Annotated in this window: 50 protein-coding genes and 1 tRNA gene (2 of these 51 only partly in view); 28 read left to right on the forward strand and 23 right to left on the reverse strand. The window is 65.0% G+C overall.

What is annotated here, in order from left to right; translation table 11 throughout:
- The 4 genes from ACIGGF_RS12805 to ACIGGF_RS12820 all read left to right on the forward strand — a co-directional run.
- Positions 1 to 212 carry the final stretch of a cation acetate symporter gene (locus ACIGGF_RS12805; protein WP_397521685.1) on the forward strand. Its footprint begins 1,456 nt before the window's first position, so only the last 212 of its 1,668 coding nucleotides appear in the window; its start codon lies off the left edge, out of view; the stop codon is at positions 210 to 212.
- Positions 213 to 294: 82 nt separating this feature from the next.
- Positions 295 to 726, forward strand: a complete 432-nt coding sequence (locus tag ACIGGF_RS12810) for an SRPBCC family protein (protein ID WP_397521686.1) — start codon at positions 295 to 297, stop codon at positions 724 to 726.
- A 20-nt stretch (positions 727 to 746) separates the two neighbouring features.
- Entirely contained in the window at positions 747 to 2,378 is a 1,632-nt protein-coding gene (locus ACIGGF_RS12815; RefSeq protein WP_397521687.1) for a substrate-binding domain-containing protein, read from the forward strand.
- 106 nt (positions 2,379 to 2,484) lie between these two features.
- Positions 2,485 to 4,137: a substrate-binding domain-containing protein gene (locus tag ACIGGF_RS12820; protein ID WP_397521688.1), complete on the forward strand. Its 1,653-nt coding sequence runs from the start codon at positions 2,485 to 2,487 to the stop codon at positions 4,135 to 4,137.
- Position 4,138: 1 nt separating this feature from the next.
- Here ACIGGF_RS12820 and ACIGGF_RS12825 read toward each other — a convergent pair whose 3' ends face one another.
- The 9 genes from ACIGGF_RS12825 to ACIGGF_RS12865 form a co-directional block, all read right to left on the reverse strand.
- Positions 4,139 to 4,876: an energy-coupling factor transporter transmembrane component T family protein gene (locus ACIGGF_RS12825; RefSeq protein ID WP_397521689.1), complete on the reverse strand. Its 738-nt coding sequence runs from the start codon at positions 4,874 to 4,876 to the stop codon at positions 4,139 to 4,141.
- A complete protein-coding gene (locus ACIGGF_RS12830) occupies positions 4,873 to 7,044 on the reverse strand; it encodes an ATP-binding cassette domain-containing protein (protein WP_397521744.1) in 2,172 nt (723 codons plus the stop codon). The genes ACIGGF_RS12825 and ACIGGF_RS12830 overlap by 4 nt, the downstream gene beginning before the upstream one ends.
- Positions 6,929 to 8,311, reverse strand: coding sequence for a DEAD/DEAH box helicase (locus tag ACIGGF_RS12835; protein ID WP_397521690.1), 1,383 nt, complete (start codon positions 8,309 to 8,311; stop codon positions 6,929 to 6,931). Before ACIGGF_RS12835 ends, ACIGGF_RS12830 begins: the two co-directional genes overlap by 116 nt.
- A gap of 222 nt (positions 8,312 to 8,533) precedes the next feature.
- The gene (locus ACIGGF_RS12840; protein ID WP_397521691.1) at positions 8,534 to 9,889 is read right to left on the reverse strand and encodes an HNH endonuclease; all 1,356 of its coding nucleotides are present in this window, start codon (positions 9,887 to 9,889) and stop codon (positions 8,534 to 8,536) included.
- 104 nt (positions 9,890 to 9,993) lie between these two features.
- Positions 9,994 to 10,069, reverse strand: a tRNA-Arg gene (locus ACIGGF_RS12845).
- Between the two features lie 114 nt (positions 10,070 to 10,183).
- Positions 10,184 to 10,732, reverse strand: coding sequence for an isochorismatase family protein (locus ACIGGF_RS12850; RefSeq protein ID WP_397521692.1), 549 nt, complete (start codon positions 10,730 to 10,732; stop codon positions 10,184 to 10,186).
- 388 nt (positions 10,733 to 11,120) lie between these two features.
- A complete protein-coding gene (locus ACIGGF_RS12855) occupies positions 11,121 to 13,592 on the reverse strand; it encodes an FtsX-like permease family protein (protein ID WP_397521693.1) in 2,472 nt (823 codons plus the stop codon).
- Positions 13,589 to 14,290, reverse strand: coding sequence for an ABC transporter ATP-binding protein (locus tag ACIGGF_RS12860; protein ID WP_397521745.1), 702 nt, complete (start codon positions 14,288 to 14,290; stop codon positions 13,589 to 13,591). The genes ACIGGF_RS12855 and ACIGGF_RS12860 overlap by 4 nt, the downstream gene beginning before the upstream one ends.
- 87 nt (positions 14,291 to 14,377) lie before the next feature.
- Complete coding sequence (locus ACIGGF_RS12865) at positions 14,378 to 15,577, reverse strand: PucR family transcriptional regulator (protein ID WP_397521694.1); 1,200 nt, start codon at positions 15,575 to 15,577, stop codon at positions 14,378 to 14,380.
- A gap of 361 nt (positions 15,578 to 15,938) precedes the next feature.
- Between ACIGGF_RS12865 and ACIGGF_RS12870 the strand changes: the two genes are divergently transcribed.
- Both ACIGGF_RS12870 and ACIGGF_RS12875 read left to right on the forward strand, forming a co-directional pair.
- Positions 15,939 to 16,844, forward strand: a complete 906-nt coding sequence (locus ACIGGF_RS12870) for an acyl-ACP desaturase (protein WP_397521695.1) — start codon at positions 15,939 to 15,941, stop codon at positions 16,842 to 16,844.
- Between the two features lie 96 nt (positions 16,845 to 16,940).
- Positions 16,941 to 17,801 carry a universal stress protein gene (locus ACIGGF_RS12875; protein ID WP_397521696.1) on the forward strand — a complete coding sequence of 287 codons (861 nt, stop codon included), beginning with the start codon at positions 16,941 to 16,943 and terminating at the stop codon, positions 17,799 to 17,801.
- Here the strand turns inward: ACIGGF_RS12875 and ACIGGF_RS12880 are convergent.
- Genes ACIGGF_RS12880 through ACIGGF_RS12890 form a run of 3 tightly spaced genes read right to left on the reverse strand, consistent with a single transcriptional unit; the run spans position 17,794 to position 19,481 of the window.
- Positions 17,794 to 18,120, reverse strand: coding sequence for a cupin domain-containing protein (locus tag ACIGGF_RS12880; protein WP_397521697.1), 327 nt, complete (start codon positions 18,118 to 18,120; stop codon positions 17,794 to 17,796). The two genes, ACIGGF_RS12875 and ACIGGF_RS12880, sit on opposite strands and share 8 nt — an antisense overlap.
- A 54-nt stretch (positions 18,121 to 18,174) precedes the next feature.
- Positions 18,175 to 18,684, reverse strand: coding sequence for a dihydrofolate reductase (locus ACIGGF_RS12885; RefSeq protein ID WP_397521698.1), 510 nt, complete (start codon positions 18,682 to 18,684; stop codon positions 18,175 to 18,177).
- Entirely contained in the window at positions 18,681 to 19,481 is an 801-nt protein-coding gene (locus tag ACIGGF_RS12890) for a thymidylate synthase (RefSeq protein ID WP_397521699.1), read from the reverse strand. Before ACIGGF_RS12890 ends, ACIGGF_RS12885 begins: the two co-directional genes overlap by 4 nt.
- Positions 19,482 to 19,510: 29 nt before the next feature.
- Here ACIGGF_RS12890 and ACIGGF_RS12895 point away from each other — a divergent pair, with 29 nt between their 5' ends.
- The gene (locus ACIGGF_RS12895) at positions 19,511 to 20,377 is read left to right on the forward strand and encodes a DNA-formamidopyrimidine glycosylase family protein (protein ID WP_397521700.1); all 867 of its coding nucleotides are present in this window, start codon (positions 19,511 to 19,513) and stop codon (positions 20,375 to 20,377) included.
- Here ACIGGF_RS12895 and ACIGGF_RS12900 read toward each other — a convergent pair.
- The gene (locus ACIGGF_RS12900) at positions 20,370 to 21,914 is read right to left on the reverse strand and encodes a carboxylesterase/lipase family protein (RefSeq protein WP_397521701.1); all 1,545 of its coding nucleotides are present in this window, start codon (positions 21,912 to 21,914) and stop codon (positions 20,370 to 20,372) included. The two genes, ACIGGF_RS12895 and ACIGGF_RS12900, sit on opposite strands and share 8 nt — an antisense overlap.
- A gap of 74 nt (positions 21,915 to 21,988) precedes the next feature.
- On the opposite strand from ACIGGF_RS12900, the gene ACIGGF_RS12905 reads away from it, so the two are divergent.
- From ACIGGF_RS12905 to ACIGGF_RS12920, 4 genes are read left to right on the forward strand one after another with little or no spacing between them, the layout of a single operon-like run.
- Positions 21,989 to 22,558 carry a molybdenum cofactor biosysynthesis protein gene (locus tag ACIGGF_RS12905; protein WP_397521702.1) on the forward strand — a complete coding sequence of 190 codons (570 nt, stop codon included), beginning with the start codon at positions 21,989 to 21,991 and terminating at the stop codon, positions 22,556 to 22,558.
- Positions 22,559 to 22,585: 27 nt separating this feature from the next.
- Positions 22,586 to 23,794, forward strand: a complete 1,209-nt coding sequence (locus tag ACIGGF_RS12910; RefSeq protein WP_397521703.1) for a CaiB/BaiF CoA transferase family protein — start codon at positions 22,586 to 22,588, stop codon at positions 23,792 to 23,794.
- A complete protein-coding gene (locus ACIGGF_RS12915) occupies positions 23,794 to 24,717 on the forward strand; it encodes a hydroxymethylglutaryl-CoA lyase (RefSeq protein WP_397521704.1) in 924 nt (307 codons plus the stop codon). Before ACIGGF_RS12910 ends, ACIGGF_RS12915 begins: the two co-directional genes overlap by 1 nt.
- Complete coding sequence (locus ACIGGF_RS12920; RefSeq protein WP_397521705.1) at positions 24,714 to 25,700, forward strand: 2-hydroxyacid dehydrogenase; 987 nt, start codon at positions 24,714 to 24,716, stop codon at positions 25,698 to 25,700. Before ACIGGF_RS12915 ends, ACIGGF_RS12920 begins: the two co-directional genes overlap by 4 nt.
- 3 nt (positions 25,701 to 25,703) lie before the next feature.
- Here the strand turns inward: ACIGGF_RS12920 and ACIGGF_RS12925 are convergent, their stop codons facing one another.
- Positions 25,704 to 27,134 carry a dihydrolipoyl dehydrogenase family protein gene (locus tag ACIGGF_RS12925; RefSeq protein WP_397521706.1) on the reverse strand — a complete coding sequence of 477 codons (1,431 nt, stop codon included), beginning with the start codon at positions 27,132 to 27,134 and terminating at the stop codon, positions 25,704 to 25,706.
- A gap of 29 nt (positions 27,135 to 27,163) precedes the next feature.
- On the opposite strand from ACIGGF_RS12925, the gene ACIGGF_RS12930 reads away from it, so the two are divergent.
- Positions 27,164 to 27,922 carry an SDR family oxidoreductase gene (locus ACIGGF_RS12930; protein ID WP_397521707.1) on the forward strand — a complete coding sequence of 253 codons (759 nt, stop codon included), beginning with the start codon at positions 27,164 to 27,166 and terminating at the stop codon, positions 27,920 to 27,922.
- Positions 27,923 to 27,954: 32 nt separating this feature from the next.
- Here ACIGGF_RS12930 and ACIGGF_RS12935 read toward each other — a convergent pair whose 3' ends face one another.
- The 3 genes from ACIGGF_RS12935 to ACIGGF_RS12945 are packed head-to-tail and all read right to left on the reverse strand — an operon-like array spanning position 27,955 to position 30,234.
- Positions 27,955 to 28,200, reverse strand: coding sequence for a DUF2630 family protein (locus tag ACIGGF_RS12935; RefSeq protein WP_397521708.1), 246 nt, complete (start codon positions 28,198 to 28,200; stop codon positions 27,955 to 27,957).
- A 16-nt stretch (positions 28,201 to 28,216) separates the two neighbouring features.
- The gene (locus ACIGGF_RS12940) at positions 28,217 to 29,473 is read right to left on the reverse strand and encodes a hypothetical protein (protein WP_397521709.1); all 1,257 of its coding nucleotides are present in this window, start codon (positions 29,471 to 29,473) and stop codon (positions 28,217 to 28,219) included.
- Positions 29,470 to 30,234: a crotonase/enoyl-CoA hydratase family protein gene (locus ACIGGF_RS12945; protein ID WP_397521710.1), complete on the reverse strand. Its 765-nt coding sequence runs from the start codon at positions 30,232 to 30,234 to the stop codon at positions 29,470 to 29,472. Before ACIGGF_RS12945 ends, ACIGGF_RS12940 begins: the two co-directional genes overlap by 4 nt.
- A gap of 60 nt (positions 30,235 to 30,294) precedes the next feature.
- Between ACIGGF_RS12945 and ACIGGF_RS12950 the strand changes: the two genes are divergently transcribed.
- Entirely contained in the window at positions 30,295 to 30,897 is a 603-nt protein-coding gene (locus ACIGGF_RS12950; protein WP_397521711.1) for a TetR/AcrR family transcriptional regulator, read from the forward strand.
- A complete protein-coding gene (locus tag ACIGGF_RS12955; RefSeq protein WP_397521712.1) occupies positions 30,884 to 32,500 on the forward strand; it encodes an acyl-CoA dehydrogenase family protein in 1,617 nt (538 codons plus the stop codon). Before ACIGGF_RS12950 ends, ACIGGF_RS12955 begins: the two co-directional genes overlap by 14 nt.
- Before the next feature lie 10 nt (positions 32,501 to 32,510).
- Here the strand turns inward: ACIGGF_RS12955 and ACIGGF_RS12960 are convergent, their stop codons facing one another.
- Positions 32,511 to 33,521: a hypothetical protein gene (locus ACIGGF_RS12960; protein WP_397521713.1), complete on the reverse strand. Its 1,011-nt coding sequence runs from the start codon at positions 33,519 to 33,521 to the stop codon at positions 32,511 to 32,513.
- A gap of 122 nt (positions 33,522 to 33,643) precedes the next feature.
- Positions 33,644 to 35,293 carry a glucose-6-phosphate isomerase gene (gene pgi / locus ACIGGF_RS12965; protein ID WP_397521714.1) on the reverse strand — a complete coding sequence of 550 codons (1,650 nt, stop codon included), beginning with the start codon at positions 35,291 to 35,293 and terminating at the stop codon, positions 33,644 to 33,646.
- 81 nt (positions 35,294 to 35,374) lie between these two features.
- Between pgi and ACIGGF_RS12970 the strand changes: the two genes are divergently transcribed.
- Positions 35,375 to 36,826 carry an NAD-dependent succinate-semialdehyde dehydrogenase gene (locus ACIGGF_RS12970; protein ID WP_397521715.1) on the forward strand — a complete coding sequence of 484 codons (1,452 nt, stop codon included), beginning with the start codon at positions 35,375 to 35,377 and terminating at the stop codon, positions 36,824 to 36,826.
- 48 nt (positions 36,827 to 36,874) lie between these two features.
- On the opposite strand, the gene ACIGGF_RS12975 is transcribed toward ACIGGF_RS12970, so the two are convergent.
- The gene (locus ACIGGF_RS12975) at positions 36,875 to 37,165 is read right to left on the reverse strand and encodes a chorismate mutase (RefSeq protein ID WP_032378292.1); all 291 of its coding nucleotides are present in this window, start codon (positions 37,163 to 37,165) and stop codon (positions 36,875 to 36,877) included.
- 315 nt (positions 37,166 to 37,480) lie between these two features.
- Here ACIGGF_RS12975 and ACIGGF_RS12980 point away from each other — a divergent pair, with 315 nt between their 5' ends.
- On the forward strand, positions 37,481 to 39,961 hold the full coding sequence (locus tag ACIGGF_RS12980) for a UvrD-helicase domain-containing protein (protein ID WP_397521716.1): 2,481 nt from the start codon (positions 37,481 to 37,483) through the stop codon (positions 39,959 to 39,961).
- 70 nt (positions 39,962 to 40,031) lie between these two features.
- On the opposite strand, the gene ACIGGF_RS12985 is transcribed toward ACIGGF_RS12980, so the two are convergent.
- Positions 40,032 to 41,063 (reverse strand): M23 family metallopeptidase, encoded by a 1,032-nt coding sequence (locus ACIGGF_RS12985; RefSeq protein ID WP_397521717.1) that lies wholly within the window; start codon positions 41,061 to 41,063, stop codon positions 40,032 to 40,034.
- A gap of 239 nt (positions 41,064 to 41,302) precedes the next feature.
- Here ACIGGF_RS12985 and ACIGGF_RS12990 point away from each other — a divergent pair, with 239 nt between their 5' ends.
- From ACIGGF_RS12990 to ACIGGF_RS13045, 12 genes are all read left to right on the forward strand, one after another.
- Positions 41,303 to 43,183 carry a hypothetical protein gene (locus tag ACIGGF_RS12990; protein ID WP_397521718.1) on the forward strand — a complete coding sequence of 627 codons (1,881 nt, stop codon included), beginning with the start codon at positions 41,303 to 41,305 and terminating at the stop codon, positions 43,181 to 43,183.
- 146 nt (positions 43,184 to 43,329) lie between these two features.
- Positions 43,330 to 44,493 carry an ADP-forming succinate--CoA ligase subunit beta gene (gene sucC / locus ACIGGF_RS12995; RefSeq protein ID WP_397521719.1) on the forward strand — a complete coding sequence of 388 codons (1,164 nt, stop codon included), beginning with the start codon at positions 43,330 to 43,332 and terminating at the stop codon, positions 44,491 to 44,493.
- 8 nt (positions 44,494 to 44,501) lie between these two features.
- Positions 44,502 to 45,413: a succinate--CoA ligase subunit alpha gene (sucD, locus tag ACIGGF_RS13000; protein ID WP_032381720.1), complete on the forward strand. Its 912-nt coding sequence runs from the start codon at positions 44,502 to 44,504 to the stop codon at positions 45,411 to 45,413.
- Positions 45,414 to 45,561: 148 nt separating this feature from the next.
- Positions 45,562 to 45,903: a DUF2200 domain-containing protein gene (locus ACIGGF_RS13005; protein ID WP_397521720.1), complete on the forward strand. Its 342-nt coding sequence runs from the start codon at positions 45,562 to 45,564 to the stop codon at positions 45,901 to 45,903.
- A gap of 67 nt (positions 45,904 to 45,970) precedes the next feature.
- Positions 45,971 to 47,191: an acyl-CoA dehydrogenase family protein gene (locus tag ACIGGF_RS13010; protein ID WP_397521721.1), complete on the forward strand. Its 1,221-nt coding sequence runs from the start codon at positions 45,971 to 45,973 to the stop codon at positions 47,189 to 47,191.
- Between the two features lie 129 nt (positions 47,192 to 47,320).
- On the forward strand, positions 47,321 to 48,535 hold the full coding sequence (locus ACIGGF_RS13015; protein WP_397521722.1) for a DUF5336 domain-containing protein: 1,215 nt from the start codon (positions 47,321 to 47,323) through the stop codon (positions 48,533 to 48,535).
- A gap of 71 nt (positions 48,536 to 48,606) precedes the next feature.
- Complete coding sequence (locus tag ACIGGF_RS13020; protein WP_397521723.1) at positions 48,607 to 50,079, forward strand: DUF6350 family protein; 1,473 nt, start codon at positions 48,607 to 48,609, stop codon at positions 50,077 to 50,079.
- Between the two features lie 79 nt (positions 50,080 to 50,158).
- A complete protein-coding gene (purN, locus tag ACIGGF_RS13025; protein ID WP_397521724.1) occupies positions 50,159 to 50,773 on the forward strand; it encodes a phosphoribosylglycinamide formyltransferase in 615 nt (204 codons plus the stop codon).
- Complete coding sequence (gene purH / locus ACIGGF_RS13030; RefSeq protein WP_397521725.1) at positions 50,770 to 52,320, forward strand: bifunctional phosphoribosylaminoimidazolecarboxamide formyltransferase/IMP cyclohydrolase; 1,551 nt, start codon at positions 50,770 to 50,772, stop codon at positions 52,318 to 52,320. Before purN ends, purH begins: the two co-directional genes overlap by 4 nt.
- A gap of 204 nt (positions 52,321 to 52,524) precedes the next feature.
- Positions 52,525 to 53,340: an endonuclease domain-containing protein gene (locus tag ACIGGF_RS13035; protein ID WP_397521726.1), complete on the forward strand. Its 816-nt coding sequence runs from the start codon at positions 52,525 to 52,527 to the stop codon at positions 53,338 to 53,340.
- 116 nt (positions 53,341 to 53,456) lie between these two features.
- Entirely contained in the window at positions 53,457 to 54,842 is a 1,386-nt protein-coding gene (locus ACIGGF_RS13040) for an ATP-binding protein (RefSeq protein WP_397521727.1), read from the forward strand.
- The gene (locus ACIGGF_RS13045) at positions 54,842 to 56,788 is read left to right on the forward strand and encodes a hypothetical protein (protein ID WP_397521728.1); all 1,947 of its coding nucleotides are present in this window, start codon (positions 54,842 to 54,844) and stop codon (positions 56,786 to 56,788) included. The genes ACIGGF_RS13040 and ACIGGF_RS13045 overlap by 1 nt, the downstream gene beginning before the upstream one ends.
- A 1-nt stretch (position 56,789) precedes the next feature.
- Here the strand turns inward: ACIGGF_RS13045 and ACIGGF_RS13050 are convergent, their stop codons facing one another.
- Both ACIGGF_RS13050 and ACIGGF_RS13055 read right to left on the reverse strand, forming a co-directional pair.
- The gene (locus ACIGGF_RS13050; RefSeq protein WP_397521729.1) at positions 56,790 to 57,362 is read right to left on the reverse strand and encodes a DUF1707 domain-containing protein; all 573 of its coding nucleotides are present in this window, start codon (positions 57,360 to 57,362) and stop codon (positions 56,790 to 56,792) included.
- 25 nt (positions 57,363 to 57,387) lie between these two features.
- Positions 57,388 to 57,671 carry the 3' portion of a hypothetical protein gene (locus ACIGGF_RS13055; protein ID WP_397521730.1) on the reverse strand. 181 nt of this gene lie beyond the right edge of the window, so only the last 284 of its 465 coding nucleotides appear in the window; the start codon falls outside the window, past its right edge; its stop codon occupies positions 57,388 to 57,390.

A 57,671-nucleotide genomic window follows, 5' to 3' on the forward strand; every position in this document is an offset into this window, starting at 1 on the left:
CCGTCTCCGGATCGGCGACGTCGATGATTCCCGGCTCGGACTTCGCCTGGTTCCCGCTGTCCAACCCCGGCATCGTGTCGATTCCGCTCGCATTCATCCTCGGCATCGTCGGAACGCTGATCTCGAAGGACACCGAGAGCACCGACAAGCAGGCCGAGATGGAGGTTCGCTCCCTCACCGGAATCGGTGCGGAGAAGGCCAGCGCGCACTAGTCGATCGCAGGTTTGTCCGAAAATGTCCGTGTGAGGAAGGCCTCACACGGACATTTTTCGTTCAGCGGTTACCATCCCTGCTGTGGCCAAGCTGAAGGTTTCCCTCGACGTCCCACTGACCCCCGAGCAGACGTGGGCGCATGCGTCCGATCTGTCCGGTTACGAGCAGTGGCTCTCCATCCACGAAGCGTGGCGCGGTGAGCTGCCCGATGAGCTGGCCGTCGGTACCACCCTGGACTCCATCGCCAGCGTGAAGGGCATGCGCAATCGAGTGTCGTGGAAGATCGAGTCCTACGATCCGCCCAAGAAGCTCGAGCTCAAGGGCAACGGCAAGGGCGGAGTCAAGATCGGCCTGAACCTGTCCGTGAAGTCCAAGGGTGACGGGTCCGAGATCACTATCGACGTCAATCTGGGCGGTGCGCCGCTGTTCGGGCCCATCGGGTCCGGCGTCGCGCGGGCACTCAAAGGCGACATCGAGAACTCGCTGAAGACGTTCGTCAAGATCTACGCCTGACGGTGTAGGAGTGCAGACGCATGCCCGGTAGACACAGTGTGCCGTCGTCCGCGACGGGCAGCAGAGGGTTCGCGAAGTACGTCGTCGTCGCCGTAGCCCTGCTTCTCGTGGTGGGCGGCGGAGTGTTCGTCGCGCAGAAGGCCTTCGGGTCCCCCTGCGGCGACCCCGCGTCCTACTCGCTGGCCGCGGACCCCGCCATCGCGCCGGTGCTGCAGAAGATCGTCGACGACACGTCCGCCGAGAACTTGGGCTGCGCTCGGATCGACGTGTCCGCGAGCGAGTCGGGGCAGGTATCGGCCGCGGTCGCCAAGGGTGCCGATGTTCCCTCTCTCTGGATTCCGGACTCGTCGTTGTGGGTCGGTAAGACCGTGCGGTCCACCGCGTCGCTGATCGACCTCGCGAGTCAGTCGGTGGCCAGCACTCCGGCCGTGCTCGCGGCCCGCAAGGACGAGGTGCCGTTCTTCGACACGTGGCTCACCGCGTTGAAACTCGAGGGTCTGCGCATCGGTAATCCGTTGGCCAACACCACCTCCGACGCGGCCATTCTGGGTGCGGTGGCCGAAGCCGGCTCCGACGAGAAGGCCCTCGACTCGGTGGGGACGGCACTGGTCCCCATCGCGCAGGCTCAGGCCGCCACCCGCGGTGAGGCGGACCCGACGGTTCGTCTCGACGACCTGGTCGCCGACGGCGGTGTCGCGGTGGTCTCCGAGCAGACCTACCTGGCGTACCAGGAAGAGAAGGACCTGGAGTTGGGCGCGACGGCACCGCCGACGGGCAGCATCTTCTTGAACTTCCCGTTGGCGGTGACCGAGCCCGAGGACGACCGGCACGAGGCCGCCAAGTCCGTCGGTACAGCGCTGACCGCAGCGATCGAATCGGAGCAGGGCCAGCAGGCGTTGTCCGACGCCGGGTTCCGCTCTGCGGACAATGCACCCCTGACATCCGATCGTGGGATCGGAGAAGTGACGCCCCTGACGATTGCCGATCAGCAGGCCGCCGAGTCGACGCTGAAGCAGTATCAGGCGTTGGCGCTTCCGTCGAGGGCGCTGGTGATGGAGGACGTCTCCGGCTCGATGAACTACAGCGCGGGTGCGAACTCGCGCATCGCCATGACGGTGCAGGCAAGTGAGACCGGCAATCGACTGTTCCCGGACAACGCATCGATGGGATTGTGGGCCTTCTCCATCGGACTCGGCGGCGGCGGTCAGGACTACCGGGAGCTGGCACCGATCCGGCAAATGGACGATGAGGTCGGCAACACCAGTCAGCGCGAGGTGCTGCTCCAGCAGATCCGAACCCTTCCATCGCTGGTCGGGGGTAATACCGGCCTCTACGACACTGCGTTGGCTGCGTTCCGCACCGTGCAGGAGGGATACGACCCGGATGCTGTCAACAGCGTCATCATTCTCACCGACGGGGCCAACGAGGACCCGGACAGCATCTCGCTCGACGAATTGTTGTCGACTCTGCGGGCCGAGCAGGACCCGTCCAGGCCGGTCGTCATCGTCACCATCGGAATCACCGATGATGCCGATGCCGGTGTGCTGCAGCAGATTTCGGCTGCCACCGGTGGTACGAGCTTCGTCGCTCGAAATCCGGCCGAAATTCCGAATGTCTTCGTCAATGCGCTGAGAAGCCGTTCCGGTCGCTGACGGGAGGGGCTATGCTGTCCGCCGCGTGCTCTTTGTCACTTCGGGCAGCGCGGGGTGACCGTGGCGCAAAGGCGGTTCGCGGGGATCGAGGTAGGGGGCGAAGTCGATGTCGGGACGTCACAGCGGTGGCAGTCGCGGGTCCAGTTCCGCCGTGGTGTGGGGCTCGGCTGCGCTCGCGGTAGTGGTGGTGGCGGCCGGCAGCTGGTTCGGCGTCCAGGCCGTCCGCGCATCCGGTGCGAATTCCTGCGAATCCGTGGACACCGTCTCGCTCGCGGTGGACTCCTCCATCGCCGAACCGGTGCAGCAGATCGTCTCCCAGGCCGGCGAGTTCGAACGCGGATGCGTGAACTTCGACATTCGGCCGGAACGTCCCACCGATACCGCGACGGAAATCGCGAGCTCCCGGAATCGCCCGGACCTGTGGATCCCGGATTCGACGCTGTGGCTGCTCAAGACTCTGCGCTCGACCGGTGTGCTACCCGAACTGGCCAAGACGTCCGTCGCGAACACGGTGCCCATCCTGGTATCGAAATCCGATGCCGTGCCGGTGACCGATACGTGGCTCGATGTATTGCAACTCCCCGGTCAGCGCATCGGTGATCCATTGACCAGTAGCGCGTCGAATGCAGCAATTCTCGGTGCGCTCGCCGAATCCGAGGTCGCGATCTCCGATGCCAAGGCCGTCTCCGCGGCTCTGGTGCCCATGGCGCAGGACTTCGGACGGATCGCCGACAAGCCACACGACGTCCCCGATCTTGTCGCCGAGGCGGCTGCCGACGGTGGTACCAGCGTGGCCACCGAGCAGGCGCTGCTCGCCTACGAGGCGGACAACCCGGGCTCGGAGCTCGTCGAATCCGTTCCGCCGACCGGCAGCTATTTCCTCAACTACCCGCTGGCGGTGACGGCACCGGCCGGACCGGACTACGACCGCGTCAAAGAAGCAGGAGCGGCGCTGTCGTCGGTGCTGGCCACCCAGTCTGCCGCCGATGCGCTCGTTGCGGCCGGCTTCCGAACTGCGAGTGGCACTCCGTTGCCCGACGGCAAGGGCGTCGGATCCGTGGCGTCGCTGGAAATCAAGAATCCACTGTCGATCGAGACGACATTGAGAGATTGGGCGGTGCTCGCACTGCCTCTGCGCACCCTCGTCGTCGAGGATGTCTCGGGTTCGATGGCCGCGAGATCGGGGGATTCGACTCGTATCGCGTTGACCGTCGATGCGTCGGTAGGTGCGAACTCGCTCTTCAGCGATCAGACGCAGATGGGCTTGTGGGCCTTCTCCATCGGACTCGGGGGTGGACAGCAGGATTACCGAGAACTGGTGCCGATGGGTAAGGCCGACGGTACGTTCGGCGGAAAATCGCAGCGCGACGCGATCCTCGATTCGATTCGGGGCCTGCCGGCCCTGGTTGGAGGTGGTACAGGGCTCTACGACACGACCCTGGCCGCCTTCCGGCGGGTCAAGGAAGGCTACGACCCGAACTACGTCAACAGTGTCATCATCCTGACCGACGGTGCCAACGAAGACGACGGCAGTATCACCCTCGACCAGCTGCTCGCAGCGCTGCAGAAAGAGCAAGATCCAGTGCGGCCCATCGTCATCATCACGGTCGGCGTCACCGGTGACGCAGATCCGGTTGCGTTGCAGCAAATTTCAGCGGTCACCGGTGGAACGAGCTACGTGGCCGAGGACCCGCGCGACATTCCCGAGGTGTTCGTCAAGGCACTGAACTCGCGTACCGAGCGCCTCGCAGGCGAGTAGTTCAGACCCAGAGGAAGCTGATCGCGATCGCTGCGGCGCACGCGAGAGACACCACGGCCAACGTCACTGCGTCCGAGGCCTTGAAGCGCGAGTCGGTGGCGGTGATCATCCCGGTACCGCCGCGGGCGGTGATGGCCGTACCCATCTCGTCGGCTCGTCTGATGGCCACCGACATGACCGTCGTGACGATATCGACGAGCGAATTGTCCGAGGCACTGTTGACGACGGGCTTGGGGCGGAGGCGTCGAGCCGCGTTGAGGGTGCGCATCTCCTCGATCAACAGCGGCAGCGACCGCAGGCTCAAGGCCACGGCAATCGCCCATTCGTCGACCGGAAGCTTCAGCTTCTTCAGTGGCGCGCCGAGCTTGGACACCGCAGGTGCGATGTCGCTCATCGAGGTGGTCCAACCGATCATCATCGATGCACCGAGCAGCACGAACACGAAAAGCGTGGCGCGCAGGTACACCAACACCGCTGCGGTGCCGATCGGCAGATTGAGCAGTGCTCCGACGCCGAACAGCGCCCAGATCCACCACGGTGGACGTGGCAGCGCGGTGATCGGAACGTGCGCGACGATGGCGGCGATCACCAACAGCCCGAACACGATTCCGAGCGCGGGCCATGTCGGTGCCACCACGAGGGTGACGCTGAGCAGCAGGACGACGAGGAGTTTGGTGCCGGCCCACAGACGGTGGATCGGCGAGAACCGGGGGACTTGACGCAATACGACGGTGGTCACGAGGACACGCTCCCGAGGATCGAATCGGAGACGATGTTGCCGTCGGACATCGTGATGGTGCGGCTGCAGACGGTGTCCAAGCCGTCCACATCGTGTGAGATGACGACGATTGCGACGCCGCGTTCACGCAATCCGGCGAGAACGCCGATGATGTCGTCGCGTCCGGGCGGATCGAGGCCGGCGAGAGGTTCGTCGAGAACGAGCATACGAGGCCGACTTGCAATGAGCCCGGCCAGCACGACACGGCGCATCTGACCGCCGCTGAGTGAATCGATCTCGCGGCCGGCCAAGGAGCGGTCGAGTCCGACCGCATCCATCGCGGCCGAGACTGTGGCAGAACCGGTTTCGGGCCCGGCTGCGGCGGCGATGTCCTCGGAAACGGTGCGTCGCTGCAACTGCAGGCGGGAATGCTGGAATGCCAACCCCACGTCGCCGACTCGCGTGGTCATCGCCTTCCCGTCGAGCTGCGCGGTTCCCGTCGTCGGACCGGTGAGTCCGGCCATGACCCAGGCGAGAGTGGACTTGCCCGAGCCGTTTCCACCGAGAACGAGAACGCCCTCACCCCGCTTGACGGTGATGTCGATGCCGTTCAGTGCGGCCTGCGCCCAGGGGGTACGCCGATTGTAGGTGTGCCGAACACCGGCCACCTCGAGCAATCGCGGACTCGAATTATCGTGCAGCACGGTCGCATTGGTGGACCTGGGGTGCATCCAGGTGGAGTCGTGCCGAACCTGGTAGCCCTCGTGCAGATGCACGACGCGATCAGCGGCAACGGTTTCCGAGCCATGATGGGTGACGAGTACGACCGACATTCGGTGTCTGCGAGGCAGTTCCGCAAGGAGCGAGACCAGCTGCTCGCGGCCGCCCGCATCGATCATGGCCGTTGCCTCGTCGGCGATGAGCAGGGCAGGTCTGCGGGCCAATGCCGCGGCCACGGCGAGCCGCTGCATCTCGCCGCCGGACAGGGATGCGGTGTCCCGGGCACCCATTCCGCCGAGGCCCACCTCGTCGAGCAGAGCATCGACGTCGGGACGTGAATCGCCGGGCGGTAGGCCCCACACCACGTCGTCGGCGACGCGGGTGCCGAGGATCTGACTTTCGGGTCGCTGCAGGACGATTGCGGTGCCACCGTATCGCCCGAGTCCGGTTGCGCCAGGTCTGCTGACGGTGCCTTCCGACGGTTCCAAGCCGGCGAGAATCCTCGTCAGGGTCGATTTGCCGGAGCCGTTGTGACCGACGACCGCCACGAACTCACCCGGTTCGATGTGTAAGTCCACACCGGTCAAGGCGGAGGTCGAGGTGCCCGGGTACCGATAACCGACCGAGGTGAAGGTGACCGGAAGCGGACCGATCTCCTCGTCGTCGGTGCTCGTGACGAGAGCTTCGGGAGTGGGGATGGTGGAGAGGCGGTCCAGAATGGCGGTGAGGATCAGCCACGCGAACAGGGTTCCGGTGACGATGCCGAAGGCGACCGAACCGCCGACCCACCACCACCAGTTGTCGAGCACGGTCGTCGAGCCGGCGCGGATCACGTCGGCCACGCCTTGCAATGCCGATGTGCGCTCGAGCAGTCGAGAAATGCCCTCGAAGGTGTTGCGAAGAGTCTCGAGGAACAGCTCACGCAGCGGGGCGAGGACCAGGAGCATCAGCACTGTCAACACCCCGAGCGCGGGCCCGACGACCATCGAGGTGGCCAGTACGCCGAACAGTCCCTGCTTCCTGCGCTTCGCCCGCCCGACCAAGCCGCCCAACAGGGCGGCGCTGGCCACGGTCATGGCCGTCTGGGTCCCGGCTGCCACGAAGCCAACGAGGGTGCCCGCCACCGCAGCGGTTACCAGGGCCCGCGTCCGATACCGCAACGCGACCACCGACATCGGTATGGCCGCAACGACCTGAAGAATCGCTGCCATCGGCACGAGCACACCGATCACCGTCAACGCGACCGTGAAGCTGCTCATGACCGCGGCGGTCGCTAATTCCTGAGGACCGAGGGGCACTGACTTCCGGGTGCGAGGAGAACTGACGGTCACCGCTCCAGTGTGCCAGCCTGAATCAGCGGCTGCGCTGGCTCGTGGCCGGTCCTGCTGCGCGACGGCTGTGGCCGCCGCCACCACTGCGGGGCTGACCACCACTGCGGGGCTGACCACCACTGCGGGGCTGACCACCACTGCGGGCCGGGCCGCCGCGTCGTGCATTGTTGTTTCGTGGGGCTCCGGCGCGTGCCGGGGCCTGCTCGACTCGCGGTGCCGGCTCGACATAACGGGCCTGCTCACCGACGAGGTTCGCCACGGCGGGCGAATCGGCGGTGACACGGATCGGGGTGACCTTGATGTCGGCCTTGCGCAGCAGTACTGCGGTGTCCTTGCGCTGCTCGGGCAGCACGACGGTCACCACATCGCCGGCGCTTCCGGCGCGTGCCGTGCGTCCGGAACGGTGCAGGTACGCCTTGTGCTCGGCCGGGGGATCGACGTGCACGACCAGTTGAACATCGTCGACGTGAACGCCGCGGGCGGCGACATCGGTGGCGACGAGGACGCGGGCCTGACCGGAGGAGAACGCGGCGAGGTTGCGGTCACGTGCGGCCTGCGACAGGTTGCCGTGCAGGTCGACGGACGGGATACCGGCGTCGGTGAGCTGCTTGGCCAACTTGCGGGCCTGGTGCTTGGTGCGCATGAACAGAATGCGGCGTCCGGTGCCCGAGGCAAGCTGGTGAACGAGCTTCTTCTTGGCTTCGACGCCGTCGACCTCGAAGACACTGTGTGTCATGGCCTCGACGTGTGAGGTGGCCTCATCGACGGAGTGCGTGATCTGGTTGTGCAGGAAGCGCTTGACCAGCTTGTCGACGCCGTTGTCCAGGGTCGCGGAGAACAGCATGCGCTGACCCTTGTCGGGGGTGGCGGCGAGTATGCGGGTGACGACGGGCAGGAATCCGAGATCGGCCATGTGATCGGCCTCGTCCAGAACGGTGATCTGAACGCCGTCGAGAGTGAGGTGGCGCTGCTTCATCAGGTCTTCGAGGCGGCCGGGGCAGGCGACGACGATGTCCACGCCACCCTTGAGTGCGGACACCTGGCGAACCTGCGACACACCACCGAAAATCGTGGTGACCTTCAGGGAGTACGCGGCGGCCAGTGGCTCGATGGCAACGGCGATCTGGGTGGCGAGTTCACGCGTCGGCGCGAGAATCAGGCCACGCGGCCGGCCGGGCTTGCGGTTGCCGGGAAGCTGCCCTGCGAGGCGAGCGACCATCGGGATGGAAAATGCGAGTGTCTTTCCGCTGCCGGTCTTTCCGCGTCCGAGCACGTCGCGTCCCTGCAGTGTGTCGGGGAGCGTATCGGCCTGGATGGGGAAAGCTTCGGTCTTGCCCTGGCTCGCGAGTACATCCGCGATGGCCTGGGGTACACCGAGCGCAGCAAAAGTCTGTGGGGTCGTCATTGTGATGAAAGGTGCCTTTCGGGCAGGGTGTTGCACCTGCGGGCCTTGGGCCGAGATGCAAGGTGGCGAGACTGCCGGTGGGCAGTTTCGATCGCCGTAAGAGAAGCCTGTGCAGGGTGCACATGGTGATTCGGGAGCATTCCACGACGTCCGACGTGCAGCTACGCGCGTCGTCACCGAGTGTAACCGAGTTGCGGCTCCGTCTCTTCCCGCGGTTGCCGGTCACGCGGCGTCGCAGTCGAACAATGTGTCGATGTAGACGTTCTCGACCGGCGAGCTGTAGACCTCGATCACCGGCATCGGCGGCGCACTCGAGTCATAGGTGTGCCCCGTGGGTGAGATGAGTCGGTAGCTATGCCTCGCGTTCCGTTTGTCTCGTAGCGCTTCGGCCGTCCAGCCGTCGCCTTCCTTTGCGTAATTGCATGCGGCACAAAGGCCTGCGCCGTTTTCGGCACTCGTACTGCCGCCCGAAGTGTGGGGTCTGATGTGATCGTGGTGGCGGATCGGTGCGTCGCACCACGGGGTGCGGCAGGTCCGATCTCGAAGATCGATGAGGCGTTTCAGCGCGGTGGGAAATGCGCGCGATGTGGACTCCACGGCCGTCAGCGCTCCGGATGTCGGATGGGCATAGAGGCGACGTAATGCGACGTGCGTCTCACTGCCTTGTGTGCCGTCGAGTGCGTCGCGGACGAGTTGCCGGGCGACGTCCGACGGGATGTCGCCGTGGCCGTGCAGATATGCGGATGTGTCGCCGCCGGCGAGCAGGGTCGAATCGGAGATGACGAGGTCGACGGTCACCGGCGGGCCTTGGGCTGCGGATGCACCGGTGACGCGTTCGAATACGAGGTCGGCCATGATCTGGTCGCGGGTGCGCGTATCTCCGCCTGCGTTGATGATGGTGTCGGCGTCGCGCCGCAGGGTCGCCCACATGCAGACGGTCTTCTCCATCGATGTGAGCACGGTGAAGAAACCCATGGACTCGGGTGCGGGGCGGGTGCTGGTGCGCCGAGCAGCGTATGCCTTCGCGCGCCGTTTGACCTGGGAGGCGGCGTCGAGTTCGTTGGCGAGAGCGCGGGCGCGACCTTCGATGGTGCGGTCGCCGGCACCGGCCAGCGTGGCGGGGTCCGCGCATAGTCGCTCGTCGATGGTGCGGCGATCGTCGACGGTGAGGCATGCGGTTTCGCGAGCGAGAATCATGGCGCGCCACTCGTTGAGTTCCCCGGCTTTCAGGCGCGCCAGCGTGTGAGGCATCTCGTGCACGAGGGCGCGAGCGAGTCCCAGATGACTACCGCCGCGATTCGGCGATTCGCGTCGGGCCAGACCGATCTGTGACGCAATGCCCATGCGCCACTGGGCTTTCGGCCTGCCGCGTTCCTTGCGTTCGTCGCTGATGGCTGTCGCGACAGCATCGGTCATCACAGCTTGCGTCGCCACGCTGGCGCACTTGACCGTTTCGAGGGCAGAGATCAAATCGATGCCCGTTGCTGCGTCGATAACAACATCGGACGCCTGAAGGCGCGCGACGAAGCGCAGCACTTCAGCGGACGTGAGCGGTAAATTCTGTACAGCTGTGACCACGAGCTCCTCCCCAGTACTCGAATGCATGTTCGATAGTACGGGCGTTTTTCTGGATGCGCAACAGGTACGGAAAACTGGGGGAAGGTTTCACGAAAGTGACTCGGTGGTGCCCTCGGCAGGATTCGAACCTGCGACCTACCCTTTAGGAGAGGGTTGCTCTATCCCCTGAGCTACGAAGGCTGGTAACTGTCCGTTGGTCGCAAAATGCTGCAGCGCAACACTTTTCGATCTTCGGAACAATCGGTTGCGGATGAGCTTGCTGCCGTAGTGCACAACTGGCCCACATCGCGGTCGTCAGTCTAGCGGCCCACACTGTGAATCGTGAAGCAGGTTCTCGATCGACGTCACTCGACCGGTCATTGACGCGATCAGGTTCAGGGCGGTGCGGTGCTGGTGAGCGGTGTAATCGGCGGTGGATTCGATGCCGACAAAACATTGGATATCGCGAGCGAAAGCGTCGAAGGTCGTCGCCAAAATTCCCGCCGACGCGCACACTCCCACAACGATCAGCCGGTCACGGCCGCGTCGGCGAAGTTCGACCTCCAGATCGGTGGCGTAGAAGGCGCTGTAACTGCGCTTCGCGATCGTGACGACGTCGGGCTCGGTGACGGTGACCTCCTCTGCGGACGGACCCAATCCCCACATCGGCCCCAGCAGGCCGCGCTGCTCGATGGCACTTGCCGCCCGCGGGCCACTCGCCAGGATCGGCACGTCTGCAGACCTCGCCCACATCACCGTCTCCGAGACGGCCACGTCCACTCGCGAACGCACCGAGTTGTGCAGCACATTCGAGTAGTAGGGCTGCATGTCGTGGACCAGCACGGCGACCCGCTCGGGTTGCACCTCCCACTCGGGACCGCCCCGCAGTCGAGCAGACCACCGACGTCGTAGTCCTCTACCTCGACGCTGAACGTAGCCATGCGATCAACACTCCTCCCACAAACGCGCGTGCATTCGCTGGACGCACGCAGTCTTGCTCTCCGTTCACTGTCTATTCCGCTCGCATCTGACAAACGCGCGCGCGTTTGCGAATCCCGAGACCCGGGCGACGCCTGATGCACTGTCCAGCATGGGTATCCCGGCTAATCGGGTCGTCGCCCACTTCATCCGCAAACGCGTGCGCATTCGCGATGCGCCGCGCGCAGAATTGCTATCCGTCCACTGTCCATTCCGCTCGCATCTGACAAACGCGCTCGCGTTAGCGAATCCCGAGGCCGACCTCGCGCACCACCTAGTCCGCTGCGATAGCGTCCACGATGTTCAGTCGAGAGGCGTGCACGGCAGGAGGAGCCGAACCCAGCAGAGACAGGCCCAACGCGACGAGGCCGTACAGCAGTACCGACCATCCGGCTGCGTAGGCAACCGGGATTCCGATGCTGGCTCCGAGGATCAGTGTGCTCAGGTATTGCAGACCTGCGCCGATGATCAGTCCGAGGACACCGCCCACGATGCCGACCGACAGCGCTTCGGCCAGCACCATTCGGGCCAGGGTTCCTCGGCCACCGCCCATTGCTCGCAGTACGCCCAGTTCACGGCGCCGCTCCAGGACCGACAATGTCAACGTGTTCAGCAACGCGACCGCAGCCACCAGTGCCACGATCCATTGCAACGCGATGGCCAGTGCACCGGACTGCCGGATAGCCGCGCTGGTGCCGTCGAGGGCGGCGGCGCCGGTGTAGACGAAGGCCTCGGGCGGCAGGTTCGACCGCAGCGAATCCTGCACGGCGGCAACGTCTCCGTCGACGCTGATCTCGAGATATGTTGCGCCGGGCCGGTCGTACCAGCGCTGCATGGAGTCCAACGAGATCGCCATCGTCCCGCCCGCGGCGTTGATGTAGTCCACCAGATCCAGCACGCGCACGGTCTGCACTCCGGTCGGGGTCGGAAGATCGATGGAATCCCCGACGGAGACGCCGAGCGTCCTGCCGAACCCCTCGGAGAGCACCACTCCGTCGCCGGCGAGCACCTCGGAGCGCACATCGTCGGAGAGCGACGCGAGCGTCACCGCGTTACTACCGTCGGCGACGCCCTGGATGGACACCAATTCGTCGTCGATGGTCGCGTAGGCCCACTGCCCTTCGACGACTCGGGAGACTCCCGGCGTGGCGCGGACGGCGTCGTCCACCGCGTCGGGAACGATGGGTCCCGACGGAATTGCGTCGGGTGAGGTCATCGAGACGTACAGGTCGGTTCTCGCCAGCGACGACAGGGACTCGGCCGCAGAATCTGTCATGTTCGTCAACGAACCCGACACTCCCACACTGACTCCCACCGCGATCACGATGGTCATCACCGTTGCCCAGATGCGCCGCGGGGCGCGTTCGATGGTGGCGGTGGCCAGACGGCCGGCGCCACCCCATCGGCGGGGTACGGCTCCGGTTGCCCACACGATCGGCCCGGTACCGCCGACGCACAGAGCCACGACACCGAACATGAACAGGGCACCGGCACCGAGCGTCAGTTGGCCGTCGACGTTGACGGCGAACACGAACGACCCGGCGATGGCGATCAGTCCGAACACGGTGGTGGCCACTGTGAACGGCCGACCCGGGCCGCCCGAGGTCTCTCCGCCGCCGACCGCCAACGCTTCGATCGGCGAGATTCGGTACACCTGCACAGCGGCCAGCGCAGATGCGCCGACGCAGGCCAGGACGCAAGCCACGATCGCCACGGGAATCGCGAAGCCGGGCAACACGTATTCGATTCGTGCGTCGAATGCCTGCGACAGGAACGGCGGCAGACTTTCGATGGCAATGCGGCCCATCGCGATTCCGAGCGGCACTCCGACGGCTCCGCCGATCAAGCCGACCAGAACGGACTCGAACAGCAGGTCGCGGACGATGTCTGCGCGGCGTCCACCGACGGCGCGAAGTAGAGAGATTGTGGGTCGACGCTTCGCGATGGCCATGTTCATGACGTTGAAGACGAGGAACGCCGCGACGACGAACGCGATCAACGAGACCATCAGCGTGGCATTGCGTGTCAGGCTCATGGCCTGGTTGGCGCGGTCGGCCCGGAAGTCCGGATTCATCACCGACACTCGGCCGGCGACGGCCGCTTCGAGGTCGGACTGCAGAGCGTCGCCGTTGCCGAGGACGAAGATCGAGTCGAGTTGACCCTGCCGATCGGTCAGTGCCTGAGCAGCGGGAAGGAGCGCTACCGCGAACATTCCGCCGCCGATGCGTTGCGTTCCAGGGCCGTCGATCACGCCGACGACCGCAGTCGGAACGTCGTCGATGGTGACGGTGTCGCCCTGCTGCAGACCTGTTGCAGCACCGACCAATACACCGGACGGGTCGGACACCAGTCCTGTTGCATCACCGACTGCGCCCTGCAAATCCGACTGCAGCGCCGTGATGGACGAGTCGACCCCGAGAACCGTCAGATCTCCGACGTCGGACCGAACGGTGCTGCGCAGCAGCGGAACCGCTGTATCGACGCCGGAAACGGAACGCACGACCTCGAGTTCGCTCTGGTCGAAACCCGAGTCGGTGACACCGACGACTTCGTAGCTCGCGTTGCCCGCGATCGTCACCGCCAACCGTTCCACCGATCCGGTCAGCGACCCGTAGGTGCCGAGGACGGCGATGAGCAATCCTGCTGCGACGGCCACGACACCGGCGGAGACGAGCGACCGCACCCAATGCATGCCGAGGTCGCGAAGGCTGATGACTCGAAATCTGCTGAGCGCGGTGCCGATCACCGATCGAGGCCGGCCGTCGGTGTGTCGGTCTCGACGCGACCGTCGATCATGCTCACGATGCGATCGGTGGACCGTGCCGCCTCGAGATCGTGGGTCGCCATCACCACTGCTCGACGCCCCTCGCTGGCGTGCGCCACGTCGGCGAGGATCTCGAGAACGTTGTGGGAGGTCTTCGAATCGAGATTGCCGGTCGGTTCGTCGGCGATCAGTAGCGCCGGATCCATCATCAGAGCGCGGGCGATCGCGATGCGCTGGATCTGACCGCCGGAAAGCTGCGCCGGTCGGTGCTCGGATCGGTTCGAGAGTCCGACCAACTCGAGCAGACGCATCGCGTCGGACTTGGCTTTCTTGATCGGGGTGCCGTCGAGCAACTTGGGGACGGCGACGTTCTCCCACGCCGACATCGTCGGCAGCAGGTTGAAGAATTGGAAGACGAAGCCGACCTGGTGGCGTCGGAAATCGGATTGCGCGTTGTCGTCGAGGGTGGTGACCTCGACATCGTTGAATCGAATGGACCCCGACGTCGGGGTGTCGAGCGCGCCGAGCATATGCAGCAGCGTCGACTTCCCGGCCCCGGACGGTGCGACGAGCGAGACGAACTGGCCGCCCTCGATCGTGAGATCGATGCCGTCCAAGGCTCGTACCGGTTGCTCCCCGGTGGGGTACTCCTTGACGACCCCGGACAACTCCAGCATCAACTTCGCCACGAACGGTTCCCCTTGCTTCTCGAATATATCTTCGACGCTACCTGCCGTCGGATCGAGAAACCGTTCGGAAGTCTCAGGTCAGGCTGCGCCGCGCGAGGATTCGAGTCGACGGGCCACCAGTGCGGCTTGCAAGTGACGAATTCCGGACGGACGCGTGGGGTCGAAGCCGGTGAGCTGTGCGATCCGCTTGAGGCGGTAGTCCACGGTGTTGGTGTGCAGATGGAGCTGGCGAGCGGACCGCTGCCGGTTCAGGTCGTGCGAGATGTGGATCTCGAGGGTCTCGAGCAGCTCGGGCGACGAGTCGAGCGGCTCGAGGATCTGGGTCAGGTGGCGCCGGCCGGGGCCGGGACGCGTCAGCTGGTACTCCAGCACGAGGTCGTCCATGCGGTACAGGCCCGACGGGCGGTGGAGCTGATGTGCCAGGGACAGCAGTTCGTGTACCTGATCGGCTGCGGTGGGGATGTCCGCGGTGGCGGCCTGCTCGGCCGTGACGGTGACGGGCACCTCGGCGGCAGTACCGATGCGATGCACCAGAGCCTCGACCCACTCTTCGTCGTGAACGCCGGGGATGAGGACGGTGCCTCCCTCGGTGCTCAGTAGGGAAAGAGGTGAGCGGCCGCAGATCGTGGCCAGCTCTGCCTGGACGCGACGCAGTTTTCTGCGAGCGGCGACCGTCTTCTGAATATTGGGGTCGTTCTCGTCGGGATGCGGCGGCACCGAGATGGCGAACACCAGATAGCTGTCGGCGAGTTCGATGCCGGACTGACGTGCCATCGAGACCGCGTTGTGGCCGCTGAGGAGAGAGGTGACCAGGGTGTGCGCAGCTGTGTGGTGCTCGCTGGCCACCGCTTGAAGTTCTTCCACGTAGCTCTTGCTGGCGGCGATGGAAACCTTCTCCGAGAGCAGCACGAACATGCGTGCGGCCTCGATCAGCTGAGCAGCGTCGCCCTCGCCTGCCCGCTTGGATACCAGGTTCCAACCGATCTGGATGCCCTCGTGATAGACGCTGAGCACGGATTCGAGTGGAACGCCCTCGCGAGCCCACTGGCTGGCTTTGGCGCGGAGCTCGGCCAAATCCGATTCGGCGGGAGCGCGACGTTCGTCGAGCATCTGCACTGCGATGCTGATGCATTTGACGGTGAATTCGGTGACGTCGCCGTGGAGCTGTTCGCCCGGCAACGACCCACAGGGGGTGTTCGCTGCGAAGTGTCCGACGAGCAGTCGCGCCACCGCGCGGAAGTCGCGAAGAGGAGCCGACGCAGGCTGACCCGCGACCATGATTCCGAGGCTAGTCGAGTTGTGAACGGTCACAGATCAACCCTTCGTGTTGGGTTCTACAGGTCATTCGGACTGCGAAGCTACTCACGCGTATCCGCGCGCTTCCACGGCTCAATCTATGCAATGCAGCGTAAAACCGCGGTGTTTTCGTACTTCGAGTTTGTTTCTTGGCCTCTAACGGGATCGATCATAGGTTGTTATCTACGTGTGATCCAGGGTTTCGCGAAAACTCGTTGTGATTTATCTCGAGCGATGGGTCGGGCTGCCTGCGACTTGCCCTAAACAATCGTCAAGCTGTTCACGGCGTGCTGAGGGCGCATCTACTTTGATCCCGTTGGAAGAGGGCGACGAAGGGACGAGTATGCGCGGTGATATCGGTCAGTTCACTGTTCTCCGGGAGTTGCATCCGACCATCGAGGAGAACCTCGTCCGTCACCGCGCCGAGTCCGTTCGGTGGGAACCGGCCGACTTCGTCCGTGCGGAGATGTACTGGGGATCGCGCCCGTCGACTCTGACCGAAACTGCAAAAGCAGCGCTGGTGACCAATCTTCTTGTCGAGCAGAATATTCCGCTCTATCGCCGAGACGCGGTGGCCAGCGAGGTCGGTGCGTGGCCGGCGTGGCTCACCGAGTGGAGCACCGAACGACATCGGCACGCCGCGGCCGTCACCGATTACCTGGTCGCAACCCGCAGCGTCGATCCGGTCGCCTTGGGACGGGCCAGAGCGCAGTGCATGACCGTGGGATCCGACTCCCCGATGAACGGCGCGCACCTGCTCCGGTCGCTCGTCCAGGTTGCCCTCGACGAGTCGGTGTCGAGCGTCAGCCATCGCAACACTGCGGAACAGTGCCACGATCCGGTGGCAGATCGACTCCTCGGACGCATCGTCGCCGACCAGGAGCTGCACATCCGGTTCTTCGCGAACCTGGTCTCGGCCGCGCTCACCGTGGCACCCGGTCCGACGGTCACCGCCATCACCGAGGTCGTGATGAACTTCCAGTTGCCGGGTACCAATCTGCCGGGATTCGCCCGCAGTGCGATGCTCATCGCGCGCGACGGCATCTACGACAACGCCCGCCACCTCGACGAGGTCCTGCGTCCCTTGATGGACCGGTGGCAAATCTTCGAGCGAACGGATCTGGGTGCCGGATCGCGCAGTCGCGATCAGCTCCTCGACCACCTCGACCATCTCGATGCCCAAGTCGCCACCTTCGAGAGCAGTGGTGCACGAACGCTGGAGTACGCAAACGCATTGCGCGCCAGCTGACGCCACTTACCTCGGTGAGTTCCATCGACTAACCTGAACGTCAGTTCGTCCAACGCTCCTCACCTCGTACTCGGGGCAACGACCGGAGGCCCCATCGTGACTGGCTCTCGACCGATCATCGTCGGCATCGACGGCTCCGCCGCAGCAGACAAGGCTGTGATCTGGGCGGCCCTCTGCGCGCACCGCCGCGATCGACGCTTGCACATCGTCACTGCCGTCGACATGCCCGGGGTCGTCGATCTGAGCGAATTCGCAGGGGAAGCAACGGAATTCGTAGCAACCGCAAAGTCCAGGCTGGTGGCGGCCGAGACACTTGCCGCGCTGGTCGTCGACGATCCCGCGTTCGAGGTGACGTCGAGCGCCATCGAAGGCGGCGTCATGGACGTTCTCATCGGAGTCTCGGCGCAGGCCGAAATTCTGGTGATAGGTGCCAGTGAAACCGGTGCTGTCACACTGTCTCTGGCGGCACACAGTGTCTCGCCGGTGGCGGTGGTGCGGGGCCGCGACATCGACGGTCGCCCGGTCGCGGAAGGCCCGGTCGTCGTCGGTATCGACGGATCGGACGTCAACCAGGCGGCCGTCGAGTGGGCATTCGTCGAAGCGTCGGCGCGTGATGCAGTACTGATCGCGGTGCACGTGTGGTCCGATGTGGATCTGACGCAATCGTTCGGCCGCGCGCCCAAGGATTGGCACGCCATTGCCGACGGTGAAGAGGCGCTGTTGGCCGAGAGTCTCGCCGGCTGGCAGGAGCGCTTTCCCGAGGTTGTGGTTCAGCGCATCGTGGCTCAGGACCGGCCGGTTCGGGTTCTCAGTGGCCTGTCCGAAACCGCGGCTTTGATCGTCGTGGGCAATCGGGGGCGCGGCGGATTCGGTGGAATGCTGCTGGGATCCACCAGTTTCGCGCTCGTCAACACTGCAGACTGCCCGGTGCTGGTCGTGCGGAAAGCGCTCACATAGCGACGGTCAGCAGGAAGCTGACGTCTTCGAGTGCCTCGACGCTGTGACGGGCATCGGGGATGACGAGAAGGTCGCCGGTCGAGCCCTTCCAGGATTTCTCCCCGCTGATCAGTTCCAATTTGCCGCTCAGGACGAGGACTGTCGATTCGCCGTTGAGGTCGTGTTCGGCCAGCTTGTTGCCCGCAGCCAGTGCCACGACGGTTTGCCTCAAGTGCCGGCTGTGGCCGCCGTACACCGTCTGCGAACTTCGGCCACTCGACGCGCCAACGGCGAGCTTGAGTTGTTGACGGGCAAGTGCGGTGAGTGACTTCTTGTCCATGATCGTCAGTATGACGCACGGTTCGCGGTCACGACGGGGGAATCCTGAACGCGCTCAGGAAGGTTGGGTAGCCTTTCCGTACTCGACGAAGCGAAACTGCCTACCTTCCACTCGGCTGGTGAGCCAATCGCCAGTTTCGGTAATCCAGTCGCCTTCCACCGACGGCGCATCTGTGTCGCCCGGTACCTCGACATCGATCTCGGTCACGTGCAGGGTCGTCGCGAATGGCATTGCCGATCGGTAGATTTCACCGCCGCCGATGATCCACACGGTCTCGTCTCCGGCCAGGGCCAGGGCTTCGCCGACCCCGCCGCAGGTCTCGGCGCCCGGCGTCTGTAACGAGCGGTTGCGAGTAACCACTATGTTGCGACGGCCCGGAAGCGGTCGAAATCTTTCGGGCAGCGACTCCCACGTCTTGCGCCCCATGATGACAGGATGATCCATCGTCACCGCTTTGAACCGGGCCATGTCCTCCGGCACTTCCCACGGGATCCTGCCGGCTTCGCCGATTTTGAGGTTGGAACTCTGCGCCCAGATCAGGCCGATTTCTCTCACCGCACTCATACCGCGACCGGGGCCTTGATGGCCGGATGGTGCTGGTAGTCGACGATCTCGATGTCCTCGAAGGTGTAGTCGAAAATCGAATCCCGTTGCGCCAGTTTCAGACTGGGGTACGGGTACGCCTCGCGCGAGAGCTGCTCGGTGACCTGGTCGCGGTGGTTGTCGTAGATGTGGCAGTCACCGCCGGTCCATACGAACTCGCCGACCTCGAGGCCCGTCTGGGCTGCCACCATGTGCGTGAGCAGTGCGTAGCTGGCGATATTGAACGGCACACCGAGGAACATGTCTGCGCTGCGCTGGTACAGCTGGCACGAGAGCTTGCCGTCGGCGACGTAGAACTGGAAGAACGCGTGGCAGGGCGGCAACGCCATCCGCGGGATCTCGCCGACGTTCCAGGCCGAGACGATCATTCGACGCGAATCCGGATCGGTCTTCAATGTCTCGATGACCTGGCTGATCTGGTCGATGTGCTCACCAGAGGGGGTGGGCCACGACCGCCACTGCACTCCGTACACAGGGCCCAGCTCACCATCCGGAGCTGCCCATTCGTCCCAGATGCTCACGCCGCGCTCCTGCAGCCAGGAGGCATTGGAGTCGCCACGCAGGAACCACAGCAGCTCGTAGACGATCGACTTCAGGTGGACCTTCTTGGTGGTGATCAACGGGAAGCCCGCTGCCAGGTCGAAGCGCATCTGATGCCCGAACACGCTGGTGGTGCCGGTTCCCGTCCGGTCGGATTTGGCCGTCCCGGTATCGAGGATGTGGCGCAGCAGATCTTCGTACGGAGTCGAAACCATCACGACGGTCATCGTAGCTGCATACTGGTTTCATGCCGGAATTGCCCGAGGTGGAAGCCCTTGCCGGTTTCCTACGCGAACATGCCGTCGGTGCCGTGATCGGTCGCATCGATATCGCAGCACTGAGCGTGCTCAAGACGTTCGATCCGCCGCTCACCGAGCTGCAGGGCAAGGACGTCACCGATGCCGCCCGCTTCGGAAAGCACCTGGCCCTCAGAGCGGGTGACCTCTGGCTGATCACCCATCTCTCCCGCGGAGGGTGGCTGCGGTGGGTGGACAATCCGAGCGTCGCACCGCCCAAGCCGGGTAAAGGGCCGCTGGCTCTGCGGATCCACTTCTTCACTCCGGAAGGCGCGACGCCTGCCATCGATCTGACGGAAGCGGGCACCAAGAAGCGGATGGCCGTATGGGTGGTGCGCGACCCGCACGAGGTCGCGAGCATCGCGCGGCTCGGACCCGATGCCCTGGCGGTCACCGAGCTCGAGTTCGCCGAGATTCTCGCCGGCACCACGGCGCGACTGAAGACCTCGTTGGTTGACCAGTCGCTGCTGGCCGGCATCGGCAATGCGTACTCGGACGAGATACTGCACGTCGCGAAGCTCTCGCCGTTCGCGTCGTCTCGCACACTCGATGCCGAATCGGTCGGGGTGCTCTACGCGGCGATGCGCTCGGTGCTGTCCGACGCGGTGGCACGCTCCGCCGGGCAGGATGCGGCGCGTCTGAAGGGGGAGAAGCGATCGGGCATGCGGGTGCACGCCAGGACCGGTCTGCCGTGCCCTGTGTGCGGAGATCCGGTACGTGAAGTCGCGTACGTGGACCGTTCGTTCCAATATTGCGCGACGTGTCAGACGGCCGGCAAAATTCTTGCCGACCGCCGGATGTCACGTCTGCTCAAGTGACAGGTTCGAGTTTCTGACTGGCGTAGCCGCGGTAGCCTTCCCACGCCTTGCGGCGGTCGCTACGCGGGTCCTTCTGCACCCGGGTACGGGTGTCGAAAATCAGTGTCTTGCGGTCGGCTTCGTCGTACGCCGGCCATGACTCCAACGGTTTCCCGTTGGTGGCGAACGCAATCCACTGCGACTGCACCTGCTCGGTGACGTCGGAGAATGCCTTTCGCCCGCCGGCCAGAGTGAGCGCCTTCCCGAACATGGTCTCGCTTATGCCGAACACGGCGAACAACTCGAAGCCGTGAGTGGCGTCGAGACCGAGCAGCTTCATCGATCGCGGTGCGAAGTCGAAACGGTAGAAGTACGTCGGTGCGTGACGTGAATGTCCTTCGGCCACTTCCAGAGACGGCTTCCAGAAGGTGAAGTCACCACCGAAGTCGATGGCACCGCGCTCGTTCGGGTAACCCCGGTACGCGGAGGTGACCACTGCTTCGGCGTCGGGATCGGTGAGCGAGAACAGCTTGGTGATGCGCTCGGGGTTGGTGGGCAGCGCGTCGAGAAACTTCGGAAACAGCGTTCCCTCACGGGCATTGGTGCCGATGATCAGCGGGACGCGGTGCGCGGTGCCGTTCGCGTACGCCTCGACCGGGCTGACCGGGAGGAAGTCGCCGTCGACCACCGGACCGAACGGGAGCAAGCCCGGAGTGCGGTACAAGGTAGTGAGACCCAGCTTGGTGCCGGCGCGGCCGAGCCGGAGCACCTCGGCGTTCTCGAGGGTTTCGACAGCGTTCTCGGCGGTACCACCGAGATAGCCGACGTATTCACGTGCCCACTGGTCTGCGCGCTCCTTGGTAGCGGTCATACCCGGAGCCGAGCTTTCGGAAATGGCCTGAGCGAAGAGGCCTTTGGCAGAGGGCACCGTCATCAGGGTCGTGACGGCGTTTCCGCCGGCAGACTCGCCGAAGACGGTCACGTTGCTCGGGTCGCCGCCGAATTCGGCGATGTTGCGCTGTACCCATTCCAGGGCGGCCACCTGATCTCGCAAGCCGAGGTTGGAATCGAACGGCCGCTCCGGAGTGGAGTACTGGGACATGTCGAGATAGCCGAGAGCGCCGAGTCGGTAGTTGACCGAGACGTAGATGATGCCGTCGCCGTCTTTCAGCGAGCGCCGTACCAGGGAGCCACCGCCGTAGAGGGGAGTGGCCGACGTGCCGAGGGTGTACGCGCCACCATGGATGAACACCATCACCGGGCGCGGGTTCGCGCCCGGTGTGCTGGGAGCCAGCACATTGAGCGTCAGGCAGTCCTCGCTGGACGGCTGGTACTTGCCGATCGCCAACATGGTGCCGCGCTTGTGCTGAACCGATGCGTTGCCCCACTCGGTGGCGTCGCGCACACCTTCCCACGGCTCGACGGGCTGTGGTGCCCGGAATCGAAGTGGACCGACGGGCGGAGCGGCGTAGGGAATGCCGCGCCAGGTGGTGAGGTCACCGACCGGCTTGCCCTCGATGATGCCTTCGGAGGTGGTCACGCGCGTCGTTGCAGCCATCTCGCGAGTGTACTGATCGGTTCTTACCCGTGGGTAGGAACCGGGGCGGATCGGTAGCGGGCAGACTCGAGTACATGCCCTTCGAGTACAGCGCCGAGATAGTGCAGCTGCTGCGAGCCCCCGCGCACGCGTATTTCGGCAGATCCAAGGACGGCCCGGCGGATGTACCGACCGAACTGCCCGTCAGTGTCGAGATCGTGGCCCACAAGGGCATCCGCGGCGATCGATTCTTCGGCGTGAAGGCGCATACCGAGGCGGCGGTGAGCTTCCTGGCCGTCGAAGCCTGGGACGCCATTGGCGACGTGCTCGGGGTCGAGGTGCCCGATCCGTCCGTGGCCAGGAGAAACGTCCTCGTGCGCGGTCTCGAACTCGACCCACTGCGCGGTCTGGAATTCGAGCTCGACTCCGGTGACGGCTGGATTCGGTTCCGTGGTGGCCGACCTGCCCACCCGTGCGCTTGGATGGACCGCATGGTGGTGGACGGCGCGCGTAAAGCACTGATCGGTCGCGGCGGGTTGCGCGTCGAGCCGCTGTCCGACGGGATCCTGCGGGTCGGGAAACTACTTGTTCGCTCGCCTGTCGAACTGGATGCGTCACATGCGGCGCTGTCGGTGAAGCGCGCTCAGCCACTACCGGAGAAGTGAAGGGGCTGGAACAATGAGAGGGCTGCCATGACGCTTCCGCTCGACGGAGTTCGCGTACTCGAACTCGGCAACTACATCGCGGCACCCACCGCAGGTCGGATGCTGGCCGATTTCGGTGCCGAGGTGATCAAGGTAGAGCGACCCGGCGCCGGCGACGAATTGCGCAACTGGCGGCTGTACGCCGGCACCACCTCGATGCTCTTCCACACCATCAATCGCAACAAGAAGTCGATCGTGCTCGATCTTCGTACCGAGCAGGGCCGCAAAGATGTTGTCGACCTCGCAGCCGAGTGCGACATCCTGCTGGAGAACTTTCGCCCCGGCACACTCGAGAAGTGGGGGATCACCTCCGAGGTGCTCACGGAAGCGAACCCGGATCTCATCGTCACCCGCATCTCGGCATTCGGACAGACGGGTCCCATGTCGGATCGGCCCGGATTCGCCGCGGTGGCCGAGGCATACGGCGGATTCCGCAATCTGGTGGGCGATCCCGATCGTCCGCCGGTCCGAGTCGGGGTGTCGATCGGCGATTCCATCGCCGGTCTCTACGCCGCGTTCGGATCCGTCATGGCGCTCTTCCAACGCCAGGTGCGGCGTCAGGCAGGGAGTGCGTCTCTGGCTGCGGGCGAGCGGACCATCGACGTCGCGCTCAACGAGTCGAGTCTGTCGATGATGGAATCGCTGATACCGGACTACCTCGCGTACGGGGTGGAACGGGAGCGGACCGGCGGACGGATGGAAGGCATCGCGCCCTCGAATGCGTACCCGTGCAACGACGGTCACGCGATCATCATCGCAGGCAACGGTGACGCCATCTTCCACCGCTACATGGACACCATCGACCGTCCCGATCTGGCTGCCGATCCCGATCTCGCCACCAACGCCGGCCGCTGGCGACGACGCGACGAACTCGACTCCGCCATCTCGGACTGGACCGGATTGCACTCGCGTGCAGAGGCTTTGGCAATCCTCGACAAGGCGGGAGTGCCGTCCGGCCCGATCTACACCGCAGCGGACATCGTGGCCGACGAACAGTACGCGTCGCGCAACATGATTCAGCGCTTCACCGTCGACGCCGGCGGCGACGAACCCGCAGAGGTGGGGTTCGTGGGCGTCGTACCGGTCATCGGGGAACAGTCGATCCCGATTCGTTCGGTCGGACCGGAACTGGGCGAACACACGAGAGAAGTACTGGCGAGCCTGCTCGGCCGCACCGACGAGGAACAGGACGACTGATGTACGAATTCGCACCCGCGGCGCGGCTGCGTGACGTCACGATGCGCGACGGGTTGCAGCTCACCGGCAAGATGCTCCCCACCGAACGCAAGCTCGAGGTCATCAGGGCGCTCATCGGTCTCGGCGTTCCGGAGTTGGAGATCGGGTCCATGGCGCGCGGAGACAAGGTGCCGCCCATGGCCAACACCCTCGAGGTGATCGGCGAACTGACCGCCGAGGAACTCGCGCAATGCTGGGTGTGGGTGGCGACCCCGCGGCACGTCGAGAAGGCGGCAGCGGCAGGGGCCAGGAACTTTCAGTACTGCTTCTCGGCATCGGACTCGCACAATCGGGCCAACATCGGCCGGAGCACCGAGGATTCGCTCGCGGCCATGCCCGCGGCCGTCGACATCGCGCATTCGGTCGGCGGCGCGATCGAGCTGTGTATCGCCACCTCGTTCACCTGTCCCTTCGAGGGAGCTGTGTCGCCCGATCGGATCATCGAGATCGCCGACGACGAACGAGCCACCGGTGCAACCGACATCGTCATCGCAGACACCCTCGGACAAGCGGTGCCAGCGCAGGTAGCAGCACTGATCGGACGTGTTGCAGGCGAAACACCCAGCCGCAGAATCGTCTTCCACGGCCACGACACCTGGGGCCTCGGCGTTGCCAACACCCTCGCCGCGATCTCCGCGGGAGCAGGGATGGTCGACGGTTCCCTCGGCGGACTCGGTGGCTGCCCATTCGCCCCGGGGGCGAGTGGCAACACTCCGAGCGAGGACATCCTGTTCGCCACCCGGCCCACCTGGTTTGCGCCCGAGACCTTGGCCGCACTGGTCGACCTGTCCGAGCACCTACTCACCGAATTGGGGGAACCCATGCGTTCGAAAACTGTTCAGGGTGCTCGTTCCGAGGCCCGTGCCTTCGAGTGGGTCGTATGACCGCCATCCTCGTCACCGCCGACATTCCCGCTCCGGGAATGGATATTCTGCGCGCCGCGGGTGACGTCGAGGTACGGGCAGTCGACCATGCCGAGCTGTTCGACGCCTGCGCATCCGGCAAGTACCGCGTCGTCGTCTCTCAATTACGTGACCACTTCGACGCCGAACTTCTCGCCGCCGCGTCCATCGCCGGAATCTCCAACTACGCCGTGGGATTCGACAACATCGACATCGCAGCCGCAACCGCGCACGGCATCACCGTCGCGAACACCCCGGGTGTGCTGACCGATTCCACCGCCGACATCGCAATGCTGCTGATCCTGTCGACGGCCCGGCGCGCAGTGGAGGCCGATGCGTTCGTCCGCTCCGGTTCGTTCACCGGCTGGGAGCCGGAACTGCTACTCGGCAGCGATGTTTCGGGGCGCGTACTCGGACTGGCGGGCTTCGGCAGAATCGCCAGAGCCACGGCCAGACGCGCACTGGGATTCGGCATGACGGTGAAGTTCTGCCCCAGACCTCCCGCTGATCGAGTTGTCTCCGATTCCGAATTGGGTGAGTTCGCCGGCCGCGTCGAACACACGTCCTGGGACGAGATCGTCACCAACAGCGACTTTCTGTCGCTGCACGTTCCACTGTCCGATGCCACCCACCACCTGATCGATGCCGCCGTGCTCGAGGCCATGAAACCATCGGCGATCCTGATCAACACCGCCCGCGGCCCCGTCGTCGATGAGGCTGCCCTGGCGACCGCGCTGCGGGCCGGCGTCATCGCGGCAGCGGGACTCGATGTCTACGAACGGGAACCGGCGCTCGAATCCGGACTGGCCGAGAGGAAGAACACCGTGTTGTTGCCGCACGTCGGCAGTGCGACGGTGTCGGTGCGTTCCGAGATGGCGAGGCTGTGCGCCGACAATGCGGCGGCGATGTTCAGCGGAACCGTGCCGCCGCATCCGGTGAACCCGCAGGCGTGGACGGGTGGCTGATGCTCAGCGTCGAGATTCCAGCAGGCGCAGCCAGATCTCGCTGACCGTCGGGTACGACGGCACCGCATGCCACAGGTCGTCGAGCGAAACTTTTCCGACCACGGCAACGGTTGCCGCGTGCACCAATTCGGCTACCCCCGGCCCCACGAACGTCGCTCCGACGAGTGTGTCCGTAGCGCGATCGATCACCAGCTGCGCACGGCCCGAGTAATCGTCCTGCTGCAGAGACGAACCCGCGACGGCGATGTCCTGTGCCACGATCTCGACGTCGATGCCCGCCTCCCTGGCCTCGGCCTCGGTCAACCCGACGGAGGCCACCTCGAGTGGGGTGAACACCACTTGGGGAACCTGGCCGTGGTCCGCCGTCGCTCGGAATCGCTTCTGGTCCAGCGGCTTTCCTTCGGCCCTGGCGGCAATGACGTCGCCGGCCACCCTCCCCTGGTATTTGCCCATGTGCGTCAGCGGGGCACGGCCGTTGAGGTCGCCCACTGCGTAGAGCCATTCGTGGTCGGCAACACCGAGGTGATCGTCGACCTCGACGTACTTGCCCTCGGGCAGACCGACCGTGGCCAGTCCCAGGTCCGAGCTCGCCGGGGAGCGGCCCGCGGCGACCAAAATTTCGTCCACCAGGAGGTCCTCGTCGCCGACCGTGAGGGTGACCGGTCCGCCGTGGATGCGGCCGACACCGGTGTCGGCGGGATGCTCTCGCGAGACGTGCGTCAGAGAAGCGTCGAACATGATCGTTGCACCGCGCTGCTTCAGTACGTCGGCAACCAGTTCGCCCGCGAACGGTTCGGAACCGGACAGCAGCGACGAGCCACGCACGATCATCGTCACTTTCGCTCCCAACGACAGCAGCCAGGTCGCTGCCTCACTCGCGACGACACCCCCGCCGATGATGGCGATGTGACCGGGCGTCTCGTGAATGTTGGTGGCGTCGCGCGAGATCCACGGCCGGGCCTCGCGCAGGCCCGGTGTGTTCGGTACCGAAGCGGTGGTGCCGGTGGCCAGAACGACCGCGAGCCGTGCCGTGAGCGTTCTGCCGTCGACCTCGACGGTCTTGATGCCGCTCAGCCGTCCGTGGCCACGGATCACCGAGATTCCCGCGGACTCTGCCCACGACACCTGGGACGAGTCGTCGAGACCGTGGGTGAAGGATTCTCGCCTGGCGAGGACGGCGTCGGCATCGAGGGGTTGGTCGCCGACCAGTTCTTTCACGCCCGGCATGTTGCGCGCGGTGTCGAGCACTTCGCTGGGCCGCAGGAGCGCCTTGCTCGGCATGCATGCCCAATACGAGCACTCACCGCCCACGAGTTCATGTTCGACTATGGCGGCAGTGCGGCTGCTGCCCTGTATCGCGTATTGCGCGGCATTCTCACCGACGGGTCCACCGCCGATGACGATGACATCGAATTCGGAACTCTCTGGGGCCATTACTCCACAGTGACATAGGCTCCCCGCTTATGGCGACCACTCGGAGCAAGATTCTGATCACCGGTGCGAGTTCTGGACTCGGTGAGGAAATGGCCAGACGGTTCGCCGCCATGGGTCGCGATCTGGCGCTCTGTGCCAGGCGGCTGGAGCGACTCGACGAACTTCGCGTCGAATTGTTGCGTCAGAACCCGAACATCACCGTGGCGGTCCGCGCACTCGACGTCACCGATCATGACGCAGTGGTCACGGTGTTCGGTGAACTCGAAGACGAACTGGGCGGCCTCGATCGAGTGATCATCAACGCCGGGCTGGGCAAGGGCGCGAAGATCGGTACCGGACGGGCCGAGGCCAACCTGGAGACTGCACGCACCAACTTCGTCGGTGCCCTCTCGCAGGCCGAGGCCGCTCTGTCGATCTTCCGTCAGCGCAAGCGCGGGCACCTGGTGTTCGTCTCGTCCATCAGTGCAGACCGCGGGTTGCCGGGAGCGAAAGCGGCGTACTCGGCCAGCAAGGCGGCGGTGGCGTCACTGGGCGAATCGCTGGCGACCGAACTGGCACGAACAGACATCGCCGTGACGACCCTGCTGCCGGGATTCATCGCCACCGACATGTCTGCCAACGCGGGCGACAGTGCCGCTCTCACAGCCACTCTGGACGAGGGGGTCACCGCGATGGTCGACGCCATCGAGAGCGAAACTCGCCGCGCCGCGCTGCCCGGACTCAAGTGGCGGGGCATCGACGCGGCGCTGCGGTTTCTGCCGAACGTGCTGACGGATCGAATGGTGTAGCTGCAGGAGTGGAGCCTGCGGAACGACCAGAGTTACTGCAAATACCCCTCGACCTGGTTGACGCTGTTGGCCGTGGCCGCGTCGGGATCCTTGCCGGCGTCGATGCGTGCGCGGCGCTGCCGAAGCAGATCCCAGCACTGATCGAGGGCATGTTCGAGTGACGCGAGCTGAGCCTTCTCGGTCTCGGGGTCGATCTCGCCGGCTTGGGTCTCGCTGCGCAGTTTGTGCTCGGTGGCGATCAGCTGCTGGATTTTGGTGTGAATATCGTGCTCGTTCATGGCGTCAACGGTAGACCTACCACGGTGTACCGGCCAGGTTTCGTTTCTCCAGCGCGCGGTGGACCGCCGCGGTCAGCTCCTCGGTCGACTCGACCAGTGCGTCGTCGGTGCTCACGAGTGAGAGGGTGTACCGGCCGTCCATCCTGGAGAGGTACGTCGACAATCTGATCGTCGCGCAGGGGAGCGGTCCGATGGCAGCCGGGTGGATCGCGCGAGTGGCCAGGCCGCAGGATCGATGAGGACCGAGCGTCGACAGAGCGGGCGGAATCTCACCGATGTTGGAGCACAACACTTCTCCGCGTCCCGGGGTGGAGGTCAACGTCGCTGCCAGGCGGTGGGGCAGCAACTGGACGACCTCGGGTGGGTAGCCCGCTGGTGCTCCGACCGGTGCGGCGAATGCAGCCTTGCATGCGGCACGCACAACCGCGGGTGAGTCGTCGCCGCGAATGTTCACGGTGGCCATACCGATCGAGTTGGCGTCGCCGGAACCGGTTCGGAACGGAATGTCGACAATGACGGCGGGCGAGCCGAGCTCGGCCATCGTCGCGGCGACGACGGACACGAACAGCGCATTCGCCGACCCGCCTGCGACTTCGGCGGCCGAATCCCACTGCGAAGCATCGATATCCACGACGACCGAACGCATCTTCCGGACGCGATGGGGTGGCGTGCGGGCCGAATCGGATGTCGCGAACGCGCGCAACTCGGCCCGGGCCCGCGCACTGACCCACAGCCGCGCCGTCGCGATGATCGATCGCACGAGCACAGTGAGAATCATGCGCAACGCGTCGGCCGCGTCGGAACCGGGGGAGGAGATGGGCTCGGGCACTGCGGATCCCGAAAAAGACTGTGCGGCAGCATCGATGAGGCCGCGGGCATCGGCGAGCGCATGCGAGCACACCAGCGATACGACGGTACCGCCGTGGGCCAGCCGAGCTGCCGTCATCCGCCATCCCGGTCCGTACTGCGGATCCAGCGGCACATCGGCCTGCGCATCGGCCCATGCGACGATGTTTTCGACCGCCTCGGTGTCGCATTCGAGCGGAAGGGAACCCGGCGAGAGGTCCCAGCGAAGTCGTGCGCCGGGGATGCGAGGCTTGCCGACCCTGCGGCCGAGCTTTCCGACTGCCAACCGATCGTGAATGCGGACGAGTTCGTCCCGGCTCACTGTCCCTGTTGTCCGCCACACGCCCTGCAGTGCAATGGGAACACCGTATCCGCGGTGGGTCCGCAGGAAGATCTCGTCGATCACCGACAGGCGGGTCGAGGTCACGGGCTGGGGGTACCGTGTCGCCCTGCGCCCGAGGCGAACCGACTCGCTCCGGTGAGCGCATCGGCGGTGATGGAGATGGCACCGTGCCGAAACTCGTTCTTCAGAGCGGCTTCCTCGTCGAGGCCGTCCTGTTCGAGGAGCGACAGTCGATCCTCACGCATGCAGGTCTGGGGCAGCAACGTCAGCTCGGCGGCCAACGCCTCGGCCTCCGATCGGGCCCGGCCCACCGGAACCACGCGGGTCACCAGACCGATGTTCAACGCTTCCTGGGCGTCCACCGCGCGACCGGTGAGAATCATGTCCATCGCTCGTCCGGTGCCGACGATGCGTGGCAACCGCACCGTGCCGCCGTCGATCAGCGGCACTCCCCAGCGCCGACAGAAGACCCCGAAGGTGGCGTCGTCCTCGGCGATGCGGAGGTCGCACCACAGGGCGAGTTCGAGTCCGCCCGCAACGGCGTACCCCGATACGGCGGCGATGACCGGCTTGGACAACCGCATTCGCGTCGGGCCCATCGGACCGTCGCCGTGTTCGGTCGCGTGATTGGACCTGGGTGTGCCCAGAGCCTTGAGGTCGGCACCCGAGCAGAACGTTCCGCCCTCACCCCACAGCACAGCGACCGACGCGGATTCGTCCGCGTCGAATTCCTCGAAGGCGTCGGTGAGTTCCTGAGCAGTGGGGCCGTCGACGGCGTTGCGTGCCTCCGGGCGAGAGAGGACGACGGTGGTGACGGGGCCTGTTCGTTCGATCCGTACCGGCATGGCTCCGAACTTACTCGAGTCCTCTTGCATGAAGCAATGAATCAGTGCTTCAATCCTTCAATGCCCTACCGGCGAACACCCGCAGTGCAGGCCAGGCTCGATGCCGGCCGCACCAGGCTGCTCGCTGCCGCCGTCGAGGTTCTCTCGTCCAAGGGATACGCGGGGCTGTCGGTGGCCTCGGTCGCCGCGGCCGCCGGAGTGTCCGCGGGCAGCGTCTACACGCACTTCGAGGGCAAGTCGGACCTGGTGGTCGAGATCTTCCGCCAGGTGTGCACCCGAGAGGTGGCGGCGGTGGTCGCCGTAGCCGCACACGGCAGTACGTCCGAGCGCGTCACCGCGGTGGTGCAGACCTTCGCCGGACGCGCACTGAAGAACCGCACGCTGGCCTACGCGCTGCTCGCCGAACCGGTCGACGCAGCGGTGGACGCCGAGCGGTTGGTGTTCCGGCGGAAATTCACCGACGCGTTCGCCGACGCGATCGTCGCAGGAATCGCGGCCGGGGAAATTCCCGATCAGGACGCGGCGATCTCGGCTGCGGGCCTCGTGGGTGCCGTCGGCGAAGTGTTGGTAGGTCCGTTGTCCTCGCACGAGTCGGTGGACGTCGTTCCCGGTCTGGTCGCATATTCGTTACGCGCGTTAGGAGTTCGAGTTGAACACACATGAGGTATTCAATCAGGCGATCGACCTGACGCCTTACGACGTCTCGGACGACGTCTCACTGCTGGACGGCCTCGTCCGAGCCGGCGGTGGATGGGCACGCGACGAGGTGCGCACTCTGGGCGCGCTCGCAGGCGGAGCCGAAGCCCAGGAATGGGGTCGCCTCGCGAACGAGAACCCACCGGTGCTGAAGACCCACGATCGGTACGGCAATCGCGTCGACGAGGTCGAATTCCACCCGCACTGGCACGATCTGATGACGGTTGCCGTCGAGCACGGTTTGCATGCCAGCCCCTGGACCGACGACCGAGTGGGTGCCCACGTGGCCCGCGCGGCGAAATTCTACGTCTGGGGACAGACCGAAGCCGGTCACATGTGCCCGATCTCGATGACCTATGCGGTTGTTCCGGCGTTGCGCCACAACCCAGCTCTGGCAGCGCAATACGAGCCATTGCTGGCGTCGCGAGAATACGATTTCGGGCTGCGCGAGCCGTCGAGCAAACGCGGCCTGATTGCCGGAATGTCGATGACGGAGAAGCAGGGCGGCTCGGACGTTCGCGCCAACACCACCACGGCCACCCCGTCGTCGGACGGAACCTATTCGATCACCGGCCACAAGTGGTTCACGTCGGCACCGATGTCGGACATGTTCCTGACATTGGCGCAGGCACCCGGCGGACTGTCGTGCTTCATGCTGCCGCGGGTGCTGCCCGACGGAACCCGGAACCGAATGATGCTGCAGCGCTTGAAGGACAAGCTCGGCAACAAGTCCAACGCATCCGGCGAGCTCGAATACCACGGTGCGACCGGCTGGTTGGTCGGCGAAGAGGGCCGCGGAGTGCGCACCATCATCGAGATGGTGAACATGACCAGGTTGGACTGCGTCATCGGCTCGGCCGCCGGTATCCGTAACGCCACTGTGCGCGCAGTTCATCATGCCCGTCATCGAGCCGCGTTCGGTGCACAGTTGATCGACCAGCCTCTGATGCGAAACGTATTGGCAGACCTGACCATCGAATCAGAAGCAGCGACTGCCGCCATGATGCGCTTGGCCCAGGCCACGGACGGGTCCGCCCGTGGCGACGAGCAGGAAAGTGCGCTACGTCGAATCGCATTGGCGATCACCAAGTACTGGGTGTGCAAGCGGGCCCCGGCGCACGCCGCGGAAGCGCTCGAATGTCTCGGTGGCAACGGCTATGTGGAGGAATCGGGCATGCCTCGGCTGTTCCGCGAATCGCCGCTGATGTCGATCTGGGAAGGATCCGGCAACGTTGCCGCACTCGACTCGCTGCGCGCACTGGCGCGTCAACCCGACAGTGTCGAGGCCTTCTTCGGTGAGCTCGGCAAAGCGTCGGGCGTGGATTCTCGACTGGACGACGCCATCGCCCGCGTTGGGAAGGAACTCTCCGACACCTCCGACATGGAATACCGGGCTCGCCGGGTCGTCGAACTGATGGCCCTGACATTCCAGGGCGCGCAGCTGGTGATGCACGGTGATTCCGCTGTGGCCGACGCCTTCTGCGCCACTCGACTGGACCGCGACTGGGGCGTGGCCTTCGGCACCTTGCCCGTCGGAGTCGATACTGCGGCGGTGTTGGCGCGGGTGTGATGGGTCGGATCTACGCCCCTCGTGGGAATCCGCACCGCCTGTAGGGTGCGCAGATTCCCATGAGCGCCGTAGCTGGGGGAAGGGGTAGCTCGGCGTACCGTCCGCTCGGCGGGCCGAGGACCACAGCACGCCGATAGGCAGCGTGAAGCCGGTCGATGATGACCTGCGGAGTCGACAGGTCCCGCCAGTCGAATCTGAAGACAGTCCTTCCCTGCTCGGCCAGCCGGTTGTGCCGATTCTTCTCCGCAATGATCGCTTTCCGTGGCTGCGAACCGTACTTCTCTTCCCCGTCGAACTCGGCGATCACCTCGGCCAGGTCGGGAAACAGGAAGTCGGTGCGGGCGACTCGTCGACCGCTGTCGTCGAACACCGTTTGATTGCACAGCGGAGTCGATACGGTCTGCAGGATCAGTCGCGATCGACTCTCGCCGACGCTGTCGCTGCGCGTACTCATCGCGCTGACAGCACGTCTGGCGCGTCCGGCACCAGTTCGGTGTTGCGCCGCGTCGCACGACTTCGCGAGTTCCTCGATTGTGGTCAGGCCGTGACGCAATGCCTGGTCACCGACGCACACCGCGACGTCGAGTGGATGAGTCCTCGCTACATCGACGACTGTGCGCGACGGCCGTGTCACACGCATATCGTCGAGATGAAGCCATTCGTCGTCGAGTAGTTCGGTGCCGTGGAGGAATCGGCGCCGACTGCGCTTACCCGAGTGGCCGCGAGAACTGGTCATCGTCACCGTGTCGAGCGGCAAGTTCCACACGTCGAGTCCTAGAACGACCGCTGCGGATACATGGCTGAGCACGACATCGTCGCCGGAATCGGTATAGGTCGCCTGAGCCAGGAGTGCATGCTGCTGCGCAGAATTCAGTGTTGCGAGGACGTCCCCGCGAACGAACCAGCCTCTACGGACAGCGACGATGGTTCTGCGTGCGCGTGCCCGGCGGAGGTCGTCATCGGTGAAGCCGGACGCGAGCGCGTCGGCACGGGTGAAGAGCCCTCGTTGGTCGAAGTCCATGCTCGATTGGACGCATTGCCGGTCCAGTTGGATCCGTTCAGCGGCAATCTACGGCCCGTTCAGGAATCCGCACCGCCTGCAGGGTGCGCAGATTCCTACGGGGGCCGTAGATCCGCCGCGAACTATGCTGAGCGACCCCGCTGCTCGCGGTACCAGCGCACCAGGGCGTCGGTGGATGAATCCGATTGCACGGCAGGCGATTCCGAATCGGTGAGCACCGGGGTGAGTTCGAGGGCCTGAGTCTTGCCGAGTTCGACGCCCCACTGGTCGTAGGAGTCGACGCCCCAGATGACGCCTTCGACGAAGACCTGATGTTCGTACAGGGCGATCAGCTGGCCGACGACCGAGGGTGTGAGCTTGGCGGCGAGGATCGAGGTGGACGGACGGTTGCCCGGCATCACCTTGTGCGGCACTACATCTGCGGGTGTGTCCTCGGCGGCGATCTCCTCGGCCGTTTTGCCGAACGCGAGCACCTTGGTCTGGGCGAAGAAGTTGCTCATCAACAGGTCGTGCATGGAGCCGGTGCCGTCACGAGTCGGCAGATCGTCGGTGGGTTCGGCGAATCCGATGAAGTCTGCCGGCACCAAACGTGTTCCCTGGTGCAGCAATTGGTAGAACGCATGCTGTCCGTTGGTGCCCGGCTCACCCCAGAAGATCTCGCCGGTGGGGGTGGTGACGGGGGAGCCGTCGGCCTTGACGGACTTGCCGTTGGACTCCATGGTCAACTGCTGCAGGTAGGCGGCGAACCGGTACAGATCATTCGAATACGGCAGCACCGCACGGGTTTCCGCGCCGAAGAAGGAGCTGTACCACAGGCCGATGAGGCCGAGCAGAACCGGCGCGTTCTCGGCGAGCGGCGTCGACCGGAAGTGCTCGTCGATCCTATGGAAGCCGTCGAGGAATTCGGCGAACGCCTCTTTGCCTACGACTGCCATGACCGACAGCCCGATTGCCGAGTCGACGGAATAGCGACCGCCCACCCAGTCCCAGAAGCCGAACATGTTGGCGGTGTCGATACCGAAGTCGGCGACGCGCTCGGCATTGGTGGACACGGCGACGAAGTGCTTGGCGACGGCGTCCTCACCGAGTGCGTCGACGAGCCAACGGCGCGCTGCCGTGGCGTTGGTCAGCGTCTCGAGGGTGGAGAACGTCTTGGACGCGATGATGAACAGCGTCGATGCCGGGTCGAGTCCGTCGAGTGTGCCGACGAGATCGGCGGGGTCGACGTTCGAGACGAACCTGGCCGAAATGCCGGCGTCGGCGTAGTGGCGGAGCGCGTTGTACACCATGACCGGACCCAGATCGGATCCGCCGATACCGATATTGACGACGGTGGAGATCTTCTCACCCGTGGCACCGACCCATTCGCCCGAGCGCACTCGGTCGGTGAATTCGCCCATGGCAGTGAGGACTTCGTGTACATCGGCGACGACGTCCTGGCCGTCGACGGTCAACGACGCATCGGCCGGAAGGCGCAGCGCAGTGTGCAGAACAGCGCGATCCTCGGAGGTGTTGATGTGCTCGCCCGCGAACATCGCGTCGCGTTTGCCTTCGACGTCGGCAGTGCGCGCCAGTTCGACGAGCAGTTCCACGGTCTCCCGAGTGATGCGGTGCTTGCTGTAGTCGATGTGAAGATCGGCGGCATCGAGGGTGAAGGTGTGCGCTCGGTCGGAGTCCTCGGCGAACAGCGTCCGAAGATGAGTATCGGCAATCTCGGAGTGGTGATCGGTCAGTTTCTGCCAGGCATCCGTGCCGGTGATATCGACGCTCATACCGACCAACAGTAATCCCGTGCACAGTCACGCGCGCGTCGTTCTTGTTTCTATCCGGCGCTGCGGAGGCATCATGGAGGTATGGACCAACGTGCATTGATCGAATCGATTCCGGCAAAACTGTGGATCGGCGGCAAGGCCGTCGATGCCGAGGGCGGTAAGACGTTCGCGGTGAACGATCCCGCTACGGGTAAGCCGCTGACCGAGGTCGCCGACGCGTCCCCGGCCGACGCGATGAAGGCCCTCGACGCGGCCGCGGCGGCGCAGAAGAGTTGGGCGGCAACACCGGCCCGTGAGCGCAGTGAAATCCTTCGGGCGGCCTTCGAGAAGGTCACCGAGCGCGCCGACGACATCGCGCTGCTGATGACTCTGGAGATGGGCAAGGCCCTGGCCGAGTCCAAGGCCGAGGTCAAATACGGCGCGGAGTTCTTCCGGTGGTTCGCCGAAGAAGCGGTACGCATCGGCGGTCGTTACACCCCGGCCCCGGCGGGCAACGGTCGGATTCTCGTGACCAAAGCTCCGGTAGGCCCGGTCTTGGCCATCACCCCGTGGAACTTCCCGCTGGCGATGGGTACGCGGAAGATTGGTCCGGCCCTGGCCGCCGGCTGCACCATCGTGGTCAAGCCGGCTCGAGAGACCCCGCTGACCATGCTGCTGCTCGCGCAGATCTTCGACGAGGTCGGCCTGCCGGAGGGTGTGCTCTCGGTGCTGACCACGTCGAAGTCGGGCGCGGTGACCGGGCCGCTGCTCGAGGACTCGCGGCTGCGCAAGCTCACGTTCACCGGTTCCACCGGCGTCGGTAAGTCGCTGGTCGAGAAGTCCGCCACCCGCTTGCTGCGCACGTCGATGGAACTCGGTGGCAATGCCCCGTTCGTGGTGTTCGACGACGCGAACATCGACGACGCCGTCGACGGCGCGATGCTGGCCAAGATGCGTAACGGCGGTGAGGCATGCACCGCCGCGAACCGTCTACATGTGCACAACGGTGTGCGTGAGGAGTTCACGGCCAAGTTGGTGAAGAAGATGTCGGAGATGAAGCTCGGACCCGGCGTCGACCCCGACACCAAGCTCGGGCCGCTGATCAACGCAGACCAGCTCGAGACGGTGCAAGAACTCGTCGACGACGCAGTGAAACTAGGAGCGACGGTGGCTCTCGGTGGTGAGGCACCGGGCGGCGACGGCTACTTCTACCCGGCGACCGTACTCACCGACGTACCGGCGTCGGCCCGAATTCTGAAGGAGGAAGTGTTCGGCCCGGTGGCCCCGATCGTCGGATTCGACACCGAACAGGAAGGTATCGACGCAGCCAACGCCACCGAGTACGGGTTGGCGTCGTACATCTACACCGAAAGCCTCGACCGCGCGCTCCGGGTTGCCGACGCGATCGACAGCGGCATGGTGGGCGTGAACCGCGGAGTGATCTCGGACGCGGCAGCGCCGTTCGGTGGAGTCAAGGAATCCGGATTCGGCCGCGAAGGCGGATCCGAGGGAATCGAGGAGTACCTCGAAACCAAGTACATCGCTCTGAAGTGAGCTACTGACGGTTGGGCGTGCGCACCGCGCGCCCAACCGCGGGGCCGATCAGTGGCCGAGGCGACCGCGGCCGAGGCGAAGCAGGAGCATGGCCAACGTGTGGCCTTCCTGGCCGAGGCTGCTGAAGCGCTCGAGGACCTTCATCTCGCGGCTGTGCACCAGGCGCGGCCCACCGGAGGCCATCCGGGTGCGTCCGATGATCTGCGAGACCTCGGAGCGACGCTTGATGGCCGTCAGGATCTCGGCATCGAGGCGATCGATTTCCTGGCGCAAATCGTTGATCTCGGCCTCGCTGGAGGGCACTGCAATCTCTGAGTCGATCTTCGTCGTCATGGCCATCGTCTCTCCTCGGGTCACATCTTGGATCGCTGCGTCGTCCGTCACCGTAACGCCTTTCGTATTCGGAACTGCATCGCCTATCGGTTCTGTGCCCATTCGGAACTTGGGTGCCCGTCCGGAACCAAGGGCAGCGCGTCTATCGACAGGCTCCTGCGCATAGGGCCGAGGAGCGGCTCACCCGACGCAAGTGATGCGTACGGTTTTTTCGATCACCGATCCAGTGTGCCACGGGCCGACCGTCCTGAAAAGTCACCCGTCGAGGCCAGGACCACGCGATGTGGGTTTGTCGGTACGCGCCGGTAACCTGACCTGACGATGAACACATTCCTCCAAGGCCTCGCGTCCCGTAAGAATGCTGCGTCCGATGCATTGCTGGAGGGCCTCAATCCTCAGCAGCGTGAGGCCGTGATGCACACCGGATCGCCGCTGCTCATCGTGGCCGGGGCCGGCTCGGGCAAGACGGCGGTGCTGACGCGTCGTATCGCTTTTCTGCTCGCCGAGCGAGGAGTGTCGCCGGGACAGATTCTGGCCATCACGTTCACCAACAAAGCCGCCGCCGAGATGCGCGAGCGAGTCGCCGGTCTGGTGGGACCACGCGCGAACGCGATGTGGGTGTCGACGTTCCACTCGAGTTGCGTGCGCATCCTGCGCGCGCAGGCCGCGCTGCTGCCCGGGCTGAACTCGAACTTCTCCATCTACGACGCCGACGACTCTCGGCGACTGCTGACGATGATCTCCAAGGATCTGCAGATCGACACCAAGAAGTTCTCGGCGCGGCTGCTGTCCACGGCCATCTCGAACTTGAAGAACGAATTGATCGGTCCGGATCAGGCAGCCAAGGATGCCGACGGTGATCCTGCCGAGCTGCCACGGCTGGTCGCCAAGGTCTACGGCATCTATCAGCAGCGGTTGCGTGCGGCCAACGCGATGGATTTCGACGACCTCATCGGCGAGACGGTCGGAATTCTGCAGGCCTTCCCTCAGGTGGCCCAGTACTACCGCCGCCGATTCCGGCACGTGCTGGTGGACGAGTACCAGGACACCAACCACGCTCAATACATGTTGGTGCGAGAGCTGGTCGGTACTCCGGAGACCGACGGCGCACTCGAGGGCACCGTCGCGCCGGGTGAGCTGTGCGTGGTGGGCGACGCCGATCAGTCGATCTACGCTTTCCGCGGCGCGACCATCCGCAACATCGAGGAATTCGAACGCGACTATCCCGACGCGCGCACCATCCTGCTCGAGCAGAACTATCGATCCACGCAGAACATCCTCTCGGCCGCCAACGCGGTGATCTCCCGCAACATCGGTCGACGCGAGAAGAAGCTGTGGACCGACACCGGCGAGGGCGAATTGATCGTCGGCTACGTCGCCGACAACGAACATGACGAGGCATCGTTCGTGGCCTCGGAGATCGACCGGCTCGTCGACGGCGGGGACGTGCGCTTCGACGAGGTGGCCGTCTTCTATCGCACCAACAACTCCTCGCGTGCGCTCGAAGAGATCTTCATCCGACTCGGACTGCCGTACAAGGTCGTCGGCGGAGTCCGGTTCTACGAGCGCAAGGAAGTACGCGACCTCGTCGCGTATCTACGCGTGCTGTCCAACGAGGACGACACGGTCAGCATGCGACGAATTCTCAACACCCCCCGCCGCGGGATCGGCGACCGTGCCGAGGCCTGTGTTGCCGTGCACGCCGAGCAGCGTGACATCAGCTTCTCGCGCGCTCTGCACGACGCGGCCGCGGGCAAGGTGGCGTTGCTCAACTCCAGGCAGCAGAAGTTGATCGCCCAGTTCATGGAGCTGCTCGACGAACTGCGCGCGGTACTCACTGCAACGGACGGCGACGGAAACGATATCGCCGACATCGGGGACGTGGTCGAAGCAGTTCTCGACCGCACCGGTTACCGCGCAGAGCTGGAAGCAAGCAGCGATCCGCAGGACGGTGCGCGCCTGGACAACCTGAACGAACTTGTCAGCGTGGCAAGGGAGTTCACGTCCGAGGCCCGCAATCAGGCCGCAGTGGCGAAGGAGGCACTCGAAACAGGCGACGATCGAAGCGAGGACGACGGTGGCGTCGACGGGTTGGCCGAGCCGGGCTCGCTTGCGGCGTTCCTCGAACGGGTCTCCCTGGTGGCCGATACCGATCAGATTCCCGACTCCGGTACCGGAGTCGTCACGTTGATGACGCTGCACACGGCCAAGGGGCTGGAGTTCCCGGTCGTGTTCGTGACCGGGTGGGAGGATGGCCAGTTCCCACACATGCGAGCACTGGGTGATCCGAACGAACTTTCCGAGGAACGACGCCTGGCGTACGTGGGCATCACTCGTGCCCGGCAACGGCTCTACCTCACGCGCGCGATCATGCGCTCTGCCTGGGGTCAGCCCATCGCCAACCCGGAATCGCGCTTCCTGCAAGAAGTTCCGCAACACCTGATCGACTGGCGACGCGAGGATCCGGGCACCGGAGGAGGTCGATCCATCGGCGGCGGAAGGTCCGGCAGCTACGGCTCGGGAGGTTACGGCTCCGGTGGTTACGGTTCAGGAGGCTCGGGCGGTTACGGCGGTTCCTCGTCACGTGGCCAGAGCTCGTCCCCCAGCTTCGGCGCCGCCAAGGGGCGCAACTCCAATCTTGTTCTTGCCGTGGGGGATCGCGTCAGTCACGACAAGTACGGACTGGGTACGGTGCTGGAATCGACCGGTGCGGGTGTCAAGGCGATGGTGTTGATCGACTTCGGTTCGGCCGGCCGCGTCAAGATGATGCTCATCGGTGGCGTTCCGATGACCAAGCTCTGAGTCTTTCGCTACACGAAAAAGCCGGGCCCTGCGATTGCGGGGTCCGGCTCGATGTGCAGAGAAGTGAAAGTCAGTCCATCTCGGGCCCGAGGGAGATTCCTCGGGAAGCCAACCAGGGGAGCGGGTCGATCTTGACCTCACCTGGGAGGTGGACCTCGAAGTGCAAGTGCGGACCGGTGGAGAAGCCGCGGTTTCCCATCGTCGCGATCTGATCGCCTGCCATGACGTTCTGCCCGACAGTGACGGTCGAGGTGTCGATGTGGCCGTAGACGGTGATCGTGCCGTCGGCATGCTGCACGCGAACCCACATGCCGAAACCTGCGGCCGGACCGGAATCGATCACCTTGCCGTCGGCGACGGCGTAGATCGGTGTTCCGATGGCATTGGCAACGTCGACACCGGCGTGCAGAACGCCCCAGCGGGCACCGAAGTTGGAGGTGTAGGTGCCTTGCGCCGGAAGCGAGAACAGTGGCCGACGAGCAGCGGCTTCGCGTGCGGCACGCTCTTCGCTGAAGCGCTGTCCCTTGGCGAGAAGGTCGTTGAACTGGCTCAGATCCACCGGCGCAACGATGCTGAGGATCTGCGGTGCTTCCGACGGTGCCGCGCTGGACGACTCGGCCTCGAGCTCGGCGGTCTGCGCAGTGGTGGCGGCCGGGACCGCCGCTGCGGGTGCTTCGCCTGCAGCCAATGCGTACTCGGAGGTGGCGACCGCAGCGGGTGAGTCGTCGTTGACGACAGCCTGGCCTGCGGCGACCACGGCGCCGGCGGCTACAGCGAGAACTGCTGCGCGACCCTTGAGAGCGGTGGGAGGCAGGGGAATGCGGTGTGCGCCACCGCGACGGGCCACGGGGGTGGCGTCGGCGGGTGCAGCGAACGTGGTGACGACGGTCGGCGTCTCATCGGCTGCGACGAGGTGGGAATCAGCGAAGTCTGTTTCGGCGTAACGATACGTCGGGTAGGCGTACGCGTCGTAGGAGCTGGACTCGTACGCGGGCTCGGCGGCTGCGTCGGCAGCGGGCTCGTAGCTGTACACCGTGGTCGCGTCTTCGGCCGCAGGTCGAGAGAATCGGCTGGAGGTGAAGGACGCGCGGTGTTGCTGCAAGACCCATTACCTCCGTTATCCGTGACCTGGCTGTTACTGAAAGACTCGGCAGACGGTAACGAAATGATTGCGGGGCGCGCAAGTTATCGGCCCAAACCGGCCGCATATGTGAGATGGCTCACAAGTCGACCAGCGGTTATATCGTGACGAGCCACATTCGCAATCGGACACGAGAACACGTCGACGGCACACGGAACAGTAACGGTTCTCGCAACGACCGAGCCGTTACCGTGATCCGAGTGCCGACTCCCACATTCGACGACTCGTCCGACCGCGGCTCCGAGCGAGCGGAACCAGAACGGATCCGACCCCGGGACGCAGAGTTCGGACGAGCGGACGATCCGTCGCCGACGTCGCGCCTCGCGCTCGGTGTCGTGCTGGCGCTGATCGCCGGGATAGCCGCGGTGGTCGCCCACCTGATCGGCGTAGTCCGCAGCGCCGACGGCTCGCCGGTGGGAAGCGGTGCCGCGGCGGCCGCGATTCTCTCCGTCGCACTTCCCGTCCTGGTGGCCGTCGCCGCGGCGGTGGGTGCGGCCACGAGGCGTATCGAATTCGCAGCAGCGCTGCTGGCCGGTTTCGGCGCAGTGGCGATCGGGGTGACGCTGCTCGACGTCACATTGTTGTCCGATCCCATCGACGCGAATCGGCTCGAACTCTTTCGCCCGCTGAGTGCCGCCGTGCTCGACGCCACCGCCGGGTCTTACGTTCTGCTCGCCGGTCACGCTGCGTCCGTTCTGGCGGGTGTTGCGGGGTGGTCGGCGGTGCACCGCGCGGGGCTGGGCGATGGGTACGGCCACTCGGTGTATTCCGAGAACGTGGGGCGCGCGGCGGCGGGGCGTGTGGGGCCGTTGCTCTCGGTGCTTCTGGCCGCGTTCGGTGTGTTGGCTACCGGTGCGGCGTTCGCCTCGCTGTATCGCTCGTCCGATCCGGTGGTGATCGTGACGGCGGTGGTGGAGTCGCCGGTGTTCGTCGCGGTGGGCTCGGGAGTTGTCGGTATCGCGGCGCTGCTGGTGGCCGCATCGGCGTTGGCCTCGCTGTCGCCGTCGGTGGCGTCGGGCGCGTCCGTGGGAGCCGGACTCGGCGTGCTGGGATTCGCCGGTGTAGGTCTGCTCGCCGGACTGAGCACCGGGGCCCGGGTGAGCGCCGGTCCCGGTGCCTACCTGGGAACGGTTGCCGGTTCGGGGGTGCTCCTGTGCGGTGCCGCGCTCGCACCCGTTGCCGCTGCCCGCGATCGTCGAGATCTGGAGCGAGCGCAGGAGCGCGAGAAGGGTGCCCGAGGTGCCCGCGGCGTCGCCGGTCCAGGAACGACCACTCCCGGATCGAACAAGTGGCATGCAGCGGCGGGTATCGCCGGCATCGCGTCGGGCGTGCTGTTCGTTGTCGGATCGCTGCTGCCGATTCTGGAAACCGATTCGGAGATCGCCGTGCCACAGATATTGGCGACTCGAATGGTGATGGTCGCCGGGTTCGTGCTGATTCTGGGTTCGGTGCCGCTGCTGTTCTCCGAGTTCGCCTCGGCTGCTCGGCCGTTCGTGGCGTTGTTCTGGCTCGGCGCAGTGTCGGCGGCGGCCTCGGTGCTGCAATCGGTGGTGCTCGCCGAGGATGTGGACGGAGTGAGCACCGGCGTCGGCGCGCTGGCGATCATCGCCGGCGTCGTCTCTGCGGTGGTCACCGGAGTGCTGGCATTGTTCGCCGGATCGGCCGAACGCGACGACGTCGACACATCCGCGGATGCAGCAACCGACGGCGTCGTCCTGGGTACCGGGCTGTTCGGTGCTGTGCTCGTCGCCGTCGGCCTGGCGCTGCCGTTGTATCGGGGCAGCGATGTCACCGCCGCGACCGTCTCGGAACTTCCGTGGGGCTGGGACACGTGGGGACAGATGTTGCTCGCTGTCGGAATCGTCGTCGCGGCCGTCGTCGCCGCGCGGGCTCGGGCCACACGCGGCAGTGTTCTGCTCGCTGCGGCGGCCGTCGCCGGCATCGTTCATCTCGCGTCGTGGCCGTTGACATCGGCGCGCGCGATCGATGCGCAGATGGGACCTGCCGTTCTGCCATTGACGATCGGAATCGTCGTTCTCGGTGTGGCGGCGGCACTTTCGGCCCGTCGCCCGGATCGGTGACGCGCATTTCACAATCCAGGTTGCGGTGAGATAGGCCACATAGCATGCATGCGCCCGATGCGCCGTCGGGGCACCTGGATAAAGTCCATGCTCAGACCCGCTCACACCCCTGGAGCGGGCGTCAACGTAGACGAGACGGTGAGCTGATGGATCTCTTCGAATACCAGGCGAAGGAATTGTTCGCCAAGCATGGCGTACCCACCTCCGCGGGTCGTGTCACCGACACGGTCGCCGGAGCAACAGAGATTGCCGAAGAAATCGGCAAGCCAGTAATGGTCAAAGCACAGGTCAAGGTCGGCGGCCGCGGCAAGGCCGGCGGCGTCAAGTACTCCAAGGACGTCGCAGAAGCCACCGAGAACGCAGAATCGATTCTCGGACTCGACATCAAGGGCCATGTCGTCAAGAAGCTTCTCGTTGCAGAAGCGTCCGACATCGCCGAGGAGTACTACATCTCCTTCCTGCTCGATCGCACCAACCGCACCTACCTCGCGATGTGTTCGGTCGAGGGTGGAGTGGAAATCGAGGTGACGGCGGAGGAGAACCCCGACGCACTCGCACGTATCCCGGTCGACGCCGTCAAGGGCGTCGATCTTGCTTTCGCTCGTGAAATCGCCGAAAAGGGCAAGCTGCCCGCCGAGGTGCTCGACGCCGCTGCGGTGACCATCCAGAAGCTGTGGGAGGTCTTCATCAACGAAGACGCCCTCCTGGTCGAGGTCAACCCACTGGTTCGCACCCCCGACGATCAGATCCTCGCCCTCGACGGCAAGGTCACGCTCGACGCCAACGCAGACTTCCGCCAGGAAGGCCACGCGGAGTTCGAGGACAAGGACGCGGCCGATCCTCTCGAGGCCAAGGCCAAGGAGAACGACCTCAACTACGTCAAGCTCGACGGACAGGTCGGCATCATCGGAAACGGTGCCGGACTGGTGATGTCGACCCTCGACGTCGTCGCATACGCAGGCGAGGCACACGGCGGCGTCAAGCCGGCCAACTTCCTCGACATCGGCGGCGGCGCTTCGGCCGAGGTCATGGCCGCAGGCCTCGACGTCATCCTCGGTGACGAGCAGGTCAAGAGCGTGTTCGTCAACGTTTTCGGTGGCATCACCGCGTGTGACGCAGTGGCCAACGGCATCGTCGGCGCGCTGAAGAAGCTGGGCGACGACGCCAACAAGCCGCTGGTCGTCCGTCTCGACGGCAACAAGGTCGAAGAGGGCCGCGAGATTCTCGCCGACGCCGCGCACCCGCTGGTGACGCTCGCCGGAACCATGGACGAGGGCGCCGACAAGGCCGCCGAGCTGGCAGCGAAGTAGAGGAAACAATGTCTATCTTTCTGAACAAGGACAACAAGGTCATCGTCCAGGGCATCACCGGCGGCGAAGGCACCAAGCACACCGCCCTGATGCTCAAGGCCGGCACCCAGGTCGTCGGTGGCGTCAACGCACGCAAGGCCGGAACCACGGTCAAGCACGTCGACGCCCAGGGCAACGACATCGAATTGCCGGTCTTCGCTTCGGTTTCCGAGGCCATGGAGAAGACCGGAGCCGACGTCTCCATCGCGTTCGTGCCGCCGGCGTTCTCCAAGGACGCCATCGTCGAGGCCATCGACGCCGAGATCCCGCTGCTCGTCGTCATCACCGAGGGCATCCCCGTGCAGGACTCCGCATACGCGTGGGCCTACAACGTGGAGAAGGGCAAGAAGACCCGCATCATCGGGCCGAACTGCCCCGGAATCATCACCCCCGGTGAAGCATTGGTGGGCATCACGCCCGCCAACATCTCGGGAACCGGCCCCATCGGCCTGGTCTCCAAGAGCGGCACGCTGACCTACCAGATGATGTTCGAGCTCCGTGACTTCGGATTCTCGACGGCCATCGGCATCGGCGGCGACCCGGTCATCGGAACCACCCACATCGACGCCATCGAGGCGTTCGAGGCGGACCCCGACACCAAGGTCATCGTCATGATCGGCGAGATCGGCGGCGACGCCGAAGAGCGTGCAGCCGACTACATCAAGGCCAACGTGACCAAGCCGGTCGTCGGCTACGTCGCAGGTTTCACCGCTCCCGAGGGCAAGACCATGGGCCACGCCGGCGCCATCGTCTCCGGCTCGCTGGGAACGGCGCAGGCGAAGAAGGATGCACTCGAGGCCGCAGGCGTCAAGGTCGGCAAGACGCCGTCCGAGACCGCTGCCCTCGCGCGCGAAATCCTGGAATCGCTGTCCGTCAAGTAGCACTCGCTTCTGAAGAAGCCCGCCACCGATTCGGTGGCGGGCTTTTTCGTGCGCCCCGCCCGCGCCGCGATCCGGGCGCGTGAATGGACCACTGCATACGTCTGGGCGCGGCAATGTCACATTCACGCGAAGGGTCTAGATTGACCCCGTGCACAGGATCTTCACGACCGCCTTCAGCTCCGTCTATCCGCTTTACGTGGCCAAGGCCGAGAAGAAGAACCGGACCAAGGACGAGGTCGACGACATCATCGGCTGGCTCACCGGATTCGATCGAGCGGCACTCGAACGGCATCTGAAGAACGAGACGACATTCGAGGACTTCTTCGCCGCTGCAGACCTCAATCCGAACGCGGAACTGATCACCGGAGTCGTCTGCGGCATTCGCGTCGAGAATGTCGAGGATCCGTTGATGAAGAAGATTCGGTACCTGGACAAACTGATCGACGAATTGGCCAGGGGCAAGAAGATGGAGAAGATTCTGCGCGGGTGAGCACCCCTTGAAATCACGTTGAATCGAACTGTGGTCATTGCTTCCGCGCACGACTTCACTGTGCGTCATGACAACTACCGAACACCGTGCACTCACCAAGAATTGGCCCGACGCTCCCACCACCGCAGCCGGATGGATTTCCCGCGCAGGTGAGGTGGCTCAGCTTCTCGCAGTCGACGCCGTCGCCCGCGACAAGGGACGTGAGGCTCCGTCCGCCGAAGTGCAGCTGCTCAGGGACGCCGGGCTCGTCACCCTGCTCGGTCCCGTCGAACATGGTGGCGGCGGGCAGGATTGGCCGACGGCCTATCAGGTGATTCGTACGGTCTCCAAGGCCGACGGTTCCATCGGTCAGCTGCTGGGCTACCACCTGCTGTGGTTCTGGGCCGCGCGTCTGGTGGGTACACCGGAGCAGATCGAGGCCGTCGAAGCCGACGCCACGAAGAACAAATGGTTCTTCGGCGGTGCCGTCAACCCGCGGGACAATGACGTCTCCGTCACCGACGAAGGCGACACCATCGTGTTCGACGGTTCCAAGACCTTCTCCACCGGCAGTCGGGTCTCGGACGTCACTGTGCTCGAAGGAGCGTTGCCCGACGGTCAGCACGTGTTCGCAATCGTGCCGTCGAACATCGAAGGGCTGTCCTTTCACGACGACTGGGACAACATCGGCCAGCGTCAGACCGAAAGTGGCAGTGTCACGATCGACAAGGTTCGCGTCGATTGGGCGAGTGCAGCGGGGTTCGTGGACAAGGTGTTTCAGCCCCGCGTCTACAACACCCTCAACGTGCCGACCATCCAGCTCGTGTTCGTCAACTTCTACCTCGGCATCGCGCGAGGCGCTCTGGAGGAAGCCGCGTCGTACACCAAGGACAAGACTCGTGCGTGGCTGCACAGCACCGTGGACAAGGCCGTCGACGAGCCCTACATCATCGATATCTACGGCGATCTGACCGCCAAGCTGTGGGCCGTCGAAGCTCTGGCCGACGCAGTGGCGTTGGAAGGGCAGAAAATTCACGACAACGCGTGGAACGTCACCGCCGACGAGCGCGGTGATCACGAGGTGCGGGTGGCCGCCGTCAAGGCTCGCGCTACCGAGGTCTCGCTCGAGATCACCTCCACGGTGTTCGAGGCACTCGGAGCGCGTGCGACGGCCAGTAAGTACGGGTTCGACCGATTCTGGCGCAACGTCCGCACCCACACCCTGCACGATCCGGTGGCATACAAGCGCCGCGAAGTCGGCCGCTGGGTGCTCACCGGTGAGCTGCCCGAGCCCACCTGGTACTCGTAGAACACGGCCGAACAGCAGCTCGTCGCTTGTCTGCGACGTGGAGTTCCTCGAGCGGTCGGGTCCGTGCAGTAGCGTGAGAATTCGGACCCGACCGACCTGGGTACGTCACTATCAGGATGAGGAGACGCGATGACCTACTCGCCCGGCAGCCCTGACAACGGGGGCTCCAACTCTGGCGGCTACGGCGGCGGACCGTCCTACGGCGGTAACCGGCCCGGCCCGAATCAATCCAATCCCAACCAGCCGAATCAGCCGTCCGGTGCCTACACACAGCCCGGTCAGAACCAGACGTTCCATCAGCCGTCGGTCTCCAACCCGTTCGGCCCGCCCGTTCCGGGGACCTCGGCACCGAGCGGGTCCGGGCCGGGAACGTCTCAGCGCTCGGCGAAGTCGCTCGGTCTGGGCTCCGCAGGTCTTCCGAAGATCCTGACGTTCGTCGTGCTCGGCCTCGGTGTCGTCAATTTCCTTCTCGGTCTGCTGGATCTCGTCACCGCCGAAGTGAGCTCCGCGCAGGAACTGCCGAGCAGCATCCAGACGTCGTTCAGCACCACATTCTTCGCGTCCGGCGGCAGCGCGGTATCGGTGGCGTTGCTGCTTGCCGCGGGCTTGATCGCCGGAGCGTCGCTGCTGCAGAAGGATGCCAAGAATCAGGCCGTGGTTGCCGCCCTGGCCCTCACCGGCTTCCTGGTCCTGGTCTTCCAGTCGTTCAGTCTGCCGAGCGCCGAGGGTAACGAGTTCGCCAGCACCTCGAGCTCGCTCGGTGTGGGCGCAATCCTCGTCCTGATCCTGGGCTTCGTTCAGGCCGCGGCCGCGGTGGTGGCATTGCTGCTCGACGCCGGCATCGTCAAGGCACCGGCATCCAAGCCGGCAGAATTCGGTGGTCAGAACCAGCAGGCGGGCTACGGCCAGCAGAACCCCTACAACGCACCCACCACGTCGTTCGGTGGACCGTCGCAGCCGCAGAACTACGGCAATCCGCAGTCCTTCGGTCAGGCTCCGTCCACCGCACCGGGCTCGTCGAACTTCGGGCAGGCACCGAGCGGGCAGGCCTCGGGTCAGCACGCCTACAACCCGGGTGCGCAGCAGCCGCCCTATGGCGGCCAACCGGCCCCGAACCCCGCGCCCCAGGGCGGGTACTCGCCCCCGCCGTACACCGGCCCGAGTGGTCCTGCTGCAGGCCAGGCCTACCCTCCGAATCAATACCAGTACGGGCAGTCGTCGGGTTACGGCCAGCCGCCGAAATCCGACGAGCCCGCGACGGGTGACCAGTCGACGCCGTACGGCGCACCCACGCAGTCGTTCGGTGCGACACCGTCCGGAGACGACGAGAAGAAATCGGACTGATTCAGGCATCACAATCGACTTCGCGGCGCGCCTGACCGGCGCGCCGCGCAGTTGATGCGACTCTCGTTGCGATGAGCGATCTACTGAACCGAGACACTCGACGCGCGGCTGCGAGGACCACCCGCGTCGGCAACGGACCGACCCCGGACCAGTCGCGCTTGCTTGCCGCAGTGGCGTTCAAGATCTCCGGACTGGTCGTGGTGGTTGCCACCACCCTCGCTCTGCTCACACTCGTCTCGACCAACAGCGATCTCACCGGAACCTTCGGAGCAATCGCCGGTTCATGGTTCGTCGTGCATCTGATTCCCCTGAGTATCGGCGGGACATCCCTCGGCGTGGCCCCTCTGCTGCCGACGCTGATCATCGGCTGGTCCGTGGCGCGCACCGTCCACCGCGCTGTCGATGCGGACACCGAACTTCGCATGGTCCGATGGGTGTTCGCGGCCTCGTTGGCAGGTCCGCTCGCCGTCACCGCTATCGCATTGGCCGTCGCCAAGGACGCATCCACCGTGATCGGCCTGTCCAGCCCCAATGCCCTCGTAGCATTCTCCTGCGTGGCCGGTGTGCACGCGGCCGCGTCGGGAACAGGGTTGATGCTCGCGCGCTGGGACTCGCTGGTGCTCCGCCGCGGTCTTCCCGATTGGGTTCGCGCACTCGTCGCGCCCTTCGTGCGGACCCTGTCGATGCTCGCCGCGGGCGGCGCGGCGGTAGTACTGATCGCCCTGCTTCTCTCCTGGGAGACCGCAGGCGCTCTGGTCGACAGCGGACGCGATGTCGTCGGAATGCTGGGACTGACCGTCCTGTCGGTGCTGTACCTTCCGAACGTCGTACTTGGTGCCCTCGCGGTGGCGACGGGGTCCAGTGCCGGTTTCGGCGACGCATCGGTGAGCCTCTTCGCGACGACGGGTGGACCATTACCGCCGTTGCCGATCCTTGCGGTCCTTCCCGAAGGGCCCGCGCAGACGATCTGGGTCGTCATGCTCGCTGTCCCGATCGGTGCGGGTTTGCTGCTCGGACGTGACTGCGCCGTTCGCAACGCCGACATCCAGGTCGCGGTGTCCTCGGTGTGGGTCGTGGCCGCTGCAGCCGGACTGCTCGCAGCCCTGTTCGGATACGCCGCGGGCGGCAATCTGGGCACCTTCGGCACCGTCGAGGTGACCGTCTGGAGCTTCGGCCTGCTCACGTTCGCCTGGTTGGCCGTCGCCGGCACAGTGAGCGCAGCCATCGTCGTATGGCGTCGGGCAGAACCCGAGCCCGAACCGGTCGAGCCGGCCGCGGCCGTGGTGCCCGCCGCCGAGATTGCGATCGAGGCCGAGCCCGCCGAGCCCGCCGAGCAGTTGGAAGACGATCACGCCGAAGAGATCGTCGGAGATGTCGTAGAGGCAGAAGTACTGGACGGGCTTCCGGCCGAGCCGACCCAGGAGCCTGCTGTCGAGCCCGAAGCCGAGCCCGGTGCCGAGGAACCCCTGGAGGCCGAGATCGTCGCCCCACCCGGGGACGAGGACGATGCGTCGAGCGCCGCGCAGGACGGACCTGCCCGGTAGGGCGATGGGGTCCAGCGACTAGGCTTTCTGCTGGCTCGAACGATCCCCTCGATACCTCAGGAGAAGTGCGCTGACTGCCTTGCGTGAGACACCCGCGCGGGTCGTCGTCCTCGCGTCGGGGACCGGCTCGCTCCTGCAGTCGCTCGTCGCTGCCTCCGTGGCTCCGGGCTATCCGGCACGCATCGTCGGCGTCGGAGTCGACCGGGAGTGCGACGCGGCGCACCATGCCGACGATGCCGCAATCCCACACGTTCGTATCTGCCTGCGTGATTTCCCGGACCGGTCGGCCTGGGACGCGGCGCTCACCGATGCGGTACTCGGCTTCGAGCCGGATCTGATCGTCACCGCCGGCTTCATGAAGATCCTGGGTCCGCGATTTCTCGACGCTTTTTCCGGGCGAATCGTGAACACCCACCCCGCCCTCCTGCCGTCGTTTCCGGGCGCGCACGCCGTTCGAGATGCTCTCGACCACGGCGTCAAACTGACGGGGTCGACGGTTCATCTGGTCGATTCCGGCGTCGACACCGGGCCGATCCTGGCGCAGGAAGCCGTTCCGGTCCTCGACGGCGACGACGAAGCGGCCTTGCACGAACGCATCAAGACTGTCGAGCGACGGTTGCTGGTCGACGTGATCGCAGCCGTGGCCACCACAGGTGTCACCTCCGATGGACGAAAGGCTCAGATAATCCGATGAGTGAACGTAAAGCAGTGCGCCGCGCACTGGTCAGCGTCTACGACAAGACCGGACTGATCGAACTGGCGACCGGCTTGCACGGCGCGGGCGTCGCTCTGGTGTCCACCGGATCGACGGCGAGCAAAATCGCCGACGCCGGAATTCCGGTGACCAAGGTCGAAGACCTCACCGGATTCCCCGAGACCCTCGAGGGACGCGTCAAGACCCTGCATCCTCGGGTGCATGCCGGTGTGCTCGCCGATACCCGTAAGCCCGAACACCTTTCGCAGCTCGAAGAGCTGGGTATCGAGGCATTCGAGCTCGTCGTGGTGAACCTCTACCCGTTCACCGAGACCGTCGCCAGTGGCGCGACGCCGGACGAATGCGTCGAGCAGATCGACATCGGCGGACCCTCGATGGTGCGTGCCGCGGCCAAGAATCACCCGTCGGTTGCCGTGGTGGTCGACCCCAACCGCTACGAGGACGTCCTGACCGCCGTCGCCGGTGGTGGTTTCACCCTGGCCGAGCGGACTTCGCTTGCGGCACAAGCATTTCAGCACACCGCCGCCTATGACGTCGCGGTGGCGTCGTGGATGAGCAGTGTCCTGGTCGAGTCCGAGTCCTCGTTCCCCGAATGGATCGGCGGAACCTGGGACCGTGCCGCCGTGCTGCGCTACGGCGAGAATCCTCATCAGTCCGCGGCGCTGTACGTCGACCCTGCGGGCTCGGGTATCGCGCAGGCCGAGCAGCTGCACGGCAAAGAGATGTCGTACAACAACTTCACCGATTCCGACGCGGCCTGGCGGGCAGCCTTCGACCACGCCGATCCCACCGTCGCAATCATCAAGCACGCCAACCCCTGTGGCATCGCCGTCGGCAAGGACATCGCCGAGGCGCACCGCAAGGCCCACGCCTGCGATCCGGTGAGTGCCTACGGCGGCGTCATCGCAGCCAACCGCGAGATCACCGTCGAGATGGCAGAGCAGGTGGCCGAAATCTTCACCGAGGTCATCATCGCCCCGTCGTACGCGGATGGTGCCCTCGGAGTGCTGCAGCGCAAGAAGAACGTTCGCGTCCTGCTGGCGGAGGCGCCGCCCACGGCGGGTGTCGAACTCAAGCCCGTCTCCGGTGGCGCGCTGCTGCAGCAGCGCGACGTGCTGGATGCAGATGGCGACAATCCAGCGAATTGGACCCTCGCTGCCGGTGAACCTGCGGACGAGCAGACCTTGAAGGATCTCGAATTCGCCTGGCGCGCAGGCAGAGCCGTGAAGTCCAACGCGATTCTGCTGGCCCACGACGGTGCGTCGGTGGGCGTCGGAATGGGCCAGGTCAACCGCGTCGACGCGGCCCATCTCGCTGTCCAGCGGGCCGGGGATCGCGCCGCCGGTTCGGTCGCGTCCTCCGACGCCTTCTTCCCGTTCCCCGACGGCCTGCAGGTCCTGCTGAACGCAGGCGTCAAAGCCGTCGTGCAGCCAGGTGGTTCGGTCCGCGACACCGAGGTGATCGCTGCCGCACAGGATGCGGGCGTGACGCTGTACCTGACGGGTTCGCGACACTTCGCTCACTAGCGGGTAGCGCCGAGGTCGCAGTTGTGCAGCTCAATACACCAATTCGACGCGCATAACTGCGATCTCGACGTCTGTGGATAAACGAGACAGTTATCCACAGATCGCATCGCGGCCCGTTTCGATGGTCACAGGCGTGCCAGTGTCGACTCCATGGGGATCGAGGCTGAGCCGTTTCGTGGGTCCGTTGCTCTACAGTCCGGTTCGTTGAGCCGTCACCAATTGACCCGCGACTACCTACGAGTGTTCCGTGACACCTATGTGCGTGCTGGAACCACATTGGATGCGCGGGCACTGGCTGTGGCCGCATCGGTGTGCGTAGGCGACGGCGCAGTCATCGCGGGTACTTCGGCGGCCGCGGTCCACGGTGCACGGTGGATCGACCCGACCATTCCTCCGAGTGTGCTGGCGGACAGGCGATCACACCAGCTGCCCGGCTTGCGAATCCACCAAGACGCATTCGATACCGACGATGTGATGGCTATCGGGGGATTTGCGGTATCCACTCCTGTGCGCACTGGATTCGATCTCGGGCGATGGGTGCCGCCGCCGCTGTCGGTGGTGTTCCTCGACTCGTTACTTGCCGCTACCGGCGTCGACGCAGAAGCCATACGTGCTTATGGCCGGCAGCGGCCGGGCACACGAGGCATCCGGCAATTGTCGAGAGCACTCGATGTCGTCGACGGTGGCGCGGAGTCGCCCCAGGAAACCCGAACCAGATTGCTACTGGTCGGGGCTGGATTGCCGAAGCCCGAAACTCAGATCGTCATTCGTGACAGTTCGGGCAGGTTCGTGGCGCGAATAGACATGGGTTGGCAGAGATGGCGGGTAGGAGTGGAGTACGAAGGCGTGCACTACTGGCTGGAGGAACGCCAGCGCACCCGGGATATCGAGAGGTTCGAGGCCCTCGAACGTTGTGAGTGGCAGATTGTTCGCGTCAACTCCGAGCAGATGCGGCTGCGACCGCACGACGTTGTGGCACGAGTGAGGGCAAAGCTGCGGGCCGCGGGCGCTCCGGTCTAGCGAGGTCGCAGTTGCGCGGGTGATTTGCCCAGTTCGAGTGACGCAAGTGCGGACTCGGCGAGACCACAACCCAGCACTAGATGGCAGCAATTGCCAAACGCTCGTAGCGTGGAGAAGTGACCTCTACCAAACCTGGCATCTCCACTCTCGGCGAACTCAAGGCATCCGGACATCGGCAGCGGTCGATCAAGGAAGAATTGCGCGAAAATCTTCTGAAGGCATTGCGCGACGGCGAGGATCCGTGGCCGGGGATCGTCGGATTCGGCTCGACGGTATTACCGCAATTCGAGCGCGCCATCCTGGCCGGTCACGACGTGGTGCTGCTCGGCGAGCGTGGTCAGGGCAAGACGCGTCTGCTGCGGACCCTGAATTTGCTGCTCGACGAGTGGGTGCCGGTGATCGCCGGCGCCGAACTGGGCGAGCATCCGTACGAGCCCATCACTCCGGCCAGCATCAGGAAAGCGAAGGAACTCGGCGACGACCTGCCCGTCGAGTGGAGGCATCGCAGCGAGCGGTACGCCGAGAAGCTGGCGACTCCCGATACGTCGGTAGCCGACCTCGTGGGCGACGTCGATCCGGTGAAGGTCGCCGAGGGTCGCAGCCTGGGCGATCCCGAGACCATCCACTTCGGACTCGTCCCGCGCAGCCATCGCGGCATCGTGGCGATCAACGAGCTTCCCGACCTCGCCGAGCGTATCCAGGTGTCGTTGCTCAACGTCATGGAGGAGCGGGACATCCAGGTGCGCGGCTACACCCTGCGTCTGCCGCTCGATGTGATGTTGGTGGCGAGTGCGAACCCTGAGGACTACACCAATCGCGGACGCATCATCACTCCGCTCAAGGACCGTTTCGGTGCCGAGATCAGGACCCACTACCCCCTCGAGCTCGACGCCGAGGTCGCCGTCATCGACCAGGAAGCGGAGCTGCAGGCAACCGTTCCCACCTACCTGCTCGAGGTGCTGGCCCGGTTTACCCGACTGCTGCGCGAGTCGCCGTCGGTGGACCAGCGTTCCGGAGTCTCCGCCCGTTTCGCGATTGCAGCCGCCGAAACCATTGCTGCTGCAGCCGTTCACCGGGCCGCGATTCTCGGGGAGGCCGAGCCCGTGGCCCGGCCGGTAGACCTCGGCACCATCATCGAGGTGCTGCGCGGCAAGGTCGAATTCGAGTCGGGTGAAGAGGGCCGCGAAATCGAGGTGCTCGAGCACATGCTGCGCCGCGCGACCGCCGATACCGTCCGGGCACACCTGGGCGGCATCAATTTGGCAGCTCTGGTGACGGCGATCGAGACGGGCGAGCCCATCGTCACCGGCGATCGCATCACCGCGAAAGCTCTGCTCGACGAGCTGCCCGACGTCGAGGTCATCGGCGACATTCACGAGCGGCTCGGTGCCACCTCGGACGGCGAGAAAGCTGCCGCCGTCGAACTCGCACTCGAAGGTCTCTACCTCGCACGTCGGATCTCCAAGGATCCCGACGACGAGGGTCAGACGGTGTACAGCTGATGCGTCGCTCCAGATACGGGCGGTATCACGACGGGCCGGATCCCCTTGCGCCACCGGTGGATCTGCGAGAGGCGCTCGACGCCATCGGCGAGGACGTCCTCGAGGGGGCGTCACCGCGGCGGGCATTGCAGGAGATGCTGCGGCGTGGGACGAAGAACATGCGCGGGCTCGACGACTTGGCCGCGCAGGCCGCGAAGCGTCGACGAGACCTGTTGAAGAAGAACAACCTCGACGGCACGTTGCAGGAAGTACGTGAGCTGCTGGACAAGGCGGTGCTCGAGGAGCGCAAGGCGTTGGCACGTGCGCTCGACGACGACGCGCGGTTCCAGGAGATGCAGATCGGTGACCTGTCACCGTCCACTGCCCAAGCGGTGCAGGAGTTGTCGGATTACGACTGGCGGTCTTCCGAGGGGCGCGAGAACTACGAGAAGATCAAGGATCTGCTCGGACGCGAGATGCTCGATCAGCGTTTTGCGGGCATGAAGCAGGCCCTCGAAGGTGCCACCGAGCAGGATCGTCAGGCCATCAGCGAAATGCTGAAGGACCTCAACGAACTGCTCGACGCGCACAACAAGGGCGAGGACACCGACGAGCAGTTCGACGAGTTCATGAACAAGCACGGTCAGCATTTTCCGGAGAACCCGAAGGATGTCGACGAGTTGCTCGATTCACTGGCGGAAAGGGCTGCCGCCGCGCAGCGACTACGCAACTCACTGACCCCCGAGCAGCGAGCCGAGCTGGATGCGTTGGCGCAACAGGCCTTCGGTGACTCGAGCCTGCTCGAGCAACTGGATCAGCTGGATCAGAACTTGCAACAGGCGCGGCCCGGTGAGGACTGGGACGGTTCGCAGAACTTCCGCGGCGAGAACGGTATGGGTCTGGGCGACGGCACCGGAGCCCTTCAGGACATCGCCGATCTGGAGAACCTGGGAAATCAGCTCTCCCAGCAGTACAACGGTGCGGCGCTGGACGACATCGATGCCGACGCGTTGTTGAAGCAACTCGGGCCCGAGGCCGCGGCCGACGCCAGGATGCTCGCCGAACTCGAAAAGGCGCTGCAGCAGCAGGGTTTCATGGACAAGGGTGCCGACGGCCAATGGCGACTGTCACCCAAGGCGATGCGGCAGCTGGGGCAATCCGCGCTCAAGGACGTCGCGGGAAAGCTGTCCCGACGCGGCGGCGAGCGAGACATGCGCAAGGCCGGTGCGATGGGGGAGCCCACCGGAGCGTCGCGGGCGTGGGAGTTCGGCGACACCGAGCCCTGGGACGTCACCCGAACGGTGAACAATGCGGTACTGCGCTCGGCGGCAACAGGTTCGGGTTTCCCGGTTCAGCTGCAGGTGACCGATGTGGAGATCAGCGAAACCGAGACGCGAACGCAGGCTGCGGTGGCCTTGCTGGTCGACACGTCGTTCTCGATGGTGATGGACGGCCGTTGGGTGCCGATGAAGCGCACAGCACTCGCGCTCAATCATCTGGTGAGCACCCGGTTCCGCGGGGACGACCTGCAGTTGATCGGATTCGGCAGGCACGCACAGACTTTGACGGCGTCGGAGCTGGCAGGGTTGGACGGTGCCTACGACCAGGGCACCAATCTGCATCACGCGCTGATGCTTGCGGTGCGGCATCTCAGGCGTCATCCCAACGCGCAGCCGGTGGTGCTGATCGTTACCGACGGTGAGCCGACAGCGCATCTCGAACCGGACGGCCATGCGTATTTCGATTACCCGCCGTCGTCGAAGACGTTGGGCTTGACCGTCCGCGAACTCGACACCGTCGCGAAACTCGGTGCGCAGGTGACAATTTTCCGGCTCGGTGACGATCCCGGTCTCGCACGGGTGGTGGACAAGATGGCCGAGCGCGTGGGTGGGCGCGTCATCGCGCCGGATCTCGACGGACTCGGTGCTGCGGTGGTGACGGACTACCTCAAGCGTCGGCGATCCTGAATCATTTGCCGGGGTCTTTGATCTTCACCGAGACGCCGCCCCAGAACGCGAAGCCCGTGATGATCACGCGGGGTGCGCCGGGGTGGGACGCACTGACGTGATCGAAACCGCCCATGACGCCCATGCCGCGGACCTCGACGCCGACAGCGGGCGGCACGGTGACGTCGATGCCGCCCATAATGGCCACGCAGTTGATGGTGGTGTCCTGGGCGGCGAACGACGCTCGGCGTAGATCGAGTTCGATGCCGCCCCAGAAGGCGAACGCGTCGATGCGGGCGGCGGGGGTCCACTCGCCCTTGCGCACCGCACCGCTCATGATGGCGATGACGCGGTCGTTCGAGGAGCCGGCGGACGGTGCGGCAGCGGGTGGAGGGGACAACACCAGATCGCCGGTGAGGACGTCGAGTTCGCCGTAGGTCTTCGCCTGGTACACCGCGGCGGTGCGTTCGTCGTATTCGCTGACGGTGAGTTGGCCGTTCGCGAACGCGTCGCTCAGCAACTGCGCCACGAGGTTTCGGTCCGCGTCGGCCGCGCGCACCTGGCTTCGATCTCGGTCGGGGAGATGATCGCTCACCATCCGGACATTACCGGTGGCCGGGTCAGGCCGCATTCAGGATGACGCGGTCGCCGAGAGGCGCTGCCAACGTCATCTGCATGGTGGCGTAGACGGCAACCATGATGCAGGACTTGTCGGTCGCGTCGGGCCTGGTTCCGGTACGCAATTCGATGGTGACGGTGGTGTCGGTCTCGGTGACCGACGCGTCGGCTCCGTAGCACTCCGGAGTACCGGTGACGAAGTGCACCGCGATGGTGTTGGGGGAGACGTGGCTCCACGACTCGAAGGGCGTCGTGGTGGCGCGGATCAGATCGGGAGTCGGCTCGA

This window comes from Rhodococcus sp. NPDC078407 (genome assembly GCF_044542515.1).
Lineage (GTDB): Bacteria > Actinomycetota > Actinomycetes > Mycobacteriales > Mycobacteriaceae > Rhodococcoides.

Bases quoted from the DNA above. Each gene is read 5' to 3' on its own strand.
- ACIGGF_RS12815 (WP_397521687.1), top strand. From the start codon at position 747: ATGCCCGGTAGACACAGTGTGCCGTCGTCCGCGACGGGCAGCAGAGGG.
- ACIGGF_RS12820 (WP_397521688.1), top strand. From the start codon at position 2,485: ATGTCGGGACGTCACAGCGGTGGCAGTCGCGGGTCCAGTTCCGCCGTG.
- ACIGGF_RS12835 (WP_397521690.1), bottom strand. From the start codon at position 8,311: ATGACGACCCCACAGACTTTTGCTGCGCTCGGTGTACCCCAGGCCATC.
- ACIGGF_RS12865 (WP_397521694.1), bottom strand. From the start codon at position 15,577: ATGGTCGCGGGTCAGCCTGCGTCGGCTCCTCTTCGCGACTTCCGCGCG.
- ACIGGF_RS12870 (WP_397521695.1), top strand. From the start codon at position 15,939: ATGCGCGGTGATATCGGTCAGTTCACTGTTCTCCGGGAGTTGCATCCG.
- ACIGGF_RS12880 (WP_397521697.1), bottom strand. From the start codon at position 18,120: ATGGACAAGAAGTCACTCACCGCACTTGCCCGTCAACAACTCAAGCTC.
- ACIGGF_RS12885 (WP_397521698.1), bottom strand. From the start codon at position 18,684: ATGAGTGCGGTGAGAGAAATCGGCCTGATCTGGGCGCAGAGTTCCAAC.
- ACIGGF_RS12895 (WP_397521700.1), top strand. From the start codon at position 19,511: ATGCCGGAATTGCCCGAGGTGGAAGCCCTTGCCGGTTTCCTACGCGAA.
- ACIGGF_RS12900 (WP_397521701.1), bottom strand. From the start codon at position 21,914: ATGGCTGCAACGACGCGCGTGACCACCTCCGAAGGCATCATCGAGGGC.
- ACIGGF_RS12905 (WP_397521702.1), top strand. From the start codon at position 21,989: ATGCCCTTCGAGTACAGCGCCGAGATAGTGCAGCTGCTGCGAGCCCCC.
- ACIGGF_RS12910 (WP_397521703.1), top strand. From the start codon at position 22,586: ATGACGCTTCCGCTCGACGGAGTTCGCGTACTCGAACTCGGCAACTAC.
- ACIGGF_RS12915 (WP_397521704.1), top strand. From the start codon at position 23,794: ATGTACGAATTCGCACCCGCGGCGCGGCTGCGTGACGTCACGATGCGC.
- ACIGGF_RS12920 (WP_397521705.1), top strand. From the start codon at position 24,714: ATGACCGCCATCCTCGTCACCGCCGACATTCCCGCTCCGGGAATGGAT.
- ACIGGF_RS12925 (WP_397521706.1), bottom strand. From the start codon at position 27,134: ATGGCCCCAGAGAGTTCCGAATTCGATGTCATCGTCATCGGCGGTGGA.
- ACIGGF_RS12930 (WP_397521707.1), top strand. From the start codon at position 27,164: ATGGCGACCACTCGGAGCAAGATTCTGATCACCGGTGCGAGTTCTGGA.
- ACIGGF_RS12935 (WP_397521708.1), bottom strand. From the start codon at position 28,200: ATGAACGAGCACGATATTCACACCAAAATCCAGCAGCTGATCGCCACC.
- ACIGGF_RS12945 (WP_397521710.1), bottom strand. From the start codon at position 30,234: ATGCCGGTACGGATCGAACGAACAGGCCCCGTCACCACCGTCGTCCTC.
- ACIGGF_RS12950 (WP_397521711.1), top strand. From the start codon at position 30,295: ATGCCCTACCGGCGAACACCCGCAGTGCAGGCCAGGCTCGATGCCGGC.
- ACIGGF_RS12960 (WP_397521713.1), bottom strand. From the start codon at position 33,521: ATGGACTTCGACCAACGAGGGCTCTTCACCCGTGCCGACGCGCTCGCG.
- pgi (WP_397521714.1), bottom strand. From the start codon at position 35,293: ATGAGCGTCGATATCACCGGCACGGATGCCTGGCAGAAACTGACCGAT.
- ACIGGF_RS12970 (WP_397521715.1), top strand. From the start codon at position 35,375: ATGGACCAACGTGCATTGATCGAATCGATTCCGGCAAAACTGTGGATC.
- ACIGGF_RS12975 (WP_032378292.1), bottom strand. From the start codon at position 37,165: ATGGCCATGACGACGAAGATCGACTCAGAGATTGCAGTGCCCTCCAGC.
- ACIGGF_RS12980 (WP_397521716.1), top strand. From the start codon at position 37,481: ATGAACACATTCCTCCAAGGCCTCGCGTCCCGTAAGAATGCTGCGTCC.
- sucC (WP_397521719.1), top strand. From the start codon at position 43,330: ATGGATCTCTTCGAATACCAGGCGAAGGAATTGTTCGCCAAGCATGGC.
- sucD (WP_032381720.1), top strand. From the start codon at position 44,502: ATGTCTATCTTTCTGAACAAGGACAACAAGGTCATCGTCCAGGGCATC.
- ACIGGF_RS13010 (WP_397521721.1), top strand. From the start codon at position 45,971: ATGACAACTACCGAACACCGTGCACTCACCAAGAATTGGCCCGACGCT.
- ACIGGF_RS13015 (WP_397521722.1), top strand. From the start codon at position 47,321: ATGACCTACTCGCCCGGCAGCCCTGACAACGGGGGCTCCAACTCTGGC.
- ACIGGF_RS13020 (WP_397521723.1), top strand. From the start codon at position 48,607: ATGAGCGATCTACTGAACCGAGACACTCGACGCGCGGCTGCGAGGACC.
- purH (WP_397521725.1), top strand. From the start codon at position 50,770: ATGAGTGAACGTAAAGCAGTGCGCCGCGCACTGGTCAGCGTCTACGAC.
- ACIGGF_RS13045 (WP_397521728.1), top strand. From the start codon at position 54,842: ATGCGTCGCTCCAGATACGGGCGGTATCACGACGGGCCGGATCCCCTT.